Source organism: Pseudomonas sp. ERMR1:02, from assembly GCF_002277815.1.
Lineage (GTDB): Bacteria > Pseudomonadota > Gammaproteobacteria > Pseudomonadales > Pseudomonadaceae > Aquipseudomonas.
The window spans coordinates 230,296-287,966 of record NZ_NKJI01000005.1; the positions used below are offsets into that span (position 1 = coordinate 230,296).

Consider the following 57,671-nt stretch of genomic DNA (forward strand, 5'->3'; position numbering starts at 1 on the left):
ATTTCGAAAACGATATCCCGGTGCAAATCGAAGATCGTTTCGTCAACGCGCTGGTGGCGCCGGAATACCTCAAGCAGGACTTCACCCTGCAAACGCCTTACGCCTACCTGAACCAGGTCGCGCCGTTGACTGAAGGCGAGCACGTGGTCGAGGCGATTCTGGCCGAGCCGTCCGAATGCAAGTTGCTGCAGATTGAAAAGGGCGAGCCGTGCCTGCTGATCCGTCGCCGCACCTGGTCCGGTCGTCAGCCGGTGACGGCCGCTCGTTTGATTCACCCCGGTTCCCGTCATCGTCTGGAAGGTCGGTTTCATAAATGAGCAGTGAAGTTAAGGTTCTACGCGCCAAAGATTACCCGCGCATGCCGTGGAAAAACGGTGGTGGCAGCACCGAAGAAATCACCCGTGACGCCGGCACTGGCCTGGATGGTTTCGGCTGGCGGCTGTCGATTGCCGACATCGGCGAGTCGGGCGGGTTTTCTACCTTTGCCGGTTACGAGCGGATAATTACCGTGCTGCAGGGCGACGGCATGACCCTGTCGGTCGACGGCCGGGTAACGCGGTCGTTGTTACCCATCGATCCGTTTGCCTTCAGCGGTGAGAGTCAGGTTTCCTGCACGCTACTTGGTGGGCCGATCCGCGATTTCAACTTGATCTACGCGCCGCAGCGTTACAGCGCACGGCTGCAATGGCTGAGCGGCGAGCAGCGGTTTTTCAGCGAGGCGGGGACTGTGCTGGTATTCAGCGTCAGCGATACGCTTGAGCTGAAGGTCGGTAACAATGCATCGCTGCTTGGTCGCCATGATTGTCTGCAACTTGTTGGTAACACCGGTCTGCTGGAAGTCTCCAGCAACGGCGCCTGCTGCGTGATCGAACTGACAGCACACTGATCCAAAACCTTTCCATTACCTCCTGTAGGAGCGAGCATGCTCGCGAAAAACCAGAGGACGCCGCTGGCATCTGGTTTCTCGCGTCATCGTTCACCACCATCGCGAGCATGCTCGCTCCTACAGAAGAAAATCGTTTCCCTCCGCGCACCACTTTGTTACCGAACGCCCCAGCGTGGCGCAAAACCACGCTCAAGTAACAACACCCCCCACCGTTCAAAAAATCCCCTCGAAAAATTTCATCTACGCCAGAACCCTTGATTCAGGCGCTCTCCAGCTATTTCAGAATTTTTCTTGCATGCCCATCCAACAAGTTGGCCGCTTGATTGCATATGCTTGTATGTACAAGTAAAGACGTATGCGTATGAGTCGATCGAGACTCCTCGCAACGTCCACTGATTCGCTTGTAGCGCAACGATGCGCACAGGCTGGCTTACCCACCGCCAGGGTTGGTTTGGATTGATCGCTGAGGAGTCTTTTTCGTGACTGACAACAAAACCACTAAGTTTCGTAACGTTGAAATCCGCGCTGCCCGCGGTAACAAGCTGACCGCAAAGAGCTGGCTGACTGAAGCGCCGCTGCGCATGCTGATGAACAACCTCGACCCGGAAGTCGCCGAGAACCCTAAAGAACTGGTGGTTTACGGTGGTATTGGTCGTGCTGCACGTAACTGGGAATGCTACGACAAGATCGTTGAAAGCCTGACCAACCTGAACGATGACGAGACCCTGCTGGTGCAATCCGGCAAGCCGGTCGGCGTGTTCAAGACCCACACCAACGCCCCGCGCGTGCTGATCGCCAACTCCAACCTGGTGCCGCACTGGGCGAACTGGGAACACTTCAACGAACTCGACGCCAAAGGCCTGGCCATGTACGGCCAGATGACCGCCGGCAGCTGGATCTACATCGGCAGCCAGGGCATCGTCCAGGGCACCTACGAAACCTTCGTCGAAGCCGGTCGCCAGCACTACAACGATGACCTGACAGGCAAGTGGGTCCTGACCGCTGGTCTGGGCGGCATGGGCGGTGCTCAGCCTCTGGCCGCCACCCTGGCCGGCGCTTGCTCGCTGAACATCGAATGCCAGCAGGTCAGCATCGATTTCCGTCTGAACAGCCGCTACGTCGATGAGCAGGCTACTGACCTCGAAGACGCCCTGGCACGTATCGCCAAATACACCAAAGAAGGCAAAGCGATTTCCATCGCCCTGCTCGGTAACGCTGCTGAAATCCTGCCGGAACTGGTCCGTCGTGGTGTGCGTCCGGACATGGTCACCGACCAGACCAGCGCCCACGACCCGCTCAACGGCTACCTGCCAGCCGGCTGGACCTGGGAAGAGTACCGCGCTCGCGCCAAGACCGAGCCAGCCGCTGTGGTCAAAGCCGCCAAGCAATCGATGGCTGTACACGTTAAAGCCATGCTCGACTTCCAGAAAATGGGCGTGCCGACCTTCGACTACGGCAACAACATCCGTCAGATGGCGCAAGAAGAAGGCGTGGAAAACGCATTCGACTTCCCAGGCTTCGTACCGGCTTACATCCGTCCGCTGTTCTGCCGTGGTATCGGCCCGTTCCGTTGGGCGGCACTGTCGGGCAACGCTGAAGACATCTACAAAACCGACGCCAAGGTCAAAGAACTGATCCCGGACGACGCCCACCTGCACAACTGGCTGGACATGGCGCGCGAGCGCATCAGCTTCCAGGGTCTGCCGGCACGTATCTGCTGGGTTGGCCTGGGTCTGCGCGCCAAGCTCGGTCTGGCGTTCAACGAAATGGTCCGTAGCGGCGAATTGTCCGCGCCAATCGTCATCGGTCGCGACCACCTGGACTCCGGTTCGGTATCCAGCCCGAACCGTGAAACCGAATCGATGCAGGACGGTTCCGACGCCGTGTCCGACTGGCCACTGCTCAACGCTCTGCTCAACACCGCGAGCGGCGCGACCTGGGTGTCCCTGCACCACGGTGGCGGCGTCGGCATGGGCTTCTCCCAGCATTCGGGCATGGTGATTGTCTGCGACGGTACTGACGAAGCGGCCGAGCGTATCGCTCGCGTCCTGCACAACGACCCGGCGACCGGCGTTATGCGTCACGCCGATGCGGGTTACCAGATCGCGATTGACTGCGCCAAGGAACAAGGGCTGAACCTGCCGATGATTACCGGTAAATAAAACAGGCCTTGGCTTAACGCAAAACCTGTAGGAGCGAGGCTTGCCCGCGAAGGCGTCATTTCTGACACACCGCGGTTCGCGGGCAAGCCTCGCTCCTACAGGGGATTACACCAACCCAAAATAACAATCCACAGAGGTTGAACCATGGCTGTTAACAGCGATCGTGCAGGCAGTAAACCGTTGATCGAGAAGCGCTCGATCGACTACATCCCGGAAGCGGAAAGACACGGTCGTCTGTTTAGCCAGTTCACCCTATGGATGGGTGCCAACCTGCAAATCACCGCGATTGTCACCGGGGCCCTGGCCGTGGTGCTCGGCGGTGATGTGTTCTGGTCGTTGATCGGCCTGTTGATCGGGCAACTGCTCGGCGGTGGCGTCATGGCGCTGCATGCCGCGCAAGGACCCAAGCTTGGCCTGCCACAGATGATCTCCAGCCGCGTGCAGTTCGGCGTTTATGGCGCGGCCATCCCGATTGTGCTGGTCTGCTTGATGTACCTCGGCTTCACCGCCACGGGTACCGTGCTGTCCGGCCAGGCGCTGGGCCAGTTGTTTGGCGTCAGTGACACCGTTGGTATCCTCGCCTTCGCTAGTGTCATCGTGCTGGTCACGGTGCTCGGTTATCGGGTGATCCATTGGATTGGTCGTGTTGCCAGTGTCATTGGTGTAATTGCCTTTGTTTTCCTGTTCAGCCGTCTGATGAGCCAGACTGACGTTGGCGCACTGCTGGAAATCCGCCACTTCAGCTGGAGCAGCTTCCTGCTTGCGGTGTCGCTCGCGGCGTCCTGGCAGATCGCTTTCGGCCCTTACGTGGCTGACTATTCACGCTACCTGCCGAGCAAGACGTCCTCGGTGAAAACCTTTTTCGCCGCTGGCGCAGGTTCGGTCATTGGCGCACAAGTGGCGATGATCCTCGGCGTGTTTGCCGCTGCCTCGTCCAATGGGCAATTCGCGGGCCACGAAGTGGCCTATATCGTTGGTTTGGGCGGTACCGGTGCCACCGCGGCGCTGCTGTACTTCAGCATCGCGTTCGGCAAGGTCACCATCTCCACGCTGAACTCCTACGGCAGCTTCATGTGCATCGCGACCGTCATCAGCGGTTTCCGTGGTGACCTGAAAGTAACGCGCTTGCAGCGTCTGGTGTTCGTGCTGGTTATCGTCGGTGCTGCGACCCTGATGGCGTTGCTCGGTCAGCACTCGTTCCTCGGTGCGTTCAAGTCCTTCATCCTGTTCCTGCTGGCGTTCTTTACGCCATGGAGCGCGATCAACCTGGTGGACTACTACTGCATCACCCGCGAGCGCTATGACGTGCCGGCGCTGGCTGATCCGAACGGTCGCTACGGCCGCTGGAACATCCTCGGTATCAGCATCTATGTGTTCGGTGTGCTGGTGCAGCTGCCGTTCATTTCCACCAAGTTCTATACCGGTCCGCTGGTGGCTGCTCTGGGTGATGTGGATATTTCCTGGATCATCGGTCTGGTGCTTCCCGCGGCCCTGTATTACCTGTGCGCGAAAAAATGGCATGGCGCAGTACCCGATCGTTTGATCCTGCCGGTCGAGCAGGACGCGGTCACCGAACAAAAGCTAAGTGTGGGTCGCGCTGCAGCGCAGGCCTGATTGGACGTGGACAGGGCTGGATGCCTCTTGAACTGCCGTAAGCCAATTCATGATTAGGAGCGTCACACAATGAAATCGAACAAGACCCTGCTGACCACTTTGCTTTCCATGGGCCTGCTGGCCAGCGCCGGCGCCACTCAGGCGGCGGGTTGGTGCGAGTCGGGCAAACCGGTGAAATTCGCCGGCCTGAACTGGGAAAGCGCCATGCTGCTGACCGACGTTCTGCAAGTCGTGTTGGAAAAAGGCTACGACTGCAAGACCGATAGCCTGCCGGGCAACTCCATCACCATGGAAAACGCCCTGAGCAGCAACGACATCCAGGTGTTTGCCGAAGAGTGGGTCGGCCGCAGCGAGGTCTGGAACAAGGCTGAGAAGGCCGGCAAGGTTGTCGGTGTCGGCGCTCCGGTCGTGGGGGCGATCGAAGGCTGGTACGTGCCGCGTTACGTGATCGAAGGCGATGCCAAGCGTAAGCTGGAAGCCAAGGCACCGGACCTGAAAAACATCGCCGACCTGGCGAAATACTCGGCCATTTTCAAGGACCAGGAAGAGCCATCCAAGGGCCGTTTCTACAACTGCCCGGCCGGCTGGACCTGTGAACTCGACAACAGCGAAATGCTGAAAAGCTACGGCCTGGAAAGCACTTACACCAACTTCCGCCCAGGCACCGGCCCGGCGCTGGATGCCGCCGTGCTGTCGAGCTACAAGCGTGGCGAGCCGATCCTGTTCTACTACTGGTCGCCAACCCCGCTGATGGGCCAGGTTGACTTGGTCAAACTCGAAGAAAAACCAGGCGTGGACAAGCGCGTGACCATCAAGGTTGGCCTGTCCAAGACGTTCCACGAAGAAGCTCCGGAACTGGTGGCCGTGCTGGAAAAGGTCAACCTGCCTATCGACCTGCTGAACCAGAACCTGGGTCGCATGACCAAGGAGCGGATCGAGTCGCCAAAACTGGCGAAGATCTTCCTGAAGGAACATCCTGAAGTCTGGCACGCATGGGTGAGCGAAGACGCAGCCAAGAAGATCGACGCGGCCTTGTAGGTTGGGCGTCTCCGGCTGCCGTGAACGGCAGTCGGATGCTTGATCGCAACCCCTTGATTGAGAGTCTCTTATGTTTCCCGAAAGCTTTACCTTTTCTATCGCCGACTGGGTCAACGGTTGGGTCGATTCGCTGGTCACCAACTACGGCGACGTGTTCCGGCACATTTCTGACACCCTGTTGTGGGCCATCGTCAATCTCGAAGGCCTGCTTCGCGCGGCGCCCTGGTGGCTGATGTTGGCCATCGTGGCTGGCGTGGCCTGGCACGCGACCCGTAAAGTCGTAACCACCGCCGTGATCGTCGGTTTGCTGTTCCTGGTGGGCGCGGTCGGCCTGTGGGACAAGCTGATGCAAACCCTCGCGCTGATGATGGTGGCGACAATCATCTCGGTATTGATCGGCATTCCGCTGGGCATTCTGTCGGCGCGAAGCAATCGCCTGCGTTCGGTGCTGATGCCGTTGCTGGACATCATGCAGACCATGCCGAGCTTCGTGTACCTGATCCCGGTGCTGATGTTGTTCGGTCTGGGCAAGGTTCCGGCGATTTTCGCCACCGTAATCTACGCCGCACCACCGCTGATCCGCCTGACCGATCTGGGCATCCGACAGGTTGACGGTGAGGTAATGGAAGCAATTAACGCCTTCGGCGCCAACCGCTGGCAGCAACTGTTCGGTGTGCAACTGCCGCTGGCCCTGCCGAGCATCATGGCCGGGATCAACCAGACCACCATGATGGCTCTGTCGATGGTGGTAATCGCCTCGATGATCGGTGCCCGTGGCCTGGGCGAAGACGTGCTGGTGGGCATTCAGACCCTCAACGTCGGACGCGGCCTGGAAGCCGGTCTGGCGATCGTGATTCTGGCAGTGGTTATCGACCGCATTACACAGGCGTACGGTCGGGCACGGCATGAGGTGAGCAAATGAACAACGCAACCGTGAGCAAGATCGAAGTCAAAAACGTCTTCAAGATTTTCGGCAACCGCTCCAAGGATGCGCTGGCCATGATCGGCCAAGGCAAGACCAAGGATCAGGTGCTGGCCGAGACCGGCTGCGTGGTTGGCGTGAACGACCTGTCGTTGAGCATCGGTAGCGGTGAAATTTTCGTGATCATGGGGCTGTCCGGTTCCGGAAAATCCACACTGGTGCGTCACTTCAATCGCCTGATCGACCCGACCAGCGGTGCAATCCTGGTGGACGGCGTGGACATCCTGCAATACGACATGGAAGCCCTGCGCGAATTTCGCCGACGCAAGATCAGCATGGTATTCCAGAGCTTCGGTCTGCTGCCGCACAAGAGCGTGCTGGACAACGTCGCCTACGGCCTGAAAATCCGCGGCGAGAGCAAAGCCATGTGCGCCGAACGCGCGCTGCACTGGATCAACACCGTGGGCCTCAAGGGCTACGAAAACAAATACCCGCACCAGCTCTCGGGCGGTATGCGTCAGCGTGTGGGCCTGGCCCGTGCACTGGCGGCGGACACCGACATCATCCTGATGGACGAAGCCTTCAGTGCCCTCGACCCGCTGATCCGCGCCGAGATGCAGGACCAGTTGCTGGAACTGCAAAAGACCCTGCACAAGACCATCGTCTTCATCACCCACGACCTCGACGAGGCTGTGCGCATCGGCAACCGCATCGCGATCCTCAAGGACGGCCGCCTGATTCAGGTCGGCACGCCGAGAGAGATCCTGCATTCGCCGGCCGATGAGTATGTCGACCGGTTCGTGCAGCGGCGGGCGGCGGTGGTTTAAGAGGTTTGCGGCGTTAGTGCCGGCCTCTTCGCTGGCAAGCCAGCTCCTACAAGGTTGACGCAATCCCTGTAGGAGCGAGGCTTGCCCGCGAAGGCGTCAGTGAAGCTGCATCAATATTCAGGTATGAGGTCAATGATGTCCCAGGCTGAAAAAATCGTTATCGCCGATGCCCCGTTGCGTTGGCAGGATGTGGTTGCGGTAGCCCGTCATGGCGCACAGCTCGAGCTGTCGGCGCAGGTCTGGGCACGTATCGATAATGCGCAGGCGATCGTCCAGCGCATCGTTACCAGCGGCGAACGCGCCTATGGCGTCAACACCGGCCTGGGCGGGTTGTCCAACGTCTCGCTCAAAGACGAACAGCTCAGCCAACTGTCGCGCAATACCCTACTCAGTCATGCCTGTGGCGTTGGCGCACCGCTGACCGACGAGCAGACCCGCGCGATCATGTGCGCGGCCATCCGCAATTACTCCCAAGGCAAGTCCGGCATTCATCGCCAAGTGGTCGAAGCGCTGCTGGCGCTGCTGAACCGTGGCATCACCCCACAGGTGCCATCTCAGGGTTCGGTCGGTTACCTGACCCATATGGCCCACATTGGCATCGCGCTGCTGGGCGTCGGCAACGTCGTTTATCGCGGGCAAATCGTTTCCGCGCAACAGGCGCTGGCAGAAGAAGGCCTGCAACCGGTTCAACTCGGCGCCAAGGATGGTCTGTGCCTGGTCAATGGCACGCCATGCATGAGCGGCCTCAGCTGTCTGGCGATTGCCGACGCCACGCGCCTGTTGCAGTGGGCCGACGTGATCAGCGCCATGAGTTTCGAGGCCCAGCGTGGCCAGATCGCCGCGTTCGATGCCGAGATCATCGCGCTCAAACCGCATCCGGGTATGCAACAGGTCGGGATCAACTTGCGGGCGCTGCTCGATGGCAGTGAAGTGATCGCGCAGAGCAAAGGCATTCGCACCCAGGACGCGCTGAGCATTCGTTCGATTCCGCAGGTTCACGGCGCCGCTCGCGATCAGCTTCAACACGCGATCAAACAAATCGAAATTGAACTCAACGGCTGCACGGATAACCCGTTGTTGCTGGGTACGCCGGACAACTTCCGCGTCATGTCCCAGGCCAACCCGCACGGCCAGTCGGTGGCCCTGGCGGCGGACCTGCTGGCCATTGCCATGGCGGAAATCGGCTCCATCGCCGAGCGACGTCTGGACCGTTTGATCAACCCGCACGTCAGCGGTCTGCCGGCGTTTCTGGTGGCCAATCCGGGGGTGAATTCCGGGATGATGATCGTGCAATACGTCGCAGCTTCCCTGTGCGCGGAAAACCGTCAGCTGGCGCAACCGGCGGTGCTCGATAACTACGTTACCTCGGGCTTGCAGGAAGACCATCTGAGCATGGGCACCACCGCCGCGTTGAAGCTGCATCGCGCGCTGGAAAACTGCACGCAGATCCTCGCCATCGAGTATCTGTTGGCGGCCCAGGCGTTCGAGTTCCTCAAGGACCAACGTTTCGGTGCTGGCACCGATGCCGCTTGGCGTCTGCTTCGCGAACGTGTTCCTGCCTACGATCAGGATCGCTGGCTGGCACCGGATATCGCCGCGGCTGCCGGGGTTTTGAAAGACCCGATTTTGCTTCTAAAAGCTTTGCCGAATTTGAACTGATTTCCAAACAAAACCAGCGTGCCAAGGCGCGGCTCCCCAAAAGGCAGCCGCGACGGACAACGGACATCTCCGGAGCGTCTGGTTAGTTAACAGTAACTCTTAAAAGGAGCACAAAATGACTACGCTAAACCTGATTCCCGGCCAACTGAGCCTTGCCCAACTGCGTGATGTCTATCAGCAGCCAGTCAAAATCACACTCGATCACAGCGCTGCGGCGCAGATCGAAGCCAGTGTCGCCTGCGTGGAACAGATCCTCGCCGAAAACCGCACCGCGTACGGCATCAACACCGGTTTCGGCCTGCTGGCCTCGACCCGCATCGCCAGCGAAGACCTGGAAAACCTGCAGCGCTCGCTGGTGCTGTCGCACGCCGCCGGTGTCGGCCAGCCGATCAGCGACGAGCTGGTGCGCCTGATCATGGTGCTCAAGGTCAACAGCCTGAGCCGTGGTTTCTCCGGTATTCGTCGCGTGGTCATCGACGCGCTGATCGCCCTGATCAACGCCGAGGTTTACCCGCACATTCCACTGAAAGGTTCGGTAGGTGCCTCCGGTGACCTGGCGCCTTTGGCGCACATGTCGCTGGTGCTGCTGGGCGAAGGCAAGGCCCGCTACAAGGGCGAGTGGATGGAAGCCACCGAAGCGCTGAAAATCGCTGGCCTGACCCCGCTGACCCTGGCTGCGAAAGAAGGCCTGGCGCTGCTAAACGGCACCCAGGTGTCCACCGCTTTCGCCCTGCGCGGTCTGTTCGAAGGTGAGGATCTGTTCGCCGGTGCCCTGTCCTTGGGCGGTCTGACTGTCGAAGCAGTACTCGGCTCGCGCTCGCCGTTCGACGCACGCATCCATGCTGCCCGTGGCCAGAAAGGCCAGATCGACGCCGCCGCCGCTTACCGCGATTTGCTGGGTGAGCGCAGTGAAGTCTCCGACTCCCACGAAAACTGCGAAAAGGTTCAGGACCCATACTCCCTGCGCTGCCAGCCGCAAGTCATGGGCGCCTGCCTGACCCAGTTCCGCCAGGCTGCCGAAGTACTGGCTGTTGAAGCCAACGCCGTTTCCGACAACCCGCTGGTATTCGCGGCTGAAGGCGACGTGATTTCCGGTGGTAACTTCCACGCCGAGCCTGTGGCGATGGCCGCCGACAACATGGCATTGGCCATCGCTGAAATCGGCTCGCTGAGCGAACGCCGCATCTCGCTGATGATGGACAAGCACATGTCGCAACTGCCGCCGTTCCTGGTGGCCAATGGCGGTGTGAACTCCGGCTTCATGATCGCTCAGGTGACTGCTGCCGCTCTGGCTAGCGAGAACAAGGCGTTGTCCCATCCGCATTCGGTAGACAGCCTGCCGACTTCCGCCAACCAGGAAGACCACGTGTCCATGGCTCCGGCTGCCGGCAAGCGTCTGTGGGAAATGGCCGAAAACACCCGTGGCATTCTCGCGGTGGAATGGCTGGCCGCGGCTCAGGGTCTGGACTTGCGCAATGGTCTGAAGACCTCGCCGAAGCTGGAACAGGCTCGGGCGATTCTGCGTAAAGAAGTGCCATTCTATGAGAAGGACCGTTTCTTCGCCCCGGACATCAACGCGGCGACTGAATTGCTGGCATCGCGTTGCCTGAACGAGCTGGTCACGGCGAAGTTGCTGCCTAGCCTGTAATGTCCTTTTCGCGGGCAAGCCTCGCTCCTACGGTGGGTCGTGTAAAAAAACCCGTAGGAGCTGGCTTGCCAGCGAATCGATTTTGCGTCGATAAAAATAATTAAGGGCGAGCAATGCAAGCGCAATCAAAAGGCCTCAAACGCGGGCTCTCTGCCCGACATATTCGCTTCATGGCACTGGGGTCGGCGATCGGCACCGGGCTGTTTTACGGTTCTGCCTCGGCCATTCAAATGGCCGGCCCTGCGGTCCTGCTCGCTTACCTGATCGGCGGCGCAGCGGTATTTATGGTCATGCGCGCCCTCGGCGAGATGGCCGTGCACAACCCGGTGGCCGGCTCATTCGGCCAGTACGCCAGCACTTATCTGGGACCGATGGCGGGCTTTATCCTCGGCTGGACCTATGCCTTTGAAATGGTCATCGTCGGTATGGCCGATGTGACCGCGTTCGGCATTTACATGGGCTTCTGGTTTCCGGAAGTTTCCCGCTGGATCTGGGTGCTGGGCATCGTTTCGGTGGTGGGCGGCTTGAACCTGTGCAACGTCAAAGTCTTCGGTGAAATGGAGTTCTGGTTGTCGCTGCTCAAAGTCGCAGCCATCGTTGCGATGATTCTTGGCGGCTTCGGCATCATGATATTTGGTATCAGCAGCGCCCCCGGTGCTCAAGCAACCGATATCAGCAACCTCTGGACCCAGGGCGGCTTCATGCCCAATGGTATGGGTGGTCTGATCGCTTCGTTTGCGGTGGTGATGTTTGCCTTTGGTGGCATTGAAATCATCGGCGTTACGGCCGGTGAAGCCAAGGATCCGCAGCACGTGCTGCCCCGGGCGATCAACGCTGTACCGATGCGTATCCTGCTGTTCTACGTGCTGACGATGCTGGTGCTGATGTCGATCTTCCCGTGGCAGCAAATCGGCAGCCAAGGCAGCCCGTTCGTGCAGATTTTTGACAACCTGGGAATCAGTTCGGCGGCGACCATCCTCAATATCGTGGTGATCTCGGCGGCAGTGTCGGCCATCAACAGTGACATCTTCGGCGCAGGCCGCATGATGTATGGCCTGGCTCAGCAGGGACATGCACCGAAAGGCTTCGCCCGTTTGTCTCGCAACGGCGTGCCGTGGCTGACTGTCGTGGTAATGAGCAGTGCATTGCTGCTGGGCGTGTTGCTGAATTACCTGATTCCGGAAAACGTGTTTCTGCTGATCGCCTCCATCGCGACCTTCGCCACGGTGTGGGTCTGGATAATGATTCTGGTCACCCAGGTGGCCATGCGTCGCTCCATGAGTGCCGAGCAGGTCGCGCAATTGAAATTCCCGGTGCCGTTCTGGCCCTATGCGCCAATGGCAGCGATTGCCTTCATGCTCTTCATTTTCGGCGTGCTGGGCTATTTCCCGGACACCCAGGCGGCTTTGATCGTCGGCGTGGTCTGGATTGTATTGCTGGTGCTGGCCTACCTGACGTGGGTGAAACCGGCGGCAGGGAAGGCGGTACCGGTGGAGCAGGAACCTTCTTTTTCTCATCGATAACCTAACGGAGGCCACGGATGAAAACTCTCTGGCAACACTGCCACGTCGCAACCATGGCGCAAGGCGTCTACTCGGTCATCGAGGACGCGGCCATTGTGACGTCCGGTGCGCACATTGAGTGGGTCGGCCCGCGCAGTGAACTGCCGTCCGGCGAATACCCGGCGGTCAATGATCTGAACGGGGCCTGGGTAACGCCGGGCCTGATCGACTGCCACACCCACACGGTGTTCGGCGGGAACCGCAGCGGCGAATTCGAGCAGCGCCTGCAAGGCGTCAGCTACGCGCAAATCGCCGCAAGCGGTGGCGGCATCGCCAGCACCGTGCGCGCCACCCGTGCCGCGAGCGAAGATGAGTTGTTCGCCAGCGCCGCCAAGCGCCTGAAAAGTCTAATGCGCGACGGCGTCACCAGCATCGAAATCAAATCCGGTTACGGTCTCGACCTGACCAACGAACGCAAGATGCTGCGGGTTGCCCGTCGCCTCGGCGCCGAACTGCCAATCAGCGTGCGCAGCACCTGCCTGGCCGCTCACGCCTTGCCACCTGAGTATGTGGATCGCGCCGACGACTACATCGAGCACATCTGCGCTGAAATGCTCCCGGCCCTGGCCGCCGAAGGGCTGGTCGACGCCGTGGATGCGTTTTGCGAATACCTGGGGTTTTCCCCGGCGCAGGTTGAGCGCGTATTCATCACTGCCAAGAAACTCGGGTTGCCGGTGAAGCTGCACGCCGAGCAGTTGTCGTCCTTGCACGGTTCCAGCCTGGCGGCGCGTTATCACGCACTGTCCGCCGATCACCTGGAGTTCATGACCGAAGAAGACGCCATCGCCATGGCCGCATCCGGCACCGTCGCAGTATTGCTGCCTGGCGCCTTTTACTTCCTGCGCGAAACTCAATTGCCGCCGATGGAAGCCCTGCGCAAGCACGGCGTAAAAATCGCCATCGCCAGCGACCTCAACCCCGGCACCTCGCCGGCGCTGTCGTTGCGCTTGATGCTGAACATGGCCTGCACCTGTTTCCGTATGACCCCGGAAGAAGCGCTGGCGGGCGCGACGATTCATGCCGCTACCGCACTGGGCATGGCCGACACCCACGGTTCGATCGAGGCAGGCAAGTTCGCGGATTTCGTCGCCTGGCAAATCGATCGTCCGGCCGACCTGTCGTACTGGCTGGGCGGTGATCTGGAAAAACGCGTCGTGCGTCACGGCGTCGAAACGAGCGTGTAGGAGAGCAGTTGTGGATAAGGTTCTGAACTTCAAACAAGGCCGCGTGCCGCTGCTGATCAGCATGCCCCACGCCGGTGTACGTCTGACGCCTGCGGTGGAAGCCGGGTTGATTCCCGAGGCGAAAAGTCTGCCGGACACCGACTGGCACATCCCGCAGCTTTACGACTTTGCTGCCGAACTGGGCGCCAGCACCCTGGCCGCCGAATATTCGCGGTTCGTCATCGACCTGAACCGCCCGTCCGACGACAAGCCTTTGTACGTTGGCGCCACCACGGGCCTGTACCCGGCGACGCTGTTCGACGGCGTGCCGTTGTTCCGCGAAGGGCTGGAGCCTTCTGCCGATGAGCGTGCGACTTATCTGGAGCAGATCTGGACGCCGTACCACAGCACCTTGCAGCAGGAACTGGCGCGTCTCAAAGCCGAATTCGGCTATGCGCTGCTGTTCGATGCGCACTCGATCCGCTCGCTGATCCCGCACCTGTTTGACGGCAAACTGCCAGACTTCAACCTCGGCACTTTCAACGGCGCCAGTTGCGATCCGCAGCTGGCTTCGCAACTGGAAGCAATCTGCGCCGGGCACCCGGACTACAGCCATGTGCTGAACGGGCGCTTCAAGGGAGGGCACATCACCCGCCATTACGGCAATCCGGCAGAAAACATTCATGCGGTGCAACTGGAGTTGGGGCAGTGCACTTACATGGAAGAGTTTGAGCCGTTCCGTTATCGGGCGGATCTGGCAGAGCCGACGCGAGTGGTATTGAAGGAGCTGTTGCAGGGCCTTTTGGCTTGGGGCGGACAACGTTACAACCGATAAACCTGCACACAACACTGTAGGAGCGAGCTTGCTCGCGATGAGGCCCTGGAATTCAACAGAGATGTTGAATGAAAGACCGCTATCGCGAGCAAGCTCGCTCCCACAGGTTTGCGCGGCAAGGGCATGCTCATTGACGTAATTCGGGTTTATGATGCCGGACGGCAGAATAATAGTAGTCCCCCAGGGATGACCTCGACCCCTTACGGAGCGCGCAATGCAGACTTTGTACCCGCAGATCAAACCCCACGCCCGGCACGATCTGGCCGTCGACGAGACTCACACGCTGTATGTCGACGAAAGCGGTTCACCGCAAGGTTTGCCGGTGGTGTTCATTCACGGCGGCCCCGGCGCCGGGTGCGACGCAGCGAGTCGCTGCTATTTCGATCCGAACCTGTACCGCATCGTCACGTTCGACCAGCGTGGTTGCGGTCGCTCCACGCCTCACGCCAGCCTGGAAAACAACACCACCTGGGATCTGGTCGCCGACCTTGAGAAAATCCGCCAACACCTGGGCATCGACAAATGGGTGCTGTTCGGCGGCTCCTGGGGTTCGACCCTGGCGCTGGCCTACGCTCAAACCCACCCCGAGCGTGTGCACGGTCTGATTGTGCGCGGGATTTTCTCTGCCGTCCGCAGGAAATCGAGTGGTTCTATCAGGCCGGTGCCAGCCGTCTGTTCCCCGATTACTGGCAGGACTACATCGCGCCGATTCCGCTGGAGGAGCGTGACGACTTGCTCACTGCGTTCCACAAACGCCTGACCGGCAATGATCAAATCGCCCAGATGCACGCAGCCAAGGCCTGGTCCACTTGGGAAGGCCGGACCGCAACCTTGCGTCCGAACCCACTGGTGGTCGATCGTTTCTCTGAGCCTCAGCGCGCGTTGTCCATCGCCCGCATCGAATGCCACTACTTCACCAATAACGCGTTCCTTGAGCCGAATCAGTTGATCCGCGACATGGGTAAAATCGCCCATTTGCCAGGCGTAATCATCCATGGTCGTTATGACGTGATCTGCCCGCTGGATAACGCCTGGGAGTTGCACCAGGCCTGGCCCAATAGCGAGCTGCAAATAATCCGTGACGCTGGCCATGCCGCCGCTGAACCGGGGATTACCGATGCATTGGTGCGTGCTGCCGATCGGATGGCACGGCGTCTGCTCGACCTCGCCCCAGACGAAGCATGAAGGGCCTGTTGCAACGCGTGCGTGGCGCGCGAGTCGAGGTAGCGGGCGAGGTGGTGGGCGCGGTCGACCAGGGTTTGCTGGTGCTGGTGGCCGTCGAGCCCGAGGACACTCGGGCCAGCGCCGACAAACTTCTCAATAAGCTGCTTAACTATCGAGTGTTCAGCGACGCCGAGGGCAAGATGAATCTGTCCCTGGCGGATGTGGGCGGCGGTTTGCTGCTGGTCTCGCAGTTCACCCTGGCCGCCGACACCAAGAGCGGGTTGCGCCCGAGTTTCTCGACCGCGGCCCCTCCGGCCCTGGGCGAGGAGCTGTTCGACTATCTATTAGGCAAAGCGAAACAGGTGCATGGCACTGTGGCATCAGGTAGATTCGGCGCGGATATGCAGGTGCACCTGGTCAATGATGGCCCGGTAACCTTTCTGTTACAGACCTGAAAGCGCTTGAAACATCTTTTTAAGCGTTTTTCGACTGAAAACAGGCGTTTTTCCCGATAAATACTTTGTTACCCCTGATGCGTTGTAACGCGGCCTACTAGATAATCGCGCGCTACGGGGATCAGCGTTCGTTGGTCCATTTTGACTTAGGTAGAGACTTGTCCTGAACCGTTTGGGGAACTCATTTTGTCCCATCGGAGTCGGAACAATGCTCGCCAACTTGGCAAGAGTGGTCGGCAAGGCCGGTTTTTTGTACTGGACACCGTGCGGACCCTTCAACTGGCCGTTGGTTTTTTGATCTGTTTTCGGCGAGGGTTGCTCGTGATTGTTAGTCCCTGTAATGCACCAAAATTGTCTGCCAAACGGTTACGTAGCGCTCTAGTAGCGGGTTCGGCACTCCTGTGCCTGCTCAGCGCGGGCCAGCTTTGGGCATTCAATCTGGATGATGTCTCGGTCAAGGCGAAAGAGCTGGCCGGTCAAAAGTACGAAGCGCCGCGCAGTAACCTGCCGAACGAATTTCGCGAGATGAAATTCGCCGACTATCAGAAAATTCGTTTTCTGACGGAAAAGGCCGAATGGGCGGATCAGAAAACCCCGTTCAAGCTGTCGTTCTATCACCAGGGCATGCACTTCGATACGCCGGTGAAAATCAACGAAATCACGGCGAATACCGTCGAAGAGATCAAATACGACCCAAGTCGTTTCGATTTCGGCGACCTCAAGTTCGATCCGAAAGCCACCGAACAACTGGGCTACGCCGGTTTCCGCGTGCTGTATCCGGTCAACAAGGCTGACAAGCAAGACGAAATCATGACCATGCTCGGCGCGAGTTACTTCCGCGTTGTCGGCAAGGGGCATGTTTATGGATTGTCCGCTCGCGGCATGGCGATCGATACCGCGTTGCCATCCGGTGAAGAATTTCCGCGTTTCCGTGAGTTCTGGATTCAAGAGCCGAAGCCGGGCGACAAGCACCTGGTGATCTTTGCGCTGCTGGACTCGCCACGGGCGACCGGAGCCTATCGTCTGACCCTGCGTCCGGGCAGCGACACCATTGTCGACGTCAAGGCGCAGATGTTCCTGCGTGACAAGGTCGGCAAACTGGGCATCGCGCCTCTGACCAGCATGTACCTGTTCGGCGCCAACCAGCCGTCGAAAGTGCTGAACTACCGTCGTGAACTGCACGATTCGAGCGGCCTGGCAATCCATGCCGGCAACGGTGAGTGGATCTGGCGTCCTCTGAACAACCCGAAACACCTGGCAGTAAGCAACTTCTCCGTCGAAAACCCGCGTGGCTTTGGCTTGCTGCAACGTGGCCGTGACTTCAGCCACTACGAAGACCTCGACGACCGCTACGACAAGCGCCCAAGCGCCTGGATCGAACCAAAAGGCGATTGGGGCAAGGGCTCCGTCGATCTGGTAGAGATTCCGACCGCCGACGAAACCAACGACAATATCGTGGCTTTCTGGAGCCCGGAGAAAATGCCGGAGCCAGGCCAGCCTTTGGACTTCGCCTACCGCATGCACTGGACCATGGATGAGGCGGCGTTGCACGCGCCGGACAGCGCCTGGGTTAGCCAGACCCTGAAATCCACTGGTGACGTCAAACAGTCCAACCTGATTCGTCAGCCGGACGGCAGCGTTGCCTATCTGGTGGATTTCGAAGGTCCATCTCTGGCGGCTTTGCCAGCGGATGCGGACGTGCGCAGCCAGGTCAGCGTTGGCGACAACGCCGAACTGGTCGAGAACAGCGTGCGCTACAACCCTGAAACCAAGGGCTGGCGCCTGACCCTGCGGATGAAGATCAAGGACGCGGGCAAGTCCACCGAGATGCGTGCGGCCCTGGTGCAGAACATCGTTCCTGCCGACCTGGCCAAGACTTCGATTCCAGCGTCCACCTCTTCCGTTGCCAAGGCAGACAAGGTCGCCGCCAAGCAGGCAGAGAAAGTGGAGAAGGAGGCGAAGGCTGCCGAGGCCAAACAGGCCGAAGCCAAGCCAGTTGCAGATGCCAAGGACAAGGCCAACCCAGACGCCAAGCAGCCTGCTGCTGCGAACGCGGCCCCAGCCACACCGGAACCGGCAGCGACTGAAGAAGTCCTGACCGAGACCTGGAGCTATCAGTTGCCTGCCGATGAGTAATTCTCAAGTACAGCCAGAGACTCTGTCCGAGTACCTGGCGCATCTGCCGATGACCGACCAGCAGCGCGCGGAACTCGCGGGCTGCCAGTCCTTCAGTGAACTGCATGAGCGTCTGTCGTCCCAGGCGTTCGACGCTCCCGCCGAGGCCGCCCAGGCTTCGGTGGGCAAGCGCCTGACCCTGAGCACCGCCGAAGAATTGCAGGACGCCGAAATGCTGGCACTCGACGCCAGCGGTCGCGTCTGCCTGAAGGCGACCCCCCCGATTCGTCGGACCAAGGTCGTTCCGGAGCCGTGGCGTACCAACATTTTGGTGCGTGGCTGGCGCCGTATGACCGGTCGCACCAACCCGCCAACGCCGCCGAAAGACGAGAATGTGCTGCCGGCGGCGCGCTGGCGTACCGTCGGTTCGATCCGCCGCTACATTTTGCTGATACTGATGCTCGGTCAGACCATCGTCGCCGGCTGGTACATGAAAGGCATCATGCCGTACCAGGGCTGGTCGTTCGTTGACCTTGAAGAAGTCCTGCATCAACCGTTCCTGCAAACCGCCACGCAAGTGCTGCCGTATGCGTTGCAGACCAGCATCCTGATCCTGTTCGGGATTCTGTTTTGCTGGGTTTCGGCCGGTTTCTGGACCGCACTGATGGGCTTCCTCGAGTTGCTCACCGGTCACGATAAATACCGCATTTCCGGCAAAAGCGCCGGTAATGAGCCGATTCCGAAAGGCGCGCGCACCGCACTGGTGATGCCGATCTGCAACGAAGACGTGCCACGGGTGTTTGCCGGTCTGCGCGCGACTTTCGAGTCGGTCGCGGCCACGGGTGACCTGGATCGCTTCGATTTCTTCGTCCTCAGCGACAGTAACGACGCCGATATCTGCGTTGCCGAACAGCAGGCCTGGCTGGACGTCTGCCGCGAAGCCAAGGGCTTCGGCAAGATCTTCTATCGTCGCCGCCGTCGTCGCGTAAAACGCAAGAGCGGCAACCTCGACGACTTCTGCCGTCGCTGGGGCGGTGATTACAAGTACATGGTGGTGCTAGACGCCGACTCGGTGATGAGCGGCGAGTGCCTGACCAGTCTGGTGCGCTTGATGGAAGCCACGCCGGACGCCGGAATCATCCAGACCGCGCCGCGTGCGTCGGGCATGGACACCCTGTATGCGCGCATGCAGCAGTTCGCCACCCGTGTGTACGGTCCGCTGTTCACTGCCGGTCTGCACTTCTGGCAGTTGGGCGAATCGCACTATTGGGGCCACAACGCGATTATCCGCATGAAGCCGTTCATCGAGCACTGCGCCCTGGCGCCGCTGCCCGGTAAAGGCGCGTTCGCCGGTGCGATTCTGTCTCACGACTTCGTTGAAGCCGCGTTGATGCGCCGCGCCGGTTGGGGTGTGTGGATTGCCTACGACTTGCCGGGTAGTTATGAAGAGCTGCCGCCGAACCTGCTGGACGAACTCAAGCGTGACCGTCGCTGGTGCCACGGCAACCTGATGAACTTCCGCCTGTTTCTGGTCAAGGGCATGCACCCGGTGCACCGTGCGGTGTTTCTGACCGGGGTAATGTCTTACCTGTCGGCGCCGCTATGGTTCTTCTTCCTCGTGCTTTCGACGGCGCTACTGGCGGTCAACACGTTGATGGAGCCGCAATACTTCCTCGAACCGCGTCAGCTCTATCCGCTGTGGCCACAATGGCATCCGGACAAGGCGATTGCGCTGTTCTCGACCACGGTCGTGCTGCTGTTCCTGCCGAAACTGTTGAGCGTCATCCTGATCTGGGCCAAGGGCGCGAAAGAGTTTGGTGGCAAGTTCAAGGTGACTATGTCGATGCTGCTGGAGATGCTGTTCTCCATGCTGCTGGCGCCGGTGCGGATGATTTTCCACACCCGTTTCGTCCTCGCCGCGTTCCTCGGCTGGGCCGCGACCTGGAACTCGCCGCAGCGTGACGACGACTCCACGCCATGGAGCGAAGCGGTCAAGCGCCACGGTCCACAAACCTTGCTGGGCTTCTTCTGGGCCTTGCTAGTGATCTGGCTCAACCCGAGCTTCCTGTGGTGGCTGGTGCCGATCGTCGGTTCGCTGATGCTGTCGATCCCGGTTTCGGTGATTTCCAGCCGTGTTGGCCTGGGCCTCAAGTCCCGTGACGAGAGCCTGTTCCTGATCCCTGAGGAATACAATCCGCCACAGGCGTTGCTGGCAACCGACCAGTACACCCATGAAAACCGTTATCACGCGCTGAACGACGGCTTCATCCGTTCGGTGGTCGATCCACAGCAGAACGCCCTCGCGTGCTCGCTGGCGACCTCCCGTCACCGCGAGGCCGAGCCGATCGAATGGCTGCGGGTCGAGCGGGTACGGCACGCGATGAAGGTCGGACCTGAAGGGCTGACCAACAACGAGCGTGTGCAACTGTTGAGCGACCCGGTGGCATTGGCTCGCTTGCATGAGCAAGTCTGGAGCGAAGGCCATGCCGAGTGGCTGGGCGCATGGCGCAAGTCGGTCAAGGCCGACCCTCACGCACCGCTGCTGCCGCTCAAGCCGCTGAGCGTGCAGCCTCAGTTGGCCTGATAAAAAACCCGCGAAAGCGGGTTTTTTTGTATAAATGATCGTTCCCACGCTCTGCGTGGGAATGCTTCAACGGACGCTCCGCGTTCGGCTCTTGATGGGACGCAGAGCGTCCCGGGCTGCATTCCCACGCAGAGCGTGGGAACGATCGGTCAAAACACAACAAATCCCGCCTGAACCCTTGTGCAATCGAGCAAGTACGTTAGCATCCGTCCCCGAATTGGTGCGCCCGGACCGTTTTGTGTCCGTATCTATCTGTTTTCATTGGAAAACTGTCGATTTCGCGCCGCAAATGCAATGTTTTTGGGGGCTTGAAGATGAAGAAGTATCTGTCGATGCTGCTGGTCGGCGTCACGGCATTGGTTGCAGTCAGCACGGCACAGGCCGGTGCCATCGATGACGCGGTCAAGCGCGGCACGTTGAAAGTCGGCATGGACCCGACCTACATGCCGTTCGAAATGACCAACAAGCGCGGCGAGATCATCGGTTTCGAAGTCGACATCCTCAAGGCAATGAGCAAAGCCATGGGCGTCAAGCTGGAGCTGGTGTCCACCGGTTACGACGGCATCATCCCGGCTTTGCTGACCGACAAGTTCGACATGATCGGCAGCGGCATGACCCTGACCCAGGAACGCAATCTGCGCCTGAACTTCAGCGAACCGTTCATCGTGGTCGGCCAGACCCTGCTGATCCGCAAGGAGCTGGAAGGGACCATCAATTCCTATAAAGACCTGAACACCGCCGACTACCGCATCACCTCCAAGCTCGGCACCACCGGCGAAATGGTTGCCAAAAAGCTCATCGCCAAAGCCAAGTACGACGGTTACGACAACGAGCAGGAAGCCGTGCTCGACGTGGTCAATGGCAAGGCTGACGCCTTCATCTATGACGCGCCATACAACGTCGTGGCGCTGAACAAGGTCGGCAACGGCAAACTGCTGTTCCTCGACAAGCCATTCACCTACGAGCCTCTGGCCTTTGGTCTGAAGAAGGGTGACTACGACAGCATCAACTTCATCAACAACTTCCTGCACCAGATCCACGAAGACGGCACCTACGATCGTATCCATGACAAGTGGTTCAAGAGCAGCGAGTGGCTCAAGGACATGGAATAACACCTCTACTTGATCGTTCCCACGCTCTGCGTGGGAATGCCGCCCGGGACGCTCCGCGTCCCTTCACAGGCGTGACGCAGAGCGTCACAGGATGCATTCCCACGCAGAGCGTGGGAACGAGCGAATCAGAGAAACGTTCAATGAAACAGAAAAAAGCCCAATGGCCCTGGCACGCATTAACCGTGCTGGTGCTGATCGGCCTGGCCGGCGCGTTGTATTACGCCACCTCGCTGATGTCCTATGAATGGCGCTGGAACCGCGTGCCGCAATACTTCGCCTACCACGCCGAAGAGTCCCAACACGCTGCCGATATTTCCACCGTCAGCGAACTGGTGCGCCAGGGCGACAAGGCCGAGATCACCCTGCGTAACGACGCAGGCGATGAGCAACACCTGACCGTCGACGAAAACAGCCTCCAAGTCGCCCAAGGCGATGATGTGGCCGAAGGCGACGTTATCGGCGTGACCCGCCATTGGGCCGCTGGGCCGCTGATGTGGGGTCTTTGGACCACCGTGTGGTTGTCCGTCGTGTCTGGCGTGCTCGGTCTGCTGATCGGCCTCGCCAAAGGCCTGTGCCGGCTATCGAACAATCCGACCCTGCGTGATCTCTCGACGATTTACGTCGAACTGGTACGCGGTACCCCGTTGCTGGTACAGATCTTCATTTTCTACTTCTTCATCGGCACGGTGATGAACCTGTCCCGGGAATTCGCCGGGATCGCCGCACTGTCACTGTTCACTGGTGCTTATGTGGCGGAAATCATCCGTTCCGGCGTGCAGTCGATCGCTCGTGGCCAGAATGAAGCTGCACGCTCCCTGGGCTTGAGCGCTGGCCAGTCGATGCGTCACGTGGTGCTACCGCAAGCGTTCAAGCGCGTGCTGCCGCCGCTGGCCGGGCAGTTCATCAGTCTGGTGAAAGACACGTCGCTGGTGTCGGTCATCGCGATTACCGAACTGCTGAAAAGCGGTCGTGAAGTCATCACCACCTCGTTTTCGCCGTTCGAAATCCTGTTCTGCGTTGCCGGTCTGTATTTGTTGATCAACCTGCCGTTGTCGAAAATCGCCGGCCGGCTTGAGCGGAGGCTCGCGCAAAGTGATTGAAGTCCGTGATCTGGTAAAAGTCTTCGACACCCGCGGCCAGGTAGTGCGCGCGGTGGATAACGTCTCCACTACCGTTGCCAAGGGCGAAGTGCTGGTGGTGATCGGCCCGTCTGGCTCCGGCAAATCGACCTTCCTGCGCTGCCTTAATGGCCTGGAAGAGTTCGACTCCGGCTCGGTGAGCATTGACGGCCTGCAACTGGCCGACCCGAAAACCGATGTGAACGCCTATCGCCGGGAAGTTGGCATGGTGTTCCAGCACTTCAACCTGTTCCCGCACATGACCGTGCTGGAGAATCTGTGCCTGGCCCAAAAAGTCGTGCGCAAGCGCGGCAAGAAAGAGCGCGAGGCCAAGGCCATGGCACTGCTGGAAAAAGTCGGGATTGCACAGAAGGCCAACGAGTTTCCGTCGCGCCTGTCCGGTGGCCAGCAACAGCGCGTGGCCATTGCCCGGGCGCTGGCGATGGAGCCAAAGGTCATGTTGTTCGATGAACCGACCTCGGCGCTGGACCCGGAAATGGTTGGCGAAGTGCTGGACGTCATGAAAAACCTGGCCGTGGAAGGCATGACCATGGTCTGCGTGACCCATGAAATGGGCTTTGCGCGGGAAGTGGCGGATCGGGTGCTGTTCTTCGATCACGGCAAATTGCTGGAAGATGCTTCGCCAGCGGAATTCTTTGATTCGCCGAAGGACCCGCGAGCTCAGGCCTTCTTGAGGCAAGTTCTGTAACTTCGATGCCTGATTAAAAGCTTCGCGGGCGAGCCTCGCTCCTACAGATTTACGCAGTACCTGTAGGAGCGAGGCTTGCCCGCGAATGGCATCACCTCAAACCTTGAATTTGCCAACCAACATCTGCAAATGCGTCCCCAATCGCGCCAGCTCAACGCTGGACGCCGCTGTCTCTTCACTGGCTGCCGAGGTCTGATCCGACACATCCCGCACATTCAGCACGCTACGGTTGATCTCTTCAGCCACAGCACTCTGCTGCTCGGCAGCGGCAGCGATCTGCTGGTTCATCGCCTGAATCGCCGACACCGTGCGTGTAATGCTTTCCAGTGAGCCCCCGGCGCGTCGCGTCAGTTCGACGCTGCTGTCGGTCAGGCTGCGGCTGTTGTCCATGATGGTCGCCACTTGCTGGGTGCCATTTTGCAGGCCGACGATCAACTCTTCGATTTCTTCGGTGGACTTCTGGGTGCGCTGGGCCAGGCTGCGGACTTCGTCGGCGACCACGGCGAAACCGCGTCCGGCTTCACCGGCACGTGCGGCTTCGATGGCGGCGTTGAGGGCCAGCAGGTTGGTTTGCTGGGCTACGGATTTGATCACGTCGAGCACGCTGCCGATCTTGTCGCTTTCGCGCTTGAGCTCGCCCATGGCTTCGGTGGAGTTGCCGACTTCCTTGGCCAGGCGCTCGATCTGGGCAATGGCTTCGCCGACCACCTTGTCACCTTCGCGAGCCTGCTGGTCAGCGGCGACGGCAGCTTCGGAGGCTTCCTCGGCGTTGCGCGCGACTTCCTGCACGGTGGCGGTCATTTCGTTCATGGCAGTGGCGACCTGATCGGTCTCGACCTTCTGGCTGTTGACCCCGGCGCTGGTCTGTTCGGTGACCGCCGACAGCTCTTCGGCGGCGCTGGCGATCTGCGTCACGCCATCACTGATACCGCCGATCAGTTCGCGCAGACCTTGGGTCATGCTCTGGATCGCGCGTTGCAACTGGCCCAATTCGTCCTGTCGCTTGGAGGCCAGGTTGTGGGTCAGGTCACCGGCGGCAATTCGTTCGGCGACTTTGAGGGTCTGGTTCAGCGGAATCACGATTTGCCGGGTAATGGCCCAGGCAGCGAACAGACCGAAGACCAGCGCCAGGACAGTGGCCAGCAACAGCATGTTCCTGGCGTGCGACACGTCGGTATCGCGCACGATGGTTTGCGAGAGGGTGAGCTTCTTGCTGACGTCGAGCAGGATTTCGCCCTGAGCGGCCATGCGTTTCAGCGCATCAGCGCTGGCGACCTGGGAATCACGAAACTGGCTGACCGCGGCGCGGTAGGCCTTGAGCGAGTCGCTCGCTTGCTGCAGGTTGGCGATGTGTTGTTCCGGCAGTTTCGACGACAGGCTTTCGAGGTATTTCAGCGCATTGTCGATGGCGTCCAGCGCTGGTTGCTCAGCTTCGGTTTTGCCGCTGTAGGTGTAGCCACGCACCTGGAAGCGCGCTTGCTGGATCAGTTTGCTCAGGTCGATCACGCTGTTGAACTGCACAACGCTGTCGCCTTGCAGCAGGGATTTTTCAACTTCGGCAACTTTGGCCACGGCATTGTCGGCAGTGGCGCCGAGTTTGCTGCGGGCGTCTTCGCGGTTGGCGCCGGCCTGGGTCATGGCGGCGAAGGCTTGCTTGTACTGACTGACAGCGGCCAGTTGCTGGTCGATCATGGCCACGTCGGCGGGCTGCTCGATCATCTGGCGAGCGGCTTGCAGGCCGCTGTCGAGCGTGCTTAGCAAGTCGTTGACGGCACCGGGACCTTGTTCGCCGCGACGCATTTCGTAGTCCAGGCGAGCGATGCGCAGGTCTTTGGTCAGTCCGTATATATCGGAAATGAACCCCAGTTTATCGCCGCGACTCGTAACGTCGCTTAGACCTTTCCAGCCTGTGAGGGTGATCAGTAATGTCAGCAGCAACACAAGACCGAAGCCGACGCCCAGTTTGCGATTGACGCTTACGTTCCCCAGCTTATTGGCCAGCCATTGGTACATGTTGCAACTCCCGGGAGTGTTATGGGAGCTGTATCGGCTAGCGGTGAATATTCTGTAGGAGCGAGGCTTGCCCGCGAACCAGTCGCCTCGGTCTGCCAGTTACACCGCGTTGTCGTTCTTCGCGGGCAAGCCACGCTCCTACAAGGGATCGTGTTTATAGCTAGAAGAGGCGTGCCAGCAATGCGGTGACGGCGGTTTCAACGCGAAGGATGCGCTCGCCCAGCTGAACCGGTTGCAGGCCGGACTTGCCGAGCAAATCGATTTCGTAAGGAATCCAGCCGCCTTCTGGGCCGATGGCCAGGGTCACCGGTTCACTCAGGGCGCGCGGACAGGGCGGGTAGTTGCCCGGATGACCAACCAGACCGAGGGTGCCTTCGGTGATCGCCGGCAGACGATCTTCAACAAACGGCTTGAAGCGCTTTTCGATGACAACTTCCGGCAGCACGCTATCCCGGGCTTGTTCAAGGCCGAGGATCAACTGCTCACGAATCGCTTCCGGCTCCAGGAATGGCGTTTGCCAAAAGCTCTTCTCGACGCGATAGCTGTTCACCAGCACGATTCTCGGCACACCCATGGCCGCTACGGTCTGGAACACCCTACGGAGCATTTTGGGCCGTGGCAGAGCCAATACCAGGGTCAACGGCAGCTTGGCCGGTGGCGGTTGGTCGAGTGAAACGCGCAATTCTGCTTCAGCGGCATCCAGGCGCAACACCTCGGCCGAGCCCATCAGACCGCCGAGACGCCCGACGCGCATGCTGTCACCGACTTCACAGCGATGGACTTCCTGCATGTGCGTCAACCGACGATCACGCAGGATCACCCGGTCGGCCGCAATAAAATCGGCCTCTTCGAGGAGCAGCAGGTTCACGGCTGGGTCGCTGGCGGTTGGTCGTTGTGATCGTCAGCGGGCTGGTCATCCGGATGTTCACCGCGTTTGCTGATCAGGCCACCAAACAGCACACCGATTTCAAACAGCAGCCACATCGGTACGGCCAGCAGCGTTTGCGAGAAGATGTCCGGCGGCGTCAGGATCATGCCGACCACGAAACAGCCGATGACCACGTACGGGCGGATCTTCTTCAGGTATTTGACGTCGACCACGCCGATCCATACCAGCAGCACTACGGCCACCGGGATTTCGAACGCCACGCCGAAGGCGAAGAACAGCGTCATGACGAAATCGAGGTAGCTGGTGATGTCGGTCATCATTTCCACGCCGGCCGGGGTGGCGGCGGCGAAGAATTTGAAGATCAGCGGGAACACCAGGTAGTAGGCGAATGCCATGCCGGTGTAGAACAGCAAGATGCTCGATACCAGCAACGGCACGGCGATGCGCTTTTCGTGCTTGTACAGACCGGGTGCGATAAAGCCCCAGATCTGGTGCAGGATCACCGGGATTGCCAGGAACAGCGAGACCATCATCGTCAACTTTAACGGCGTCAGGAACGGCGACGACACGTCGGTGGCGATCATCGTCGCGCCCGCTGGCAGGTAGGCCCGCAGCGGTGTCGAGACAAAGGTATAGATTTGCTGGGTGAAGGCGAACAACCCGGCGAAGATGATGAAGATCGCCGCTACACAGCGCAGCAGGCGGGTACGCAACTCGGTGAGGTGCGAAACCAGCGGCATGTGCTGGTCGTTTTCAGGAAGATCGCTCATGGGGCTCGCGGCGGCAAAGTGGTGTCGTGAGGCGCCGGCGTGATCGGCGCGGCGGCTGGAGCAACAGGTTCAACCGGAGTCTCGGCAACGACGGGCACTGGGTCCGCAGTCGCTGTGACAGGGGTGGATGCTGGTTCGACGGCAGTGGCCGGCGCATGAATCGTCGGCGTCGCCTCAGGCGTAACTGGCGTCGGTTCCTGCTGAGTCGGCGTGAAAATCTTCCGCGCCTCTTGCTCCAACGACAGAATGTGCTCGTTGTGCAGCTGCCGACGAATCTCGTCGGCACCGATTTCACGTTCAACTTCCTGTTTGATCGCGTTGAAGCTGCGCTTCAGGCGCCCGACCCACAGGCCGGCGGTGCGCGCAGCGCCCGGCAGGCGCTCGGGGCCCAGCACCAGCAGGGCGACGAGGCCGACGAGCAGCAGTTCAGAGAAGCTGATACCAAACATTAGTCAGTGCTCACACGTCTTTGCGGATCGGCTCTTCGACTTTTTGCGCCTGCACGTCGATGGTGTGCGGCTGGTTCACGGACTGTGTGGCTTGTGGCTGAACAGGCGGAACCGGTTGGGCCGGGGTCACGGTTGGATCGGCGGTTTTTTCGTCGTCGTTCATGGCTTTGCGGAAGCCCTTGATCGATTCGCCGACGTCGGTCCCGAGGTTTTTCAGTTTCTTGGTACCGAATACCAGCACGACAACAACCAGGATGACGATCCAGTGTTTCCAGTCAAAAATGCCCATGTTGCTGCTCCTCTCTAATAGTTGTTCAGGCGGACGGGCGCGAAGCTTTCTCAGCGTGTCCGGACAGACCGAAGCGACGGTCCAGTTCATCGAGTACAGCCTGTGGATGCTGCCCCAATTGGGCGAGCATGACCATGCTGTGGAACCACAAATCGGCGGTTTCGTAGATCACATCGCTGCAGTCGCCGCTGACGGCGGCATCCTTGGCGGCAATAATGGTTTCGACCGACTCTTCGCCGACTTTTTCCAGAATCTTGTTCAAGCCCTTGTGATACAGGCTAGCGACATACGAGCTGTCGGCGGCGGCGCCTTTGCGTTCTTCCAGTACCTGGGCCAGACGGGTCAAAGTGTCACTCATGTTTGTGTCCTGCGGAATAGATGGCATGCGGATCTTTCAGGACCGGATCGACGGTTTTCCAGTCGCCGTTCTCGAAGACGCGGTAGAAGCAGCTCTGGCGACCGGTATGGCAGGCGATGTCACCGATCTGCTCGACCATCAGAATGATGACATCGGCGTCGCAGTCCAGGCGCATCTCATGCAGGGTCTGCACATGACCGGACTCTTCACCCTTGCGCCACAGCTTGCCACGGGAACGGGACCAGTAGATCGCACGGTTCTCGGCAGCGGTCAGCTCCAGCGCTTCGCGGTTCATCCAGGCCATCATCAGGACGCGCCCGGTCTTGTGATCCTGGGCAATCGCCGGCACCAGGCCATCGGCATCCCACTTGATCTCGTCCAGCCAGTTTTTCATCTTTGACTCCGATGCGGCCCGCACTTCAATAGCCGTGACCTAAAGTACAAATCAGCGTTGAAACAGTGTGCCAGTCGTTCACACAACTGGCTATCTGCGAACGACCAGATACAAGCCGACGGCCATCATGATGCCCGCCGGCCAATAGGCCAACTGATTTAACGGCCCTCCGGCGGCGAGGATGGCGCCCCCGGCCAAATGGGCCGTGCCGAGCAGACGCAAGAACCAGTCGTCGCGGCGTCTGTGCCACGGTGGCGGCGGATCGTTGGCGTGAGGCTGGGACATGCGCTCAAGCAGGTCGCGGGTCATGTTGGCCAGATGCGGGATCTGCTCGATCTGGCTCTGTACGTTGCTGAACAAGGCCTTGGGGCTGACACGTTCGCGCATCCAGCGCTCGAGGAACGGTTGCGCGGTGTTCCACAGGTCAAGTTCCGGATACAGCTGGCGGCCCAGGCCCTCGATGTTCAACAGGGTTTTTTGCAGCAGCACGAGTTGCGGCTGCACTTCCATGTTGAAGCGGCGCGCGGTCTGGAACAGGCGCATCAGCACCTGACCAAAGGAAATATCTTTTAACGGTTTTTCGAAGATTGGCTCGCACACGGTACGGATCGCCGCTTCGAATTCGTTGAGTTTGGTTTCCGCCGGCACCCAGCCCGAATCGATGTGCAACTGCGCCACGCGTCGATAGTCACGCTTGAAGAAGGCGAACAGGTTGCGCGCCAGATAGTCCTGGTCTTCCGGGGTCAGGCTGCCGACGATGCCGCAGTCGATCGCAATGTACTGCGGGCTCCACGGGCTTACGGTGCTGACGAAGATGTTGCCGGGGTGCATATCGGCATGGAAGAAGCTGTCGCGGAACACCTGAGTGAAGAAGATTTCCACGCCACGCTCGGCGAGCATTTTCATGTCGGTGCGCTGATCGGCCAGGGTTGTCAGGTCGGTGACCTGAATCCCGTATATGCGCTCCATGACCAGCACTTTCGGCCGGCACCAGTCCCAGTAGACTTGCGGCACGTAGAGCAGCGGCGAACCCTCGAAGTTGCGCTTCAACTGGCTGGCGTTGGCCGCCTCGCGCAGCAGATCGAGTTCGTCGTAAATGGTTTTTTCGTAGTCGCTGACCACGTCCACCGGGTGCAACAGGCGCGCATCGGCGGAAACTCTTTCTGCCGCGCGGGCCAGGATGAACAGCCATGCCAGATCCTGGGCGATGATTGGCTTGAGGCCCGGGCGGATCACCTTCACGACCACTTCTTCACCGGTTTTCAGTTGCGCGGCGTGCACCTGCGCTACCGAGGCCGAGGCCAGCGGTTCAACGTCGAAACGGCTGAACACTTCGCTGATCTTTTTGCCGAGCTGCTCTTCGATCAGCTTGACCGAGACTTGCGAATCGAATGGTGGCACCCGATCCTGCAACTTCATCAACTCATCGGCGATGTCTTCGGGCAACAGGTCACGCCGGGTGGACAGAATCTGCCCGAACTTGATGAAGATCGGTCCAAGGTCTTGCAGAGCCAGGCGCAATCGCTCGCCACGGCTCAGGTCCAGGGTCTTGCGCGGGAACCAGCGCCACGGCAAGGCATAACGCAGCACCAGTAAAAACCAGGGCAGCGGCAGGGCGAATAGCAGGTCATCGAGGCGGTAGCGGATCACAACGCGCTGGATGCGCAACAGACGGCGGACGGCAAGCAGCTTCATGCGTTATCGCTTGGGTCGAGGGATCGGGAAAGGCGCTCGAAACGCGCCTCGAGACGTTCCAGATCGAGTTTGATCTGGTCCAGTTCACTGAATCGGGCTTCGGCTTCGCGCTGACCGACGAGGGTGCGTGATTCTTCGGCCAGGTAATCGGCGAGGTTCTGGTTGAGGCTGGCAAATCCTTGCTGATACCAGCGGGCGCGGCTGCGCAGGTGACCGCCAACCAGTTGCGTGGCGACGGGGCCGAGCACGCGTGCGAGTTCGTACTCCCAGTCCAGCTCAAGGTCCTGAAGGATCGCGGCCAGTTCCAGCAGCACACCGCTGTCGCCATCGAGCTCGACTTCAGGGGCATGCAGCACTGCGGTCTTGTCTTTGCTCATCGCCAGTTTCAACAGGCTGGAAGCCGGTGCGCGCAAGGTGCAGTCGGCACCGGTTTCCCACTGGGAGGCGAGCATCAGGCCTTCATCGCTGGGCAGGATAAATAATTGCAACGCCGGGCTACGGCAGTCGACAGCAATCACTTTGCCGCTCAAATGCGCGAGCCGCGGCAGCGCCGTGCTGTCGAGACGCAACACCCGGTTCAGACCGAGTTCAACGCTGGCGAGCAGGCCGGCGAGCAGCATCAGGGCTTGATGCCGCGGTGCAGGGCGACGATGCCCGCGGTCATGTTGTGATAGGTCACGCGGTCGAAACCGGCTTCGACCATCATCGACTTCAGGGTTTCCTGATTCGGGTGCATGCGGATCGATTCGGCCAGGTAGCGATAGCTTTCCGAGTCGTTGGTGATCAGCTTGCCCATCAACGGCATGAAAGCGAACGAGTAAGCGTCGTAGGCCTTGGACATCAGTGCGTTGGTCGGCTTGGAGAACTCCAGAACCAGCAAGCGGCCGCCGGGCTTGAGTACGCGCAGCATCGAACGCAACGCGTCCTCTTTATGGGTCACGTTACGCAGGCCGAAGGCGATGGTCACGCAGTCGAAATGGTTGTCCGGGAACGGCAGTTTTTCTGCATCGGCCTGGACGAATTCGACATTGCCGGCCACACCCAGGTCCAGCAGACGGTCACGACCGACCTTGAGCATGGATTCGTTGATGTCGGCCAGGACCACCTGGCCGGTCGGACCTACAAGATGCGAGAACTTGCGGGTCAGGTCGCCGGTGCCACCGGCGATGTCGAGCACGCGATTGCCGGTGCGTACGCCCGACAGTTCGATCGCGAAACGCTTCCACAGGCGGTGCATGCCGCCCGACAGAAGGTCGTTCATCAGGTCGTATTTGGCGGCTACCGAATGGAAAACTTCAGCGACTTTTTCCGCTTTCTGGCTTTCCGGAACGTTTTTGAAGCCGAAGTGAGTGGTGGGTTCGGCATCGCTGCCTTTGCGCTGATCAGTCATATCGCTGTCACCAAAAGAGAATGCGCGACATTCTAATCCCCATGGGATGCTTTGTCTTGGCAAGGCTGAAGGTAAGATGGATCACCTTCGGGACGTTTTGCCGCAGCAGTGGTCAAGATTCGCCGAACAAGTATTCATAAAACAGGAGTCATTCGATGGCCCGTATTAGTGTTGAGCGTGCCCACGGCCTGGGTAAGGAAGTAGCGCGCGAGAAGGCTGACAAGTTGGCGCAGAAACTCTGCGACCAATATGGCCTGGAGCCGCAATGGTCCGGCGACACCTTGAACCTCAAGCGTTCGGGTGTGAAAGGCGCGGTGCATGTCGCCGACGATTCGATCCGGGTCGAAGTGGAGTTGGGCCTGATGATGTCGGCCATGAGCGGCATGATCAAAGCGGAAATCGAAAAGGCGCTCGAAAAAGCCTTGGTGTAAGCCGATTCCTTCTGTGGAATGGGATCAAATGTGGGAGCGGGCTTGCTCGCGAATGCGGTCTGCCAGTTGACTGAGACGTTGACTGACACGACGCCTTCGCGAGCAAGCCCGCTCCCACATTTGGTTGTGGTGAATCCGAAGGTTTATGTCAGTTGTTAGGGTGCCGTTTCTAATTTTTCTCCCTACTTTGTGCCTGAGCCCGACACTTTCGCGGGCAGTTCCTCAAACCTTCTGCGCGTGAGGTGCACCATGGCCAAAGTTATTTTGAAGAAAAAAATCGACGCTTCGACTGCTGCTCTGAGTGACGTCAAATCCTATGCCCGCAAGATCTGGCTGGCAGGCCTGGGTGCCTACACCAAGGTTGGCCAAGAGGGCAGTGATTACTTTCAAGAGCTGATCAAGGCTGGTCAAGCTGTTGAAGATCAAGGAAAAAAAGCGGTTGCCGAGAAGCTTGAAGCGGCCAATGCCGAGATCGATGAAGCCAAGAGTGAAGTGACTACTTTCAAAGGCCGGGTCGAAGTTCAACTCGACAAGGTCGAGAAGGCATTCGACACCCGTGTCGCAAGTGCCTTGAATCGTATCGGTATTCCGTCTAAACATGACGTTGAGACACTCTCTGTCAAGCTCGATGAGCTGACGGCATTGCTCGAACGCGTCGCGCAAAAATCTTAAGGAGAACGGAATGGCTGTTAAAAAGAACACCGAAAAAGAGGGCAGCTCGTGGATCGGGAAAGTCGAAGACTACTCCCGAAAAATCTGGCTGGCTGGTCTAGGCGTGTACTCGAAGATCGACACTGACGGCAGCAAGCTCTTCGATACATTGGTTAAAGACGGCGAGAAAGCCGAGAAGCTCGCCAAGAGCGCTGTTGGCAATAAAGTCGACGACGTCAAAGACTCCGCATCGTCGGCCAAGTCGCGCATCAGCGGCGTGAAAGACCGCGCACTGGGCAAGTGGGATGAGCTGGAAGGGGCTTTCGACAAGCGCCTGAACAGCGCCATTTCGCGCCTGGGTGTACCGAGCCGCAATGAGGTCAAGGAACTGCACAGCAAGGTCGATACGCTGACCAAGCAAATCGAAAAACTGACCGGTGCCAAGGTTGCGCCAGTTGCAGCAAAATCCGCGGCAGCCAAACCGGCCGCCAAGACTGCAGCCAAGCCACTGGCCAAAGCTGCGGCTAAACCCGCCGCCAAACCAGCTGCCAAGACTGCCGCTGCAAAACCTGCTGCTGCCAAGCCTGCGGCCAAACCGGTCGCCGCCAAGCCGGCAGCGAAACCTGCAGCAGCCAAACCAGCAGCCGCGAAGAAGCCAGCAGTGAAAAAACCGGCAGCTCCAAAAGCCGCCGCACCAAAACCAGCAGTAGCTGCCGCCAAACCGGCAATTTCGGCCGCTCCGGTCAGCCCATCGAACTCCTCTGCTGCGCCGACCCCTGCTGTAACCCCGACTGCCGCGCCAGCCCCATCGACGCCAACCAGTCAGTCCTGATTCTTCGGGGCTCAAAAAAGCGCCCGGCCTGCCAAGGTCGGGCGTTTTTGTTTGTGCACGATTCAATGACCATTGCGGGTAAGGGGGTTATTCGTGCTCTTCGAGGTATTGCAGCGCCAGCCGCTCAGTCGCCACCTTGATCGGTGGCAACAGATGCGGCGCCACCAGCATCATGATCTGGTACACCACCAGTCGCACCTCACCTTCTCGATCGAGAATCCGCTGATAGTCCAGCGAGAACAGCAGAGTCATGGTGATCTGTTCCACCAGTTGCCCCAATGCCTGGGTTTCGCTGACCAATTGCCCCTGAGCCTTCAATTGCGCTAGCAACGATGCCAACGTGCGCTTCAGCCCGTTGAGCAGGTTGCGAATGCCCTTGGCCAGTTTCGGCAAACGTCCGGCCAGGTTGGACAGGTCCTGGAACAGAAAGCGGTAGTGAGCCAGGCGTTCGACGATCAAATGCAGGAATAGCCAGTACTCATCGGGGGCCAGTTCGACGTCGGAGGGTGGATCGAGCAAGGGCGCAAGCTCGGTCTGGAAGCGTTCGAATAGCCCGAGAATCAACGGCTCCTTGCCGTGGAAGTGGTAGTAGAGGTTGCCCGGGCTGATGCCCATCTCGTTGGCAACTTCCATGGTGGAGACATTCGGTTCGCCCTTCTGATTGAACAACTGCAGGGCACATTCGAGGATGCGGTCGCGGGTTTTCATCCAGTCTTCTTAATGTTCGGATCATGCCACGGCCGCCGACGGCCGTGGGTCGGTTGAACGTCAGCGCACGCGCACGTAAGTACCGGGCGCCGCCTCCATCGGTGGGTAGTTCTGGTTGCCGAGGGCCATGTCGGTTTCCTTTTGCGCGCCTGAACGTTCCTGAATCCAGCCCAGCCATTGCGTCCACCAGCTGCCGTCGACCTGTTTGGCGTCGTAGTACCAGGCGCGTGGGTCGCTGCTGAGTTTGGCGCCCTCGACGTAGTTGGCTTTCGGGTTGCTTGGCGGGTTGAGAATGCTCTGCACATGGCCACTGTTGGACAGCACGAAGCGGCGCTCCCCCCCAGCAGTAGCGTCGAGCGATACACCGCATCCCACGGCGTGATGTGATCATTGATGCCGGCGACGCTGAAGCTGTCGACGGTGACTTTCTGCAAATCGATCGGCGTGCCGCACACTTCAAGGCCGCCCGGGTGGTTCAGCGGGTTGTGCTTGAAGAAGTCCAGCAAGTCCCCATGCAGGGCTGCCGGCAGGCGTGTGTTGTCGTTGTTCCAGTAGAGAATATCGAACGCCGGTGGCTCCTTGCCCAGCAGGTAGTTGTTGACGAAGTAGCTCCAGATCAAGTCGTTGGGGCGCATCCAGGCGAAGATCTTGGCCATGTCCCGGCCATCCAGAACGCCTTTCTGATAGGAGCGGCGCTTGGCGGCTTCCAGGGTCTGTTCGTCGGCGAAGAGAGTCGCCGGCGAATCCAGTTGGCTGTCGAGCAGGCTGACCAGGTACGTCGCACTGGAGACCCGCCGTAGCTGCCGCTTGGCCTGCAAGTGACCCTGCAGCGCGGCAATGGTTAGTCCGCCGGCGCAGGCTCCCATCAGGTTGACCTCCCGCGCGCCGGTAATCGCCCGGCAGACATTCATGGCTTCTTCCACCGCTTCAACGTAGGTCGACAGACCCCATTCACGGTGGCGCACATCCGGGTTGCGCCAACTGATCATGAAGGTTTGCAGGCCATTCTTGAGGGCGTACTGGACGAAACTGTTATGGGGGCTCAAGTCGAAAATGTAGTACTTGTTGATCTGTGGCGGCACCACCAACAGCGGTTTGGAATATTGTTTTTCGCTCATCGGCTTGTACTGGATCAGCTCCAGCAGTTCATTGCGAAACACTACAGCGCCGGTGGTGGTCGCGACCGTCTTCCCGACCTCGAAAGCCTGCTTGGTGACTTGTCGGGGCAGGCCATCGTTGTGCAGAAAATCGTCCACCAGATGGCTGATCCCGCGCACCAGGCTGTTGCCGCCGGAGTTGAAGATTTCCTTGATCGCCAGCGGATTGAGCAGGCTGTTGGATGGCGACACGGCATCATTGAGCAAGGCGAACGCGAAATGTGCGCGTGCGCGATCGTCAGGGCTCATGTTGCTTTCGTCGATCCAACTTTTGACCTGCTTCTGCCAGCTCAGGTAGGCCTGCAGGCTGCGACGATAAAACGGGTTGAGGCTCCATGCCGGGTCGGCAAAACGACTGTCCTGCGGGTTGGTCGGGTGCAGGGTTTCACCCAGCAGCACTCGGCCCAGTTGGCCGCCCAGTTTCAGGGCGTGCCGGGCGCTGTGCACCGGGTTGCGCAAACCATGGGAGGCAACGCTGCGCAGCGTTGAAAACAGATCCCGACCGCGCAGGCCGGTGATCGCACTCTGTGCATTGATGAACGCGGCGGGAGAGGGCAATGAGCCCCTCGCTGGTTTGTCACGCATCAGTCAACACTCCTTCGTCTTCAGGCCAAAAACAAACACACCGAACCAGAACACCATAGACGCTGTTGCGGATTGTTGCGCGGCGCGGCGTTCTGCCGTCCACATTTCATAAAAAAACGGGCCGATTAACCGCCCAGTGGCGATGGGTGCGGGTGCATTACCGCACGCTGCCGCTCTTCCTCAAGGAACTTCATGATGATCGGCGCCACAGCTTCGGCCCGGGTAATCAGGAACAGGTGCCCGTCATCGATGATGTGCATTTGGGCGTTGGGAATCCGCCAGGCCAGCAAACGCATGTTGACCAGCGGGATCAACGGATCGTCGTCGCCAGCCAGTACCAGGGTCGGCTGGTGGATCTTGTGCAGCCAGTGAATGCTGGTCCAGCCGAGACCGGCGAACAACTGCCAGTAGTAACCAAGCTTACCCGCCGAACGCACCTTGGCCGCGTGGCTCGCGGCCAGCGTCGGGTCTCTACGGAACGCGCCGCCGTAGATCATCGGCGCAATGCGGATCACGTGCGAAGGCTGGATGTAGCGACGTGGGCTGGCCATCATCCACAGCACTTTCGGTTTGCCCGGCACCATCAACGCGCCTGCTGCCGTCGCCGCAAGCACAAGCTTCTTGCAGCGCTCCGGATAGTCAAAGGCGAACTGTTGGGCAAGGGCGCCACCCCAGGACACGCCGATTACATTGACCCGCCCGTAATCGAGGTAGTCGAGCATGCGTGCCGTGAGTTTCGCCAGGCTCGGAAACCGATACGGAAGAGTCGGCGTCGACGAGCCGCCGACACCGGGAACGTCGAACGCGATGACTTCCAGATCCGGGTCCAGCGCCGCGACAAACGGAAACACCAGCTCCAGGTTGGCGCCGATGCCGTTGAAAATCAGCAAAGGCGTCAAGTGAGGTTTGCCGGGGCGCACCGCCGTGCGGAGGGTCTGGCCATCCAGGTCGACGGTACGGAATATGAACGGTTGCGGCATGCTCTAGCCCTGTGGGTGAATCGTTGTTCCTGACACAAACTCCGTAGGAGCCGGCTTGCTGGCGATTGCATCTACGCGGTTTAACTGAATCATCGCGGCGCCTGCATCGCCAGCAAGCCGGCTCCTACGGGTATAGGGTCATCTAGCGCTCATGGACATAAGTACCCGGTGCTGCTTCACCTGCCGGATAAGCCTTATTGCCCAGCTTCGCCGGAGCCTTTTTCAGTTCACCGGAGCGCTCCGCCTGCCAGGCTTGCCAGTGCAGCCACCAGGAATCGGTGTGCTTGGTGGAGTTCTCTTGCCACTCCTCTGCACTGTCCTCCATTTCGGTGCTGGTCATGTAGCGGGATTTCGGATTGCCAGGCGGGTTCAGGATGCTCTGGATATGCCCGCTGCTCGACAGCACAAATTCAACCTTGCCGCCAAACAGCTGTGCCGACTTGTAGCAGGACTTCCACGGGGTGATGTGGTCGTTGGTGCCGGCCAGGGAAAAGATATCGGCCGTCACCTGCTTCAGGTCAATCGGCGTGCCGCACACTTCCAGTGCATCCGGGCGAATCAATGGGTTGTTTTTGAACAACTCGATGAGATCGCCATGGAACGCTGCCGGCAACCGAGTGGTGTCGTTGTTCCAGAACAGAATGTCGAAAACCGGCGGTTCGTTGCCCAGCAAGTAGTTGTTGACCCAGTAGTTCCAGATCAGGTCGTTGGGGCGCATCCAGGCAAAGACTTTCGCCATGTCACGACCTTCCAGCACGCCGGCCTGATATGAATGGCGTTTGGCAGCTTCGAGGGTTTGCTCGTTGACAAAGAGGGCGACGTCGCTGTCCAGCGTGGTGTCGAGTACGCTTACCAGCAGGGTGAGGGCGTTGACCTTCTTCTCGCCGATCGCGGCGTAGTGGCCCAGCAGCGCGGTGCAGGTGATGCCGCCGGAGCAGGCACCGAGCATGTTCACGTCTTTGCTGCCGGTGATGGCGGTGACCACGTCGACTGCTTCCTTGAGCGCTTCGATATAGGTCGACAGGCCCCACTCGCGCTGTTCCTTGGTCGGGTTGCGCCAGCTGACGATGAAGGTCTGCACGTTATTGCGCAGGCAGAAGCGCGCCAGGCTCTTGTCCGGGCTCAGGTCGAAAACGTAGAACTTGTTGATCTGCGGCGGCACCACCAGCAGCGGACGCTCATGGACCTGTTCGGTGGTCGGCTTGTACTGGAGCAGCTCCAGCACATCGTTGCGAAAAACCACCGCGCCTTCGGTTACGCCCAGGCTTTTGCCGACCTCGAACGCGCCCATGTTGACCTGGCTTGGCATGCCATTGTTGTGCACCAGATCCTTGGCCAGATGCGAAAGACCGTCGAGCAGGCTTTTGCCGCCGGTTTCAAAGAAACGCTTGACCGCCGCCGGGTTGGCCGCGCTGTTGGTTGGGGCCATGGCTTCGGTCATGAGGTTGATCACGAAGTGCCCGCGAGCGACGTCCTTGGCCGGGAGGTTGCTGTCGTCAATCCAGTCGTGGAGCTCCTTGCGCCACGCCAGGTAGGTTTGCAAATAACGTTTGTAGAGCGGGTTCTGGCTCCAGGCTGGATCGGCGAAACGACGGTCGTCGCTGGTCGGTTGCAGCTCGGATTTACCGAACAGCACGTTCTTGAGTTCAAGGCCGAAATGCGCGACATGCCTGGCGCTGTGTACTGGTTGTTTGATGGCCTGCCTGAGCACCATTCGAGCAGAAGACAGTAAATCCTTTCCACGCAGCCCAACGACAGGATTCAGTCCCAAGGTGTTTTCCGAGGCCTGATACTTCAAGTCATCGTTATTCTGTTTACTCATCTACGACGCTCCAATGTCCTGAGACGAGTACCTGGGGCCTGCTGTGTAGCAACACAGCAAATGCCAGGTACTACTGCTCGGGTGACCGTTAATTCTGCATCGCTGCTTTTAGTTCGCAGAGAGCACTGCAGGGAACTTGCCAGCTCCATTGGTTACCCGAGTTTAATTTTTTTCGCAAGCAGGCCAATCGCTGACCATTCGGCCAAGCATTCAAACAGATGGAATTAGAAAATGCCCTCTAAAGAACAAGAGGTGCATGCTAGAGCATCAGCTTGACGACAGATTCGTTCGGATCGCGGCTTTTACCAGCGGCTTTGAGCTCGGCCAGATAATCCTCCCAGAGTGCGTCATAACGTCGCCCCAGTTCGTAGAGGTATTCCCAAGTGAACAGGCCGCTGTCGTGGCCGTCGTCGAAGGTCAATTTCAGTGCGTACTGACCGGCCGGTTCTACCTTGGCCAGGCCTACGTTGATCTTGCCAAATTGCAGGATAGGTTTGCCGTGGCCCTGGACCTCGGCGGAAGGAGAGTGCACGCGCAGGAACTCGGCGGGCAGGGTGTATTCCTCGCCGGACGCGTACTTGAGCGACAGGGTTTTCGAGGCTTTGTGCAGTTTGATGTCGGTGGGGAGTTGGATCATGGCCAAAGTTCCGCTGGGGATGGAACCCTGTAGGAGCGAGCAGGCTCGCGATGGAATATCAGGCGACGCGGGCATTCAGACAGCCCGCGTCATCGTTGACCTCCATCGCGAGCTTGCTCGCTCCTACAGGTCTGGCTTACAGGATATAACGGGACAGGTCTTCGTTCTGCGCCAATTCGCCCAGGTGGCTGTTGACGTAGTCGGCGTCGATCAGGATCGCCTTGTCATCGTGGACGCTGGCCAGGTCGCCGGCGCTGAACGACACCTCTTCGAGCAGGCGCTCAAGCAGGGTGTGCAGACGACGAGCGCCGATGTTTTCGGTTTTTTCGTTGACCTGCCAGGCGATCTCCGCGATGCGTTTGATACCGTCCGGCTGGAACTCGATGGTCAGGCCTTCGGTTTTCAGCAATGCGCAATATTGCTCGGTGAGCGAAGCGTGCGGCTCGCTGAGAATGCGCTCGAAGTCTTGTGGGGACAGAGCCTTGAGTTCAACGCGAATCGGCAGGCGACCTTGCAACTCCGGCACCAGGTCGCTCGGTTTGCTCAGGTGGAAGGCACCGGAAGCAATGAACAGGATGTGGTCGGTCTTGACCATACCCAGTTTGGTGTTGACGGTGCAGCCTTCGATCAGCGGCAGCAAGTCGCGTTGCACGCCCTCGCGGGACACATCGGCACCGCCGACATTGCCGCGCTTGGCGACTTTGTCGATTTCGTCGATGAACACGATGCCGTGCTGTTCGACGGCTTCCAGCGCCTTGGCCTTCAGCTCTTCATCGTTGACCAGCCGGCCGGCTTCTTCATCACGCACCAGTTTCAGCGCTTCCTTGACCTTGAGCTTGCGGCTCTTGCGTTTGCCCTTGCCCATGTTGGCGAACAGGCTCTGCAACTGGTTGGTCATTTCTTCCATGCCCGGTGGCGCGGAGATATCAACGCCGGCCATTTCGGCGACTTCGATTTCGATTTCCTTGTCGTCCAACTGGCCTTCACGCAAGCGCTTACGGAACAGCTGACGGGTATTGGAATCGGACGTCGGGGCGTCGTCGTTGCTGAAACCCATGCGTGCCGGTGGCAGCAGCGCGTCGAGGATGCGCTCTTCAGCGGCGTCTTCGGCGCGATGGCGAACCTTGGTGATTTCCTGTTCGCGCAGCAGCTTGATCGCTGCATCGGCCAGGTCACGAATGATCGATTCGACGTCACGGCCGACGTAGCCGACTTCAGTGAACTTGGTAGCTTCGACCTTGATGAACGGTGCGTTGGCCAGCTTGGCCAGGCGACGGGCGATCTCGGTTTTACCGACACCGGTCGGGCCGATCATCAAGATGTTTTTCGGGGTCACTTCAACGCGCAGCTCTTCAGGCAGCTGCATCCGGCGCCAGCGATTGCGCAGGGCAATGGCGACGGCGCGCTTGGCATCGTCCTGGCCGATGATATGGCGATTGAGTTCGTGGACGATTTCACGGGGAGTCATGGACATAATATTTGACGGACCTTAAACAAGATTAGTCGTGGCGTGCGGCCGAAACAGACTTACTCGTCGCCTTTGGCGCAGTCCTGCTCCTCAATGGTCTGGGTGTGGTTGGTGAATACGCAGATGTCGCCGGCGATGCCGAGAGCGGTCTCGACGATTTCCCGGGCCGACAGGTCAGTTTTCTTCAGTAGCGCGCTGGCGGCAGCCTGGGCATAAGCGCCACCGGAGCCCATGGCGATCAGGCCGTTTTCAGGCTCGACCACATCGCCATTGCCCGTGATGATCAGCGAGGCGTCCTTGTTGGCGACTGCGAGCATGGCTTCGAGGCGGCTCAGGGTGCGGTCGGTGCGCCATTCTTTTGCGAGTTCGACGGCGGCGCGAACCAGGTGGCCCTGATGTTTCTCCAGTTGACCCTCGAAACGTTCGAAAAGGGTAAAGGCGTCAGCCGTGGCGCCGGCAAAACCGGCGAGGACTTCGCCGTGGTATAGGCGACGAACCTTCTTGGCGTTGCCTTTCATCACGGTATTGCCGAGAGAAACCTGGCCGTCGCCGCCCATGACGACTTTGCCGTGGCGGCGAACTGAAACGATGGTGGTCAAGGGAAGAGTCTCCACGCAGCGGGGCGAAAATGCCTTATGCCAACACATATGGGGGTGGTGGAGAGGATTTCAACTGTGGGGCGCGAGAGGGGACGAGTGGTGTTTGGCGGGGAATGAGGTGTTAACTGTTCTGACGCCTTCGCGGGCAAGCCTCGCTCCTGCAGGATGTGGGTGATCCCTGTAGGAGCGAGGCTTGCCCGCGAAGAACGATAACGCGGTGTCTCTGGGGAATCAGCGGCTTTGGCGCTGTTGTAACAACAAATTGCTGAACCCGGCCCCGGCCAGTTGTTTCTGCGCGGTGGTCAGTTGTTCACGGTTGCTGAACGGACCTACCAATACCCGATACCAGGTTTCGTCTTTCACGGTGCCGGACTCAACCGCCACCGCCTGGCCGAGCAGGATGATCTGCGCCCGTACCTTGTCTGCATCAGTCTGTTTGCGGAACGAACCGGCCTGCAGGAAGAACTTGGTCACCGGTGCGGCTTTGGTGACGGGGGGCGCTGGCGGTGGCGTAATCCCCGCCAGGGCTGCCTGGGCGCGGGCGGTGTCGATCTTCGCCGCTTCCGCCGGGGTAACCGGCGTGGTCGGAATGGCCGGCACTTGTGGCGTCGGCAGGGTTTTTTCCGGAACGGCGTCCGGCGGCACGATAACTTCCGATTCCGGCAGCAAAGTGTAGAAGTCGTACTTCGGCTTCACAGGTTGCGTCGGGCTCGGCGGGGTCTTGTTGGCCTCGGCGATCTTGCTGGCTTTCTGTTGCTGCTCCACCTTCTCGCGTTTGACCGTTTCGCTGCCCTTGCCCGGCTCCAGCTTCATCAGGAATACGATGAAAGCACCGACCGTCAGGCCGATGGCCATCCATAGCCAACCTGGAATCGGTTGCTTCGCTGGAGCTTGGTAACGGCTGGCGCCACGCTTGGGTGCAGGTTTTTTCTTGGCAGCCAACTTACATACGCTCCAGAGTTTCCAGGCCCAAGAGTTCCAGGCCTTGCTTGAGAGTGCGGCCGGTGAGCGCGGCGAGGCGCAGGCGGCTCTGCATTTGTTCCGGGGTGTCGGCGGCGAGGATCGGGCAGTTCTCGTAGAAGCTGGAGAACAGGCCGGCGACGTCGTACAGATAAGTGCAGAGAGTGTGTGGCGTGCCTTTTTCGGACACGTTGTTCAGCACTTCGCCCAACTGAGCGAGTTTCGCGGCCAGTTCGTGTTCGTGTGGTGCCTCGAGAACGATTTGGCCTTCGACCTCACTGAAGTCCTTGCCGAGCTTGCGGAACACGCCAGCCACACGGGTGTAGGCGTACAGCAGGTACGGCGCGGTATTGCCTTCGAAGTTCAGCATCAGGTCGAAGTTGAAGCTGTAGTCGCTCGTGCGGTGCTTGGACAGGTCGGCGTACTTCACCGCGCCGATGCCCACGACCTTGGCGATGTTGCGCAGATCGGCTTCGGCCAGCTCCGGGTTCTTGTCCTTCACCAGGGTGTAGGCGCGTTCCTGGGCTTCGGTCAGCAGGTCGATCAGCTTCACGGTGCCGCCGTCCCGGGTCTTGAACGGGCGGCCATCGGCGCCGTTCATGGTGCCGAAGCCCATGTGTTCCATTTCCATCGGGTGCGTCACGAAGCCGGCCTTGCGCGCCACGGCGAAGACTTGCTGGAAGTGCAGGGCCTGACGCTGGTCGACGAAGTACAGCGCGCGATCGGCCTTGAGCTTGCCGCTGCGGTAGCGAACGGCGGCCAGGTCGGTGGTGGCGTAGAGGTAGCCGCCATCAGCCTTGACGATGATCACCGGCAGCGGGTCGCCGTCGGCGTTCTTGAATTCGTCGAGGAACACGCACTGGGCACCGTTGCTCTCGACCAGCATGCCAGCGGCCTTGAGGTCGTTGACCACGTTGATCAGGTCGTCGTTGTAGGCGCTCTCGCCCATTACGTCGGCCATGGTCAGCTTGACGTTGAGTAGTTCGTAGATTTTCTGGCAGTGGGACAGCGAGATGTCCTTGAACTTGGTCCACAGCGCCAGGCAATCGGCATCGCCGGCCTGCAGCTTGACCACCAGGCCACGTGCGCGGTCGGCGAACTCTTCGGATTCGTCGAAACGCTGCTTGGCGGCGCGGTAGAAGTTTTCCAGGTCCGACAGTTCGTCGCTGGTGATCGGGTTTTCCTGCAGGTAGGCCATCAGCATGCCGAACTGGGTACCCCAGTCGCCGACGTGGTTCTGACGGATTACTTCGTCGCCGAGGAACTCCAGAACGCGAGCCACTCCGTCGCCGATAATGGTCGAGCGTAAGTGGCCGACGTGCATTTCTTTGGCCAGGTTCGGTGCGGACAGGTCGACAACAGTGCGCTGCACCGGGCCGGCCTTGCGCACGCCGATGTGCTCGTCGGCCAAAGCGGCGTCGAGGCGAGTAGCCAAGGCCTGGGTGTTCTGGAAGAAGTTCAGGAAGCCAGGGCCGGCGATTTCGGTCTTGGTGACGTTTTCGTCAGCAGGCAGAGCAGCGATGATTTTTTCCGCCAAGTCGCGTGGCTTCATGCCGGCCGGTTTGGCCAGCATCATGGCGATGTTGCTGGCGAAGTCGCCGTTCTTCTTGTCACGAGAGTTTTCAACCTGGATCGCCGGCGACAGGCCTTCAGGCAACACACCTTCGTTGACGAGTTGGGTGATGGCTTGTTGGATCAGCTGGCGAATGGTGTCTTTCATGGTCTTCTCTTTCAACCGCAGGCGCGGCGGCGCTTCGATGCGCTGGTGGAAAAACTGGGCATTATCCGTTGCGAAGGCGGGCTTGCCAACTATAGCGGGCAGGTTATGGATATGTGGTGACAAATCGGGCCCCTTCGCGGGCAAGCCTCGCTCCTACAGGAATTGTGTGATCCCTGTAGGAGCGAGGCTTGCCCGCGAAGGCGATCTTTAAATCAATACAAATCGACCGGGTCGACATCCAAAGACCAGCGCACCGCTCGCCCGCTCGGCATTTGCTCCAGCACCAACAACCAACTGGCAAGCAACCGATGCAAAGGCGCCCGGGCCGTAGCCTGCAACAATAGCTGCGCACGATAGCGACCGGCCCGGCGTTCCATCGGCGCGGGCACCGGCCCGAGCAATTCAATGCCGGTCAGATTATGTTCGGCCAGTAAACGCTCGGCCTCGCTGCACGCCTCATCGAGAAAGCCTTCGGCCTGACCCGGTTTGTGCGCTTCAGCCCGCAGCAGCGCCAGATGCGCAAATGGCGGCAGGCCCGCCGCGCGACGTTCACTCAAGGCCTGTTCGGCAAAGGCGAAATAGCCCTGCTCGGTCAATTGCACCAGCAGCGGATGGTCGGCCAGATGCGTCTGGATGATCACTTTGCCGGGTTCTTCCGCCCTGCCGGCGCGTCCGGCGACCTGGACGATCAGTTGCGCCATGCGCTCGCTGGCGCGGAAGTCGCCGGAGAACAGCCCGCCGTCGGCATCGAGGATCGACACCAGAGTTACCCGTGGAAAGTGGTGGCCTTTGGCGAGCATTTGCGTGCCCACCAGAATGCACGGCTGACCCTTTTGAATGGTCGCGAACAATTGGTTCATCGCGTCCTTGCGCGATGTGCTGTCGCGGTCGACCCGCAACACCGGGTAGTCCGGAAATAGAATCCCCAGGCGCTCCTCGGCCCGTTCGGTGCCGGCTCCTACCGGACGCAAATCGACCTTGTTGCACTTCGGGCACTGGCGCGGCACGCGTTCGACATAGCCGCAATGGTGACACCTCAGTTCGCCATAGCGCTGATGCACGGTCATGCGCGCATCGCAGCGCTGGCATTCGGACATCCAGCCGCAGTCGTGACAAAGAAGAGTCGGGGCAAAGCCGCGGCGATTGAGGAACACCAGGACTTGCTGGCCGGCAGCCAGGGTCTGGCCGATGGCTTGTTGCATCGGCCCGGAAATCCCGCTGTCCAGCGGACGGCTTTTCACGTCCAGGCGCAGGAAACGAGGTTGCTTGGCACCCCCGGCGCGTTCGTTCAGTCGCAGGAGGCCATAACGGCCGGTGTAGGCGTTTTGCAGGCTTTCCAGTGATGGAGTGGCCGAGCCGAGCACTATGGGAATGTTTTCCTGCCGGGCGCGAACCAGCGCAAGATCCCGGGCGTGATAGCGCAGGCCTTCCTGCTGCTTATAAGAGCCGTCGTGCTCTTCATCGATGATGATCAGCCCCGGGTTTTTCATCGGTGTGAACAGCGCCGAGCGGGTGCCGATAATGATGTCGGCCTCGCCATCGCGGGCCGCGAGCCAGGCTTCGAGGCGCTCACGATCATTGACCGCCGAGTGGATCAGCGCGATGCGCGCATTGAAGCGTTGCTCGAAGCGCGCCAGGGTTTGCGGGCCCAGGTTGATTTCCGGGATCAGCACCAACGCCTGTTTGCCGGCCTCCAGGGTTTCGCGAATTAGCTGCAAATACACTTCGGTCTTGCCGCTGCCGGTGACGCCGGCCAGCAGGAACGCGTGATAACTGTCGAAGCCCGCACGAATCGCTTCATAGGCGGCGCGTTGCTCGGGGTTGAGCGGCAACTCCGGCTGGGCCAGCCAGTGTTCGTGGCGGGCTCCGGGAGGATGCTTGCGAACCTCGACTTGCACCAGATCCTTGGCCAGCAACAGGTCGAGGCTGTCTTTGCTCAGCATCAGCTTGTTCAGCAGTTGATGGGCGACGCCATGGGGATGTTGGGCCAGCGTCGCCAGCGCTTCACGCTGACGCGGGGCGCGGGCGATGCGCGGATCATCGAGACTGGCGCCAGGGGCGGCAGACCAGAAGCGTTCCTGGCGTGCTTCTGCCAACTCGCCCTGACGCAGCAACACCGGCAGCGCCCAGCTCAGGGTGTCGCCGAGACTGTGCTGGTAATACTGGGATGTCCACAGGCACAGCTTGAACAGCGCGGGTGGTAGCGGTGGCGTGGCATCGAGCAGAGCCAGGGCCGGCTTGAGTTTTTCCGCCGGGACTTCGCTGGTGTCGGTGACTTCCACCAGAATCCCGATCATCTCGCGCCGGCCGAATGGCACTCGCAGGCGCATGCCGGGGTGTAGCTGGGCGCGCAGGACGCCGGCCGGCGCTCGGTAGTCGAACAGGCGGCGCAGTGGCGAAGGCAGGGCTAGGCGCAGAATGGCGTCGGGCACGCGGTGGGATCTCGATAAGCGGGCAATAAATGAAGGGAAGGAAACATAACCTGTGGGAGCGGGCTTGTTCGCGAAAGCGGTGTCTCAGTCACTGAGAGGTTGAATGTTACGGCCTCTTCGCGAGCAAGCCCGCTCCCACAAGGATCGCGCTTAAGGGCGGGAGCCTAGCAGACGGTCGGTCTCAGTGACAGCTTGCGTGATCAGGATTGTCTGGTAGAATCCGCGGCCTAATTACGTGCGGTATTCAACAATAGTGTTGGGTGGCGGCACGCTAGCCCGAGGAAGACACCATGAAAGCTGATATCCATCCAGAATACCCAGCAGTTGCTGTTACCTGCAGCTGCGGCAACAAGTTCGAAACCCGTTCGACCTTCGGCAAAGCCCTGGCGATCGACGTTTGCAACGAGTGCCACCCGTTCTACACCGGTAAGCAGAAGACTCTGGATACCGGCGGCCGCGTACAGCGCTTCGCAGACCGTTTCGGTGCTTTCGGCAAAACCAAAGCTCCTGCTGCTGCAGAGTAAGGTTGAAGAGCCCGATGGGCTTTTCCTTGCTGTTGAAAAAGGCGTCCCTTGCGGGCGCCTTTTTTATGTCCGCGATTTGGCTTTCCACTGCCCAGGCCTTCTGCCCTGCGCCGAGTGGCCTGACATCCGTCGCGGTGCAGCGGGTGGTGGACGGCGACACGCTGCGCCTGAGCGATGGCCGCAGTGTGCGCATGATCGGCTTGAATACACCGGAACTGGGCAAGAAAGGCCGCTCCGACGAGCCGTTCGCCGTGGCTGCGCGCAAACGCCTCGAAGCCCTGGTGGCGGCGAGCGACGGGCGTGTCGGTTTACTGCCTGGTAAAGAAAGCAAAGACCACTACGGGCGAACCCTGGCCCACATCTACGGCGCCGACGGTGCCAATCTCGAAGCGCAGATGCTCGCCGAAGGCCTGGGTTTTCTGGTGGCGGTCCCGCCGAATGTCGATTTGGTCGGCTGTCAGCAAGCCGCGGAGCGCAGTGCTCGTCAGGCCGGGCTCGGCGTGTGGCGTCAGTCGCCTGTATTGAAAGCGGATCAGATCAACACGTCCGGTTTTGCTGTGCTCAGCGGTCGTGTGAGCAAGGTTCAACGCAATCGTGGCGGCGTTTGGATCGAATTGCAGGATTCGGTTGTATTGCGCGTTGCACCCAATTTCCTCAGTCGTTTCGACGCGGCCTCGTTTGAAAGACTCGAGGGCAAGCAAATCGAGGCGCGTGGCTGGGTGCTGGATCGTTCGCGCCGCGGCGGGCTTAAGGAAGGTCAGGCACGCTGGATGTTGCCGCTGACAGATCCGGCAATGCTTCAAGTGGCGCAGTGATAAAAATTGTAGACATTTTTTCAGTCGATTGTGAACAGTCTACCCCTTGTGTTCCGCGGCTCTTGGCCAAAAGTCTTAGGGCAGGGCGGTTGACAGGGGTGACCGGTCAGTCTTGTGGGGATTTTGCGAGGCGCGTATCCTCGCTGACCAGTCTGTCCAACAGTAAAAGCGGAATGCCAAAATGTCTGATCTGAAAACTGCCGCTCTCGAATATCATGCCAATCCTCGTCCAGGTAAGCTGAGCGTCGAGCTCACCAAGGCCACCGCTACCGCCCGCGACCTGTCGCTGGCCTATAGCCCCGGCGTAGCCGAACCAGTACGCGAAATCGCCCGCGATCCTGAACTGGCCTACAAGTACACCGGTAAAGGCAACCTGGTTGCAGTCATTTCCGATGGCACCGCGATTCTCGGCCTGGGTAACCTCGGCCCATTGGCTTCCAAGCCAGTGATGGAAGGTAAAGGCGTGCTGTTCAAGCGCTTCGCCGGCATCGACGTTTTCGACATCGAAGTCGACTCCGAAAGCCCGCAAGCCTTCATCGACACCGTCAAGCGTATCTCCATCACATTCGGTGGCATCAACCTGGAAGACATCAAGGCACCAGAGTGCTTTGAGATCGAACGCGCTCTGATCGAGCAGTGCGACATTCCGGTATTCCACGATGACCAGCACGGCACCGCAATCGTGACGGCTGCCGGCATGATCAACGCACTGGAAATCGCCGGCAAAACCTTGGCTGACGCCAAGATCGTCTGCCTCGGCGCTGGTGCAGCCGCCATCTCCTGCATGAAATTGCTGGTGAGCATGGGCGCCAACATCGAAAACATCTACATGATCGACCGTACCGGCGTGATCCACTCCGGCCGTGACGATCTGAACCAGTACAAGGCTGTCTTCGCTCACGCGACCGACAAGCGCACCCTGGCTGACGCTCTGCAAGGCGCAGACGTGTTCGTTGGCCTGTCCGGCCCGAACCTGCTGAGCGCTGAAGGCCTGCTGTCGATGGCGGCCAACCCGATCGTGTTCGCATGCTCGAACCCGGATCCGGAAATCTCGCCAGAACTGGCGCACGCCACCCGTAACGACGTGATCATGGCCACCGGCCGTTCGGACTACCCGAACCAGGTCAACAACGTACTGGGCTTCCCGTTCATTTTCCGTGGTGCCCTGGACGTTCGCGCCAAGCGCATCAACGAAGAAATGAAAGTGGCTGCGGCCAATGCCCTGCGCGAACTGGCCAAACTGCCAGTGCCTCAGGAAGTGTGCGACGCCTACGGTGGCATCAAGCTGGAATTCGGTCGTGAGTACATCATTCCGAAACCAATGGATGCCCGCCTGATCACCCTGATCTCCGATGCCGTGGCCAAGGCTGCGATCGAGACTGGCGTGGCAACCCTGCCGTATCCGAAGAATTACCCGCTGAAAAGTGTGGATGACGTGTTTAACGGCTAAATCGTTGTAGCGCTTCAACCAAAAGCCCTGGCTCCTGTGAGTCGGGGCTTTTTTGTATCTGAGAGTTTTACATCGGCCGTAAGGATCTCTTCGCGGGCAAGCCTCGCTCCTACAGAAAATCACGAAAACCCTGTAGGAGCGAGGCTTGCCCGCGAAGGCAGCATGACAGGCGACCCATAATAAAAAGCCCCGCGCTTCTCTCGAAGGCGGGGCTTTTTGTGTTGCGACGTGGGATCAGAACAAATCGATCGGCGCCGCTTCATCCGCTGGTAGCGGGCTGCCCGGTGCATGGTCGTTGCCCAGTTCATTTACCGACGGTGGCGTATCTTCGGCCTTGAACAGTTCGAAGTAAGCGCCAGGCGTGCCTGGGCTGGCCGCACGGCCGCTGACCGGGTCGATGCGCAGGCTCAGGATGCCTTCGGGCTCTGGCTGCGTGTGAGGCGGCAGGCCTTTGAGCGCGGCACCCATGTAGTTCATCCAGATCGGCAGCGCGACGGTGCCGCCGAATTCCTTGCGGCCGAGGCTCTCAGGCTGGTCGAATCCGGTCCACACAGTAGTCACGTAATCAGCGTTGTAACCGGAGAACCAGGCGTCCTTGGACTCGTTGGTGGTGCCGGTCTTGCCGGCGATGTCACCGCGACCCAGGGCCAGGGCACGACGGCCGGTGCCGAGTTTGATCACATCCTCAAGCATGCTGTTGAGGATGTAAGTGGTGCGGCCATCGACAATGCGTTCAGCCGCCGCCGGTGCCTGTTGCGCCGGTTGGGCGGTCAGTGCTTCGCCTGGAGTGGCGTTGACCGTAAAGGCCTCGGCCACTGGCGCGGCGATACCGTCGCTGGCGGCGGCGCCCTTCGGAACGCTCGGCGGGTTGGCGACGAACAGCGTATCGCCATTGCGGCTTTCGACCTTGTCGATGATGTACGGGGTGACTTTGTAGCCGCCGTTGGCGAAGGTGCTCCAGCCAGTGGCGATTTCCATCGGTGTCAGGGTTGCGGTGCCCAAAGCCAGGGAGAGGTTGGGCGGTAGATCCTGCTTGTTGAAGCCAAAGCGGGTGATGTAGTCGATGGTTTTGCCAACGCCCATCGCCTGCAACAAGCGGATCGATACGAGGTTGCGCGACTTGTACAACGCTTCGCGCAGGCGGATCGGGCCCAGGAAGGTGTTGGTGTCGTTTTTCGGACGCCAGACCTTGTCCAGGTACTCATCGACGAACACGATCGGGGCGTCGTTCACCAGGGTGGCGGCGGTGTAGCCGTTATCCAGCGCGGCGCTGTAAACGAAAGGCTTGAAGCTCGAGCCCGGCTGGCGCTTGGCCTGCAATGCGCGGTTGTAGTTGCTCTGTTCGAAGGCAAAACCGCCAACCAGCGAGCGGATCGCACCGTTCTGCGGGTCGAGGGACACCAGCGCGCCCTGGGCTTGCGGGATCTGGCTGAACTTCAGCGAAGTGTCTGGCTGACGCTGTACGCGAATCAGATCGCCGACCTGGGCCACGTCCGACGGCTGCTTCGGATTGGCACCCATGCTGTTGGTGTTCAGGAATGGGCGAGCCCATTTCATTGTGTCCCAGCTGACGTGTTCATTGCCGGTGCGGGTCAGTACCTGCAGGCCGTTTTTGTCGACCTGGGTCACGATGGCCGGCTCAAGGCTGCTGATGGTGCGTTGCTTGGTCAGTTCGGTCGCCCACGCCTCGTGAGTCTTGCCCGGCAGGCGTGATTCGGGCCCACGATAGCCGTGACGCTGGTCGTAGGTCATCAAACCTTCGTGGACAGCGGTATTGGCCATTTCCTGCAGGTTGCTCGGCACCGTCGTGGTGACACGGAAACCTTCGGTGTACGCATCGCTGCCGTAACGACCGACCATTTCGGCACGAGCCATTTCTGCGATGTAGGGAGCGTTCACTTCCGGTGTCGGCACGTGATAGCTGGCGTTCAGCGGTTCGTTGATCGCGGCGGTGTAATCGGCTTCGCTGATTTTGCCGAGCTTGTACATGCGCCCCAGGATCCAGTCGCGACGCTCCTTGCTACGTGCCGGGTTGGCGAGCGGGTTGAAACGCGACGGGGCTTTCGGCAGACCGGCGATCATCGCCATCTGCGCCAGGCTGACGTCGCGAATCGACTTGCCATAGTAGACCTGTGCCGCCGCTTCGATGCCGTAGGCGCGGTTGCCCAGATAGATCTTGTTGACGTACAGCTCAAGGATTTCGTCCTTGGTCAGCTGCCGTTCGATCTGCAGCGCCAGGAGGATTTCAGTTGTTTTGCGTGAAAAGCTGCGTTCGCTGCTCAGGAAGAAGTTCTTCGCCACCTGCATGGTGATGGTGCTGCCGCCGGACTGGATGTGCCCGCTTTTGACCAATTGACTAGCCGCGCGCATCAGGCTGCTGGGGTCGACGCCATAGTGGTTGGCGAAGTTATCGTCTTCAGCACTTAGTAACGCATTGATGAAGTTGGGGGGAATGTCGGCGAAACGGATGGGTGTACGGCGCATTTCGCCAAATTCTGCGATCAACTTGTTGTCGCTGCTGTAGACCCGCAATGGAATCTGCAACTGGATGCTTCTCAGCGCCTCCACGGAGGGTAATCCGGGGCTAAGGTAAAGAAACGCCCCGCTCAGACCCAAAAGCAGTCCGCAGAAAACCGCGACGATGGACCAACCGAAAAATTTCAGCAGACGAATCAAGGCTTTTGGATATCCAGGGCAAAGAATGAATTAGGCATCAGGGTTCAGGCTAAAGGCGAACGACCCGCGCTTGAGAAAAGCGAAAAAAAACGCTGGGCATTATAAGCATTTTTCCGTCGAAAGCGTCATTGGCGGCGGCTGTCAAGACGGGTGGATGGAACGCAACACACATTACAGAGTCCGTAACTCACGGATAGTCATAGGGAATTGCTAGTGCCAGGACTCTTCAATAAAAAAGCCAATACGCTTTTGGGTATCGACATCAGCTCCACATCGGTGAAGCTCCTGGAGCTGAGCCGCCAGGGCGACCGCTATCGGGTCGAGGCCTACGCGGTCGAGCCGCTGCCCGCCAGCGCGGTTACCGAGAAAAACATCGCCGAGCTCGAAGGTGTGGGTCAGGCCATCTCCCGCGTGCTGATAAAGGCCAGAACCAGCCTCAAGAACGTTGCGGTTGCCGTGGCCGGATCGGCGGTGATCACCAAGACCATCGAGATGGATGCCGGTCTTTGTGACGACGAGATGGAAAGCCAGCTGAAGATCGAGGCCGATCAGTACATCCCGTACCCATTGGATGAAGTCGCCATCGATTTCGAAGTCCAGGGTGTCTCGGCACGCAACCCCGAGCGGGTCAATGTGCTGCTCGCGGCCTGTCGCAAGGAAAACGTCGAGGTTCGTGAAGCGGCCCTGACCCTGGCCGGACTGACTGCCCGTGTGGTCGACGTGGAAGCCTATGCCCTGGAGCGATCCTTCGGCCTGTTGGCGAATCAGTTGACGGTTTCCCCGGAGCGCCTGGTGGCGGTGGTCGACATCGGCGCGACCATGACCACCCTGAGCGTGCTGCTGGGTGGGCGCATCATATACACCCGCGAACAATTGTTCGGTGGTCGTCAATTGACTGAAGAAATTCAGCGTCGATACGGCCTGACCGTTGAACAGGCGGGGCTGGCGAAGAAGCAGGGTGGTCTGCCGAACGATTACGTCAGCGAAGTGTTGCAGCCGTTTCGCGAGGCCTTGGTGCAGCAGGTCTCGCGTTCGTTGCAGTTTTTCTTTGCCTGCGGTCAGTACCATTCGGTCGATCACATTTTGCTGGCTGGCGGCACTGCATCAGTCCCCGGGCTGGATCGGCTGATTGAGCAGCAATTGGGCACGCCGACGCAGGTGGCCAATCCGTTTTCCGATATGACGCTGAGCAGCAAGGTCAACGCCGCGGCGTTGGCCAGCGACGCGCCGGCCCTGATGATCGCCTGCGGGCTGGCCCTCAGGAGCTTCGACTGATGGCGCGGATCAATCTTTTACCTTGGCGCGAAGAGCTGCGCGAACAGCGTCGCAAGCGTTTTTTATTGATTCTGGTCGGTGTATTGGTGGGGGCGTCCGGCGCGGTGTTGATCGCAAACCAGGCGATCAACAACGCCATAGACCGGCAGGTTGCCCGCAACGATTACATCGGCAAACAGATTGTCGAGGTCGACGAACGGATCAAGCAGATCAGCGATCTCAAGGACCGTCGCCAGCAATTGGTCGAGCGCATGCGCATCATCCAGGACTTGCAGGGCAATCGGCCGATCAGTGGGCGAATTTTTGATCAGTTGGCGCGGACCCTGCCCGACGGGGTGTATTTCACGGAAGTGAAAAAGGCCGGCAAAACCTTGTCCATCACTGGCGCGGCAGAATCCAACAATCGTGTTTCCGACCTGATGCGCAATCTGGACGCGTCCGACTGGTTCGATGCGCCCAGCCTGACGGAAGTCAAGGCAACCACCGCTGGTCAACTGGACCAGGCCAACGTCTTTCAGTTGTCCGTTCGTCAGACCCGACCTGCCGCCGTGGAGGACGGGGAATGAGTCTGTCCGAGTGGTTCGAAGGGCTGCGCAAAATCGATATCAATGATCTGGACACCAACAACATCGGTTCATGGCCACCTGCGATCAAGCTTTTGGTGGGCGCCCTGGTCATGATTCTGGTACTGGTGCTTGGTTACAGTTTCTCTACGAGCGACCTTGAGAATCAGCTCCATCTCAAAGGCGAAGAAGAGTCGACACTCAAGGAGCAATTCGCCACCAAAGCCCACATGGCGGCGAATCTGGAGCTCTACACCCAGCAGATGAAGGAGATGGAGAACTCCTTTGGCGTGCTGCTGCGGCAACTGCCCAGCGACACCGAAGTGCCGGGCTTGCTGGAAGACATTACCCGCACTGGCCTGGGCAGTGGTCTGGAGTTTGAAGAGATCAAGCTGTTGCCCGAGGTCACCCAGCCGTTTTACATCGAACTGCCGATCCAGATTACCGTTACCGGCGCCTATCACGACCTGGCTACATTCGTCAGTGGTGTGGCCGGGTTGCCGCGCATTGTCACCCTGCATGATTTCGACCTGGCACCGGTCAATCCCGAAGGGCCCAAACTGCGCATGAGCATCCTGGCCAAGACCTATCGCTACAACGACAAGGGGCTGCACCCATGAACCCGATTCGTGTTTTTTCCATGGTCGTGGTGATGGCCGCTCTTGCCGGCTGTGGCGGTGATGCCTTCAGTGACCTGGACGCCTACATGAACGAAGTGCGCCTGCGGGCGCCGGGCAAGATTGAACCAACGCCCACATTCCGGTCTTACCCGACATTCACTTACAACGCCGCCAACCTGCGCAGCCCGTTTTCACGACAAGCCAGAGTCGACCTGGCCGGCCAGAAACACGGCTCGCGCAACGTCAAGCCTGACCCGGGCCGAGTCAAGCAATACCTCGAGGGCTTCAATATCGAACAGTTTGAAATGGTCGGCACGATTTCCAATGCATCAGGTTCCTTTGCGCTGCTGCGCGGGGCAGGCGGGGTGCACCGACTGAAAGCCGGAGATTACCTTGGGCGTAACGATGGGCGGATCGTCGCCATCAATGCCTCGCAAGTCGATCTGGTCGAAATCGTACCTGACGGCGAAGGTGCCTGGCTGGAACGGCCGCGGACCATCCCTTTGAAAGAGCACTCATAGTGGAACTCGAAAAATGAACAGGATTTTCTACACCCTCGGAATGTCGCTATGGATAGCGATGCTGTCGCCGATGGTACAAGCGACCAACCTCAAGGCGCTGGATGTCGCCGCGCTGCCTGGGGACCGCGTCGAGTTGAAGCTGGCGTTCGATGAGCAACCTCCGGCGCCCCATGGGTATACGACGGAGTCCCCTGCGCGGATCGCGCTGGATTTGCCAGGTGTTGTCAGTCAACTGGCGAACAAGACTCGCGATCTTGGCAGCGGCAATGCCCAAAGCGCTACGGTGGTCGAGTCCAAGGATCGCACGCGGCTGATCATCAATCTGACTCGGTTGACTCCCTACAACACGCGGGTCGAAGGCAACACCCTCTTTGTGGTGGTGGGGCAAGGCGCTAAAAGCACAGCATCCAGACCGCCAGCTGCCGTAGTGCCGGCCCCGGCGCGTGCATCCGCACCAATGGCGAAAGCCATTCGGGCAGTGGACTTTCAACGCGGCACCCAGGGCGAAGGCAATGTGGTGATCGATTTGTCGGATCCGTCCATCACGCCCGACATTCAGGAGCGCGAGGGCAAGATCGTTCTCGGTTTCGCCAAAACCCGATTGCCCGAGCCGCTACGCGTGCGCCTGGACGTCAAGGATTTCGCCACGCCGGTGCAGTTCGTCAATGCCAGCGCCACAGGTGACAGGGCCACGATCACTATCGAGCCCAGCGGTGCCTTCGATTACTCGACCTATCAGACTGACAACAAGCTGACCGTCAGTATCCGGCCGATGACCGTCGACGACCTGCAGAACCGTAACACCGACCGCTACGCCTACAGCGGTGAGAAACTCTCGCTGAATTTTCAGGACATCGATGTGCGTTCGGTACTGCAACTGATCGCCGATTTCACCAATCTCAACTTGGTGGCCAGTGATACGGTGCAAGGTGGCATCACGCTACGTTTGCAAAACGTGCCGTGGGATCAGGCGCTGGATCTGGTGTTGAAAACCAAAGGCCTGGATAAACGCAAGATTGGTAACGTCCTCCTGGTAGCGCCGGCCGATGAAATCGCCGCCCGGGAACGTCAGGAACTGGAGTCGCAGAAGCAGATCGCCGAGCTGGCCCCGCTGCGGCGGGAGTTGCTGCAGGTCAACTACGCCAAGGCGGCCGATATTGCCAAACTGTTCCAGTCGGTGACCAGCGCCGAGGCTAAAATCGACGAACGGGGTTCGATTACCGTCGATGAACGCACCAACAACATCATTGCCTACCAGACCCAGGACCGGCTCGACGAGTTGCGCCGAATCGTGGCGCAACTGGATATCCCGGTGCGCCAGGTGATGATCGAGGCGCGGATCGTCGAAGCCAACGTCGACTACGACAAAAGCCTCGGCGTGCGCTGGGGCGGTTCGATCCAGAACAAGGGCAACTGGAACACATCTGGCGTCAGCAACGGTGCCAACGGGTCATCGACCATCGGCACGCCCGGAAGCACCAGCACCAATTCGCCGTTCGTCGACTTGGGCGCCGCGAACAACACCTCCGGGATCGGCATCGCGTTCATCACCGATAACGTCTTGCTCGACCTGGAATTGACCGCCATGGAGAAAACCGGCAACGGCGAAATCGTCTCGCAACCCAAGGTAGTAACGTCCGACAAGGAAACCGCCAAGATCCTCAAGGGCACCGAGATTCCTTATCAGGAGGCCAGCTCAAGTGGCGCCACCTCGGTGTCGTTCAAGGAGGCCTCGCTGTCGCTGGAAGTCACGCCGCAAATTACCCCGGACAACCGGATCATCATGGAGGTCAAGGTCACCAAGGACGAGCCGGACTACCTGAACAAAGTGCAGGATGTGCCGCCAATCAAGAAAAACGAGGTCAACGCCAAGGTCCTGGTCAACGATGGCGAGACCATCGTGATTGGTGGCGTTTTCTCAAATACTCAAAGCAAGGTTGTAGATAAGGTGCCATTTCTTGGCGATGTGCCGTATCTTGGCCGCCTTTTCCGGCGTGACGTGGTTTCGGAGAAAAAATCCGAGCTGTTGGTGTTTCTCACACCGCGTATCATGAATAACCAGGCGATTGCTGTGAGTCGTTGATTCTGTGCGAAATTTGATTCTTGTAGGACCGATGGGGGCTGGAAAAAGCACCATCGGCCGGTTGCTGGCCAAAGAGCTGCGCTTGCCATTCAAAGATTCCGATAAGGAAATTGAATTACGCACGGGCGCCAATATCCCATGGATCTTCGACAAGGAAGGCGAACCGGGCTTTCGTGACCGCGAGCAGGCAATGATTGCCGAGCTGTGCGATTACGACGGTGTGGTGCTGGCGACCGGCGGTGGCGCAGTCATGCGCGAAGCCAATCGTCGGGCGCTGCACGCTGGTGGACGGGTGGTCTATCTGCATGCCTCTGTCGAGCAGCAGGTCGGTCGTACGTCCCG

General features: G+C 59.6%; 52 protein-coding genes and 2 pseudogenes (2 of these 54 only partly in view). 32 read left to right on the top strand and 22 right to left on the bottom strand.

Annotated features, from left to right (window positions below):
* From hutC to CES87_RS11995, 20 genes are all read left to right on the top strand, one after another.
* Positions 1 to 317, top strand: the end of a protein-coding gene (hutC, locus tag CES87_RS11905; RefSeq protein WP_170948611.1) for a histidine utilization repressor. Its footprint begins 394 nt before the window's first position; only the last 317 of its 711 coding nucleotides appear in the window; the start codon falls outside the window, past its left edge; its stop codon occupies positions 315 to 317.
* The gene (locus tag CES87_RS11910) at positions 314 to 886 is read left to right on the top strand and encodes a HutD family protein (protein WP_128606260.1); all 573 of its coding nucleotides are present in this window, start codon (positions 314 to 316) and stop codon (positions 884 to 886) included. The genes hutC and CES87_RS11910 overlap by 4 nt, the downstream gene beginning before the upstream one ends.
* A gap of 479 nt (positions 887 to 1,365) precedes the next feature.
* Positions 1,366 to 3,048 carry a urocanate hydratase gene (gene hutU / locus CES87_RS11915; RefSeq protein WP_128606261.1) on the top strand — a complete coding sequence of 561 codons (1,683 nt, stop codon included), beginning with the start codon at positions 1,366 to 1,368 and terminating at the stop codon, positions 3,046 to 3,048.
* Positions 3,049 to 3,192: 144 nt separating this feature from the next.
* The gene (locus CES87_RS11920) at positions 3,193 to 4,662 is read left to right on the top strand and encodes a cytosine permease (protein WP_128606262.1); all 1,470 of its coding nucleotides are present in this window, start codon (positions 3,193 to 3,195) and stop codon (positions 4,660 to 4,662) included.
* A gap of 69 nt (positions 4,663 to 4,731) precedes the next feature.
* Positions 4,732 to 5,700: an ABC transporter substrate-binding protein gene (locus CES87_RS11925; RefSeq protein ID WP_128606263.1), complete on the top strand. Its 969-nt coding sequence runs from the start codon at positions 4,732 to 4,734 to the stop codon at positions 5,698 to 5,700.
* Positions 5,701 to 5,770: 70 nt separating this feature from the next.
* Positions 5,771 to 6,622, top strand: a complete 852-nt coding sequence (locus CES87_RS11930; protein ID WP_034148578.1) for a proline/glycine betaine ABC transporter permease — start codon at positions 5,771 to 5,773, stop codon at positions 6,620 to 6,622.
* Positions 6,619 to 7,449, top strand: a complete 831-nt coding sequence (locus CES87_RS11935; protein WP_052961897.1) for a glycine betaine/L-proline ABC transporter ATP-binding protein — start codon at positions 6,619 to 6,621, stop codon at positions 7,447 to 7,449. Before CES87_RS11930 ends, CES87_RS11935 begins: the two co-directional genes overlap by 4 nt.
* Positions 7,450 to 7,584: 135 nt before the next feature.
* On the top strand, positions 7,585 to 9,108 hold the full coding sequence (gene hutH / locus CES87_RS11940) for a histidine ammonia-lyase (RefSeq protein ID WP_128606401.1): 1,524 nt from the start codon (positions 7,585 to 7,587) through the stop codon (positions 9,106 to 9,108).
* A gap of 115 nt (positions 9,109 to 9,223) precedes the next feature.
* Entirely contained in the window at positions 9,224 to 10,756 is a 1,533-nt protein-coding gene (gene hutH, locus CES87_RS11945; RefSeq protein WP_128606264.1) for a histidine ammonia-lyase, read from the top strand.
* Between the two features lie 113 nt (positions 10,757 to 10,869).
* Positions 10,870 to 12,279: an amino acid permease gene (locus CES87_RS11950; RefSeq protein ID WP_128606265.1), complete on the top strand. Its 1,410-nt coding sequence runs from the start codon at positions 10,870 to 10,872 to the stop codon at positions 12,277 to 12,279.
* A 17-nt stretch (positions 12,280 to 12,296) separates the two neighbouring features.
* Positions 12,297 to 13,502, top strand: a complete 1,206-nt coding sequence (gene hutI, locus CES87_RS11955; protein ID WP_128606266.1) for an imidazolonepropionase — start codon at positions 12,297 to 12,299, stop codon at positions 13,500 to 13,502.
* Between the two features lie 10 nt (positions 13,503 to 13,512).
* Positions 13,513 to 14,316, top strand: coding sequence for an N-formylglutamate deformylase (gene hutG, locus CES87_RS11960; protein ID WP_128606267.1), 804 nt, complete (start codon positions 13,513 to 13,515; stop codon positions 14,314 to 14,316).
* A 214-nt stretch (positions 14,317 to 14,530) separates the two neighbouring features.
* Positions 14,531 to 15,076 carry an alpha/beta fold hydrolase gene (locus CES87_RS33030; RefSeq protein ID WP_256590867.1) on the top strand — a complete coding sequence of 182 codons (546 nt, stop codon included), beginning with the start codon at positions 14,531 to 14,533 and terminating at the stop codon, positions 15,074 to 15,076.
* Positions 15,025 to 15,501: a hypothetical protein gene (locus tag CES87_RS33035; RefSeq protein WP_371858202.1), complete on the top strand. Its 477-nt coding sequence runs from the start codon at positions 15,025 to 15,027 to the stop codon at positions 15,499 to 15,501. The genes CES87_RS33030 and CES87_RS33035 overlap by 52 nt, the downstream gene beginning before the upstream one ends.
* Positions 15,498 to 15,935 (top strand): D-aminoacyl-tRNA deacylase, encoded by a 438-nt coding sequence (gene dtd, locus CES87_RS11970; RefSeq protein ID WP_034148582.1) that lies wholly within the window; start codon positions 15,498 to 15,500, stop codon positions 15,933 to 15,935. Before CES87_RS33035 ends, dtd begins: the two co-directional genes overlap by 4 nt.
* 321 nt (positions 15,936 to 16,256) lie before the next feature.
* Complete coding sequence (locus tag CES87_RS11975) at positions 16,257 to 18,071, top strand: glucan biosynthesis protein G (RefSeq protein WP_128606268.1); 1,815 nt, start codon at positions 16,257 to 16,259, stop codon at positions 18,069 to 18,071.
* The gene (gene mdoH / locus CES87_RS11980; protein ID WP_128606269.1) at positions 18,064 to 20,634 is read left to right on the top strand and encodes a glucans biosynthesis glucosyltransferase MdoH; all 2,571 of its coding nucleotides are present in this window, start codon (positions 18,064 to 18,066) and stop codon (positions 20,632 to 20,634) included. Before CES87_RS11975 ends, mdoH begins: the two co-directional genes overlap by 8 nt.
* A gap of 314 nt (positions 20,635 to 20,948) precedes the next feature.
* Positions 20,949 to 21,746 carry a transporter substrate-binding domain-containing protein gene (locus CES87_RS11985; RefSeq protein WP_128606270.1) on the top strand — a complete coding sequence of 266 codons (798 nt, stop codon included), beginning with the start codon at positions 20,949 to 20,951 and terminating at the stop codon, positions 21,744 to 21,746.
* A gap of 140 nt (positions 21,747 to 21,886) precedes the next feature.
* Positions 21,887 to 22,846, top strand: a complete 960-nt coding sequence (locus tag CES87_RS11990; RefSeq protein ID WP_128606271.1) for an amino acid ABC transporter permease — start codon at positions 21,887 to 21,889, stop codon at positions 22,844 to 22,846.
* The gene (locus CES87_RS11995; RefSeq protein WP_128606272.1) at positions 22,839 to 23,573 is read left to right on the top strand and encodes an amino acid ABC transporter ATP-binding protein; all 735 of its coding nucleotides are present in this window, start codon (positions 22,839 to 22,841) and stop codon (positions 23,571 to 23,573) included. The genes CES87_RS11990 and CES87_RS11995 overlap by 8 nt, the downstream gene beginning before the upstream one ends.
* A gap of 96 nt (positions 23,574 to 23,669) precedes the next feature.
* On the opposite strand, the gene CES87_RS34245 is transcribed toward CES87_RS11995, so the two are convergent.
* The 11 genes and pseudogenes from CES87_RS34245 to ubiE form a co-directional block, all read right to left on the bottom strand.
* On the bottom strand, positions 23,670 to 24,533 hold the full coding sequence (locus CES87_RS34245; RefSeq protein ID WP_371858203.1) for a methyl-accepting chemotaxis protein: 864 nt from the start codon (positions 24,531 to 24,533) through the stop codon (positions 23,670 to 23,672).
* Positions 24,525 to 25,586, bottom strand: a pseudogene (locus tag CES87_RS34250) (methyl-accepting chemotaxis protein); the annotation flags it as partial. The gene CES87_RS34245 and the pseudogene CES87_RS34250, both read right to left, overlap by 9 nt.
* 160 nt (positions 25,587 to 25,746) lie before the next feature.
* A complete protein-coding gene (locus tag CES87_RS12010) occupies positions 25,747 to 26,454 on the bottom strand; it encodes a 16S rRNA (uracil(1498)-N(3))-methyltransferase (RefSeq protein ID WP_128606274.1) in 708 nt (235 codons plus the stop codon).
* Positions 26,451 to 27,245, bottom strand: a complete 795-nt coding sequence (gene tatC / locus CES87_RS12015; RefSeq protein ID WP_128606275.1) for a twin-arginine translocase subunit TatC — start codon at positions 27,243 to 27,245, stop codon at positions 26,451 to 26,453. The genes CES87_RS12010 and tatC overlap by 4 nt, the downstream gene beginning before the upstream one ends.
* Positions 27,242 to 27,694 (bottom strand): Sec-independent protein translocase protein TatB, encoded by a 453-nt coding sequence (gene tatB, locus CES87_RS12020; RefSeq protein ID WP_128606276.1) that lies wholly within the window; start codon positions 27,692 to 27,694, stop codon positions 27,242 to 27,244. Before tatB ends, tatC begins: the two co-directional genes overlap by 4 nt.
* A gap of 10 nt (positions 27,695 to 27,704) precedes the next feature.
* Positions 27,705 to 27,983, bottom strand: coding sequence for a twin-arginine translocase TatA/TatE family subunit (locus CES87_RS12025; RefSeq protein WP_128606277.1), 279 nt, complete (start codon positions 27,981 to 27,983; stop codon positions 27,705 to 27,707).
* 25 nt (positions 27,984 to 28,008) lie between these two features.
* Positions 28,009 to 28,341 carry a phosphoribosyl-ATP diphosphatase gene (locus CES87_RS12030; protein ID WP_046816939.1) on the bottom strand — a complete coding sequence of 111 codons (333 nt, stop codon included), beginning with the start codon at positions 28,339 to 28,341 and terminating at the stop codon, positions 28,009 to 28,011.
* On the bottom strand, positions 28,334 to 28,735 hold the full coding sequence (gene hisI, locus CES87_RS12035; protein ID WP_007909357.1) for a phosphoribosyl-AMP cyclohydrolase: 402 nt from the start codon (positions 28,733 to 28,735) through the stop codon (positions 28,334 to 28,336). The genes CES87_RS12030 and hisI overlap by 8 nt, the downstream gene beginning before the upstream one ends.
* 90 nt (positions 28,736 to 28,825) lie before the next feature.
* Positions 28,826 to 30,430: a ubiquinone biosynthesis regulatory protein kinase UbiB gene (gene ubiB / locus CES87_RS12040; protein WP_128606278.1), complete on the bottom strand. Its 1,605-nt coding sequence runs from the start codon at positions 30,428 to 30,430 to the stop codon at positions 28,826 to 28,828.
* Positions 30,427 to 31,050: an SCP2 domain-containing protein gene (locus CES87_RS12045; RefSeq protein WP_128606279.1), complete on the bottom strand. Its 624-nt coding sequence runs from the start codon at positions 31,048 to 31,050 to the stop codon at positions 30,427 to 30,429. Before CES87_RS12045 ends, ubiB begins: the two co-directional genes overlap by 4 nt.
* A complete protein-coding gene (gene ubiE / locus CES87_RS12050; protein WP_007989286.1) occupies positions 31,050 to 31,820 on the bottom strand; it encodes a bifunctional demethylmenaquinone methyltransferase/2-methoxy-6-polyprenyl-1,4-benzoquinol methylase UbiE in 771 nt (256 codons plus the stop codon). The genes CES87_RS12045 and ubiE overlap by 1 nt, the downstream gene beginning before the upstream one ends.
* Positions 31,821 to 31,975: 155 nt before the next feature.
* Between ubiE and CES87_RS12055 the strand changes: the two genes are divergently transcribed.
* The 3 genes from CES87_RS12055 to CES87_RS12070 all read left to right on the top strand — a co-directional run bounded on the left by CES87_RS12055 (position 31,976) and on the right by CES87_RS12070 (position 33,734).
* Positions 31,976 to 32,251: a polyhydroxyalkanoic acid system family protein gene (locus tag CES87_RS12055; protein WP_128606280.1), complete on the top strand. Its 276-nt coding sequence runs from the start codon at positions 31,976 to 31,978 to the stop codon at positions 32,249 to 32,251.
* A 249-nt stretch (positions 32,252 to 32,500) separates the two neighbouring features.
* Positions 32,501 to 32,923: a phasin family protein gene (locus CES87_RS12065; RefSeq protein ID WP_128606281.1), complete on the top strand. Its 423-nt coding sequence runs from the start codon at positions 32,501 to 32,503 to the stop codon at positions 32,921 to 32,923.
* Positions 32,924 to 32,933: 10 nt separating this feature from the next.
* Positions 32,934 to 33,734, top strand: a complete 801-nt coding sequence (locus CES87_RS12070) for a phasin family protein (RefSeq protein WP_128606282.1) — start codon at positions 32,934 to 32,936, stop codon at positions 33,732 to 33,734.
* An 87-nt stretch (positions 33,735 to 33,821) separates the two neighbouring features.
* On the opposite strand, the gene CES87_RS12075 is transcribed toward CES87_RS12070, so the two are convergent.
* The 10 genes and pseudogenes from CES87_RS12075 to CES87_RS12125 all read right to left on the bottom strand — a co-directional run bounded on the left by CES87_RS12075 (position 33,822) and on the right by CES87_RS12125 (position 46,802).
* The gene (locus CES87_RS12075; RefSeq protein WP_128606283.1) at positions 33,822 to 34,442 is read right to left on the bottom strand and encodes a TetR/AcrR family transcriptional regulator; all 621 of its coding nucleotides are present in this window, start codon (positions 34,440 to 34,442) and stop codon (positions 33,822 to 33,824) included.
* 60 nt (positions 34,443 to 34,502) lie between these two features.
* Positions 34,503 to 36,184 (bottom strand): annotated as a pseudogene (gene phaC, locus CES87_RS12080) (class II poly(R)-hydroxyalkanoic acid synthase).
* A 125-nt stretch (positions 36,185 to 36,309) separates the two neighbouring features.
* Positions 36,310 to 37,164, bottom strand: coding sequence for a poly(3-hydroxyalkanoate) depolymerase (phaZ, locus tag CES87_RS12085; protein ID WP_128606284.1), 855 nt, complete (start codon positions 37,162 to 37,164; stop codon positions 36,310 to 36,312).
* Positions 37,165 to 37,306: 142 nt separating this feature from the next.
* On the bottom strand, positions 37,307 to 38,986 hold the full coding sequence (gene phaC, locus CES87_RS12090; RefSeq protein ID WP_128606285.1) for a class II poly(R)-hydroxyalkanoic acid synthase: 1,680 nt from the start codon (positions 38,984 to 38,986) through the stop codon (positions 37,307 to 37,309).
* Positions 38,987 to 39,245: 259 nt separating this feature from the next.
* Positions 39,246 to 39,623, bottom strand: a complete 378-nt coding sequence (locus CES87_RS12095; protein WP_128606286.1) for a gamma-butyrobetaine hydroxylase-like domain-containing protein — start codon at positions 39,621 to 39,623, stop codon at positions 39,246 to 39,248.
* Positions 39,624 to 39,759: 136 nt separating this feature from the next.
* A complete protein-coding gene (hslU, locus tag CES87_RS12100) occupies positions 39,760 to 41,097 on the bottom strand; it encodes an ATP-dependent protease ATPase subunit HslU (RefSeq protein ID WP_128606287.1) in 1,338 nt (445 codons plus the stop codon).
* 53 nt (positions 41,098 to 41,150) lie between these two features.
* Entirely contained in the window at positions 41,151 to 41,690 is a 540-nt protein-coding gene (hslV, locus tag CES87_RS12105; RefSeq protein ID WP_128606288.1) for an ATP-dependent protease subunit HslV, read from the bottom strand.
* 231 nt (positions 41,691 to 41,921) lie between these two features.
* Positions 41,922 to 42,632 carry an SPOR domain-containing protein gene (locus tag CES87_RS12110; protein WP_128606289.1) on the bottom strand — a complete coding sequence of 237 codons (711 nt, stop codon included), beginning with the start codon at positions 42,630 to 42,632 and terminating at the stop codon, positions 41,922 to 41,924.
* A 1-nt stretch (position 42,633) separates the two neighbouring features.
* The gene (argS, locus tag CES87_RS12115; protein WP_128606290.1) at positions 42,634 to 44,370 is read right to left on the bottom strand and encodes an arginine--tRNA ligase; all 1,737 of its coding nucleotides are present in this window, start codon (positions 44,368 to 44,370) and stop codon (positions 42,634 to 42,636) included.
* 212 nt (positions 44,371 to 44,582) lie between these two features.
* Complete coding sequence (locus tag CES87_RS12125) at positions 44,583 to 46,802, bottom strand: primosomal protein N' (protein ID WP_128606292.1); 2,220 nt, start codon at positions 46,800 to 46,802, stop codon at positions 44,583 to 44,585.
* A 290-nt stretch (positions 46,803 to 47,092) separates the two neighbouring features.
* Here CES87_RS12125 and rpmE point away from each other — a divergent pair, with 290 nt between their 5' ends.
* The 3 genes from rpmE to CES87_RS12140 all read left to right on the top strand — a co-directional run bounded on the left by rpmE (position 47,093) and on the right by CES87_RS12140 (position 49,591).
* Positions 47,093 to 47,326, top strand: a complete 234-nt coding sequence (gene rpmE, locus CES87_RS12130; protein ID WP_128606293.1) for a 50S ribosomal protein L31 — start codon at positions 47,093 to 47,095, stop codon at positions 47,324 to 47,326.
* Between the two features lie 14 nt (positions 47,327 to 47,340).
* Positions 47,341 to 48,141, top strand: coding sequence for a thermonuclease family protein (locus CES87_RS12135; RefSeq protein WP_128606294.1), 801 nt, complete (start codon positions 47,341 to 47,343; stop codon positions 48,139 to 48,141).
* A gap of 181 nt (positions 48,142 to 48,322) precedes the next feature.
* Positions 48,323 to 49,591, top strand: coding sequence for a malic enzyme-like NAD(P)-binding protein (locus tag CES87_RS12140; protein WP_128606295.1), 1,269 nt, complete (start codon positions 48,323 to 48,325; stop codon positions 49,589 to 49,591).
* 234 nt (positions 49,592 to 49,825) lie between these two features.
* Here the strand turns inward: CES87_RS12140 and CES87_RS12145 are convergent, their stop codons facing one another.
* On the bottom strand, positions 49,826 to 52,264 hold the full coding sequence (locus CES87_RS12145) for a penicillin-binding protein 1A (protein ID WP_371858204.1): 2,439 nt from the start codon (positions 52,262 to 52,264) through the stop codon (positions 49,826 to 49,828).
* A 216-nt stretch (positions 52,265 to 52,480) separates the two neighbouring features.
* Between CES87_RS12145 and CES87_RS12150 the strand changes: the two genes are divergently transcribed.
* The 6 genes in view from CES87_RS12150 to aroK are tightly spaced (at most 13 nt apart) and all read left to right on the top strand, a layout consistent with a single transcriptional unit that may run on beyond the window.
* Positions 52,481 to 53,542 carry a pilus assembly protein PilM gene (locus CES87_RS12150; protein ID WP_128606297.1) on the top strand — a complete coding sequence of 354 codons (1,062 nt, stop codon included), beginning with the start codon at positions 52,481 to 52,483 and terminating at the stop codon, positions 53,540 to 53,542.
* Positions 53,542 to 54,108, top strand: a complete 567-nt coding sequence (locus tag CES87_RS12155; RefSeq protein WP_128606298.1) for a PilN domain-containing protein — start codon at positions 53,542 to 53,544, stop codon at positions 54,106 to 54,108. Before CES87_RS12150 ends, CES87_RS12155 begins: the two co-directional genes overlap by 1 nt.
* Positions 54,105 to 54,725 (top strand): type 4a pilus biogenesis protein PilO, encoded by a 621-nt coding sequence (gene pilO, locus CES87_RS12160; protein WP_128606299.1) that lies wholly within the window; start codon positions 54,105 to 54,107, stop codon positions 54,723 to 54,725. The genes CES87_RS12155 and pilO overlap by 4 nt, the downstream gene beginning before the upstream one ends.
* Entirely contained in the window at positions 54,722 to 55,246 is a 525-nt protein-coding gene (locus tag CES87_RS12165; RefSeq protein ID WP_128606300.1) for a pilus assembly protein PilP, read from the top strand. The genes pilO and CES87_RS12165 overlap by 4 nt, the downstream gene beginning before the upstream one ends.
* Positions 55,247 to 55,259: 13 nt before the next feature.
* Positions 55,260 to 57,329 carry a type IV pilus secretin PilQ family protein gene (gene pilQ, locus CES87_RS12170; protein ID WP_128606301.1) on the top strand — a complete coding sequence of 690 codons (2,070 nt, stop codon included), beginning with the start codon at positions 55,260 to 55,262 and terminating at the stop codon, positions 57,327 to 57,329.
* Between the two features lie 4 nt (positions 57,330 to 57,333).
* A protein-coding gene (gene aroK / locus CES87_RS12175) for a shikimate kinase AroK (protein ID WP_056725695.1) crosses the window boundary here: on the top strand, positions 57,334 to 57,671 show its 5' portion. Its footprint extends 181 nt past the window's final position; only the first 338 of its 519 coding nucleotides appear in the window; the start codon lies at positions 57,334 to 57,336; its stop codon lies off the right edge, out of view.

Coding starts and splice junctions, on each gene's coding strand:
- CES87_RS11910 (WP_128606260.1), top strand. CDS start 314: ATGAGCAGTGAAGTTAAGGTTCTACGCGCCAAAGATTACCCGCGCATG.
- CES87_RS11920 (WP_128606262.1), top strand. CDS start 3,193: ATGGCTGTTAACAGCGATCGTGCAGGCAGTAAACCGTTGATCGAGAAG.
- CES87_RS11925 (WP_128606263.1), top strand. CDS start 4,732: ATGAAATCGAACAAGACCCTGCTGACCACTTTGCTTTCCATGGGCCTG.
- CES87_RS11930 (WP_034148578.1), top strand. CDS start 5,771: ATGTTTCCCGAAAGCTTTACCTTTTCTATCGCCGACTGGGTCAACGGT.
- CES87_RS11935 (WP_052961897.1), top strand. CDS start 6,619: ATGAACAACGCAACCGTGAGCAAGATCGAAGTCAAAAACGTCTTCAAG.
- hutH (WP_128606401.1), top strand. CDS start 7,585: ATGTCCCAGGCTGAAAAAATCGTTATCGCCGATGCCCCGTTGCGTTGG.
- hutH (WP_128606264.1), top strand. CDS start 9,224: ATGACTACGCTAAACCTGATTCCCGGCCAACTGAGCCTTGCCCAACTG.
- CES87_RS11950 (WP_128606265.1), top strand. CDS start 10,870: ATGCAAGCGCAATCAAAAGGCCTCAAACGCGGGCTCTCTGCCCGACAT.
- hutI (WP_128606266.1), top strand. CDS start 12,297: ATGAAAACTCTCTGGCAACACTGCCACGTCGCAACCATGGCGCAAGGC.
- CES87_RS33030 (WP_256590867.1), top strand. CDS start 14,531: ATGCAGACTTTGTACCCGCAGATCAAACCCCACGCCCGGCACGATCTG.
- dtd (WP_034148582.1), top strand. CDS start 15,498: ATGAAGGGCCTGTTGCAACGCGTGCGTGGCGCGCGAGTCGAGGTAGCG.
- mdoH (WP_128606269.1), top strand. CDS start 18,064: ATGAGTAATTCTCAAGTACAGCCAGAGACTCTGTCCGAGTACCTGGCG.
- CES87_RS11985 (WP_128606270.1), top strand. CDS start 20,949: ATGAAGAAGTATCTGTCGATGCTGCTGGTCGGCGTCACGGCATTGGTT.
- CES87_RS11990 (WP_128606271.1), top strand. CDS start 21,887: ATGAAACAGAAAAAAGCCCAATGGCCCTGGCACGCATTAACCGTGCTG.
- CES87_RS34245 (WP_371858203.1), bottom strand. CDS start 24,533: ATGACCCAAGGTCTGCGCGAACTGATCGGCGGTATCAGTGATGGCGTG.
- tatC (WP_128606275.1), bottom strand. CDS start 27,245: ATGAGCGATCTTCCTGAAAACGACCAGCACATGCCGCTGGTTTCGCAC.
- tatB (WP_128606276.1), bottom strand. CDS start 27,694: ATGTTTGGTATCAGCTTCTCTGAACTGCTGCTCGTCGGCCTCGTCGCC.
- CES87_RS12025 (WP_128606277.1), bottom strand. CDS start 27,983: ATGGGCATTTTTGACTGGAAACACTGGATCGTCATCCTGGTTGTTGTC.
- CES87_RS12030 (WP_046816939.1), bottom strand. CDS start 28,341: ATGAGTGACACTTTGACCCGTCTGGCCCAGGTACTGGAAGAACGCAAA.
- hisI (WP_007909357.1), bottom strand. CDS start 28,735: ATGAAAAACTGGCTGGACGAGATCAAGTGGGATGCCGATGGCCTGGTG.
- ubiB (WP_128606278.1), bottom strand. CDS start 30,430: ATGAAGCTGCTTGCCGTCCGCCGTCTGTTGCGCATCCAGCGCGTTGTG.
- CES87_RS12045 (WP_128606279.1), bottom strand. CDS start 31,050: ATGCTGCTCGCCGGCCTGCTCGCCAGCGTTGAACTCGGTCTGAACCGG.
- ubiE (WP_007989286.1), bottom strand. CDS start 31,820: ATGACTGATCAGCGCAAAGGCAGCGATGCCGAACCCACCACTCACTTC.
- CES87_RS12055 (WP_128606280.1), top strand. CDS start 31,976: ATGGCCCGTATTAGTGTTGAGCGTGCCCACGGCCTGGGTAAGGAAGTA.
- CES87_RS12065 (WP_128606281.1), top strand. CDS start 32,501: ATGGCCAAAGTTATTTTGAAGAAAAAAATCGACGCTTCGACTGCTGCT.
- CES87_RS12070 (WP_128606282.1), top strand. CDS start 32,934: ATGGCTGTTAAAAAGAACACCGAAAAAGAGGGCAGCTCGTGGATCGGG.
- CES87_RS12075 (WP_128606283.1), bottom strand. CDS start 34,442: ATGAAAACCCGCGACCGCATCCTCGAATGTGCCCTGCAGTTGTTCAAT.
- phaZ (WP_128606284.1), bottom strand. CDS start 37,164: ATGCCGCAACCGTTCATATTCCGTACCGTCGACCTGGATGGCCAGACC.
- phaC (WP_128606285.1), bottom strand. CDS start 38,986: ATGAGTAAACAGAATAACGATGACTTGAAGTATCAGGCCTCGGAAAAC.
- CES87_RS12095 (WP_128606286.1), bottom strand. CDS start 39,623: ATGATCCAACTCCCCACCGACATCAAACTGCACAAAGCCTCGAAAACC.
- hslU (WP_128606287.1), bottom strand. CDS start 41,097: ATGTCCATGACTCCCCGTGAAATCGTCCACGAACTCAATCGCCATATC.
- argS (WP_128606290.1), bottom strand. CDS start 44,370: ATGAAAGACACCATTCGCCAGCTGATCCAACAAGCCATCACCCAACTC.
- rpmE (WP_128606293.1), top strand. CDS start 47,093: ATGAAAGCTGATATCCATCCAGAATACCCAGCAGTTGCTGTTACCTGC.
- CES87_RS12135 (WP_128606294.1), top strand. CDS start 47,341: ATGGGCTTTTCCTTGCTGTTGAAAAAGGCGTCCCTTGCGGGCGCCTTT.
- CES87_RS12140 (WP_128606295.1), top strand. CDS start 48,323: ATGTCTGATCTGAAAACTGCCGCTCTCGAATATCATGCCAATCCTCGT.
- CES87_RS12155 (WP_128606298.1), top strand. CDS start 53,542: ATGGCGCGGATCAATCTTTTACCTTGGCGCGAAGAGCTGCGCGAACAG.
- pilO (WP_128606299.1), top strand. CDS start 54,105: ATGAGTCTGTCCGAGTGGTTCGAAGGGCTGCGCAAAATCGATATCAAT.
- CES87_RS12165 (WP_128606300.1), top strand. CDS start 54,722: ATGAACCCGATTCGTGTTTTTTCCATGGTCGTGGTGATGGCCGCTCTT.
- pilQ (WP_128606301.1), top strand. CDS start 55,260: ATGAACAGGATTTTCTACACCCTCGGAATGTCGCTATGGATAGCGATG.